The sequence below is a fragment of the Leptospira fletcheri genome (genome assembly GCF_004769195.1).
In the GTDB taxonomy this organism is placed as follows: Bacteria; Spirochaetota; Leptospiria; order Leptospirales; family Leptospiraceae; genus Leptospira_B; species Leptospira_B fletcheri.
Genome location: NZ_RQET01000009.1, coordinates 286,172 through 343,842, shown reverse-complemented (window position 1 = coordinate 343,842; position 57,671 = coordinate 286,172). Strand labels below are relative to the sequence as shown.

Below are 57,671 nucleotides of genomic sequence, written 5' to 3'. Positions count from 1 at the left end.
GGAAATTTTACTGAGATAAAGAAACAAATTCGACTTTCGGAAAAGGAAAAAGAACTTTTTTAAAGACCGTTTCACAGTCCGGATATGACTTTATCGCATTCGAAATTTCGAATGTAACTTAGTTTTTGTTGTTAAATAAACTTACGCGACTTTTTCGTAAGAATAGGTATGATACAATCCGCCGAGGACCGGCGTGGACATTAGCTTTGCATCTGGCGGCCTTTCAAGAACAGGAGAAGGGATGGGAGAGTCCTTATTCAAGGCCAAATGGGTCCGATGATAGTTGTAAAAGTGGATGTATTCTTCTAAGTGCTTTCTTAGATGGTATTCATTCGCTGGAATGAAGAAATCTAGAAATTCGTTTCTGCAAGTTTTGATCCATCGTTCCGCATAACAGTTTTGCCAGGGAGAATATGGTGATGTTTTCTTGGGTTTCAGTCCGATTCTTTGTAGGTATTTTGTGAATCTCTTTCCGAATAAAGGATCGTTGTCGGAGAGAAAGTAACGGATCTTTTTGTTTCGCCTTTTTCGTAAGGTCGCTTGAAACACTTTTCTCATCCATTTGGTGGTAGGATTGGTATGAATGTCGAAGTGAAGAACCTGCCTTGAGCCGACATGAAGAAAGAATATAACCCGGAAGATCTTCTTAAAATTAGAGGAATATACGGTGAACGTATCTGAGACGATCATGGTTTCCGAATGGAGGGAGTAGAATTGCTTCCATAAAAGCCTCCTCTTCGGATCTGGTGGTCGTTTGGGGATGTATTTAGAGACGGTTCGTTCTGAGATATCATATCCGAGTTTTTGTAGCAGGCCGTGTAGTTTTGTAGCTCCCCATATTCGATTTTCTTTCGCGATCTTTCGGATCAGTTTGATGAGAACCCAAGGGGAATTGGGTCGCCCGAGCATTTTTCGCCGGGAGGTCATAGCCCAAAAGGTTTTGAATTTTTGCTTTCTCCAAGTGAGAATGGTATTGGGAGAAACAATGGCAAGATTTGTTTTCCAATCTCGGAGAATGTAGGAAAGTAAAACGAGGATCATTCGTTGGAATGGTTTGGTATGGAACTTTTTCTTTCTGCGTTTGTAGGCAATAACTTGTGTCTTCAGGAATAGGATCTGTAATTCTGTTTGGGTTTTCGTTTTGAACTTGGATAAGAAGTAAAATAGAAAGAAGGCATTTGTTAAGAGAGATAGTTTATAATACATTAATAATTGCCATACGAATATAGAAACAATATTTAATAATCAAGCGGGAAAATCATACCGCTAATATCAGTAGATTCTAGGGGATTTCCTGTAGTAATTCTTCTATTTCGGAGTCGGACACCCCGCTTTGCTCGGATTTATCATAAATGAGGAGCAAATAAACGGAGTGGTCTTTAATTAGGACATGAGTGATAATCCTTGCCCCTCCGGATTTCCCTTTTCCTTTAGAGGAAATAGAGATCCGTATTTTATAACAATCTCGTGCGATCTTAGTTCCTTGGGCTGGATTCTGAATCAAGGAATGTACTAGATTAAGTATTTCTGCCTTGAGAGAGGGGAACTTTTTGATAAGTCGTTTAGCCTGGCGATCGAACTTAGGAAGTGAAAGAACTCTAAAGTTCATCTAAAAGTTCTTTCGCGGGTCTTGCTTTTAGTTTTCCTGCTTTTACCAGTTTCATTTCTTCTACGGCTTCTTTTACATCTTCTAAAAACTTGGCTTTAGACTCGGTAAGCGGTTTGGCCGTAACGAAGGATAGACCCTTTAAGACTTCGAGAAGTGAGGTAGCTTTTTCATCTTTTACATCGACTAGTATTTTCATGGTTTGAATTATCCTTACTTCAACTTTTGTCGTTGCTTTGAATATCTAAGTGTTTTCGAAACCCGAAATATTTTGCTGTTAGTATTTAACCAGGATTGATAACGCTGATTAAAACATATGGGCTGTCGTTTCCAATACTCGGCACCCTGTCCTTTCCGGATCCATGTACGAAATTATAGTTTATAGGCTGAATCTACAAGCATTTTAGTAATAAAAATTTGTATTAGAGTAAGAATTCTAGATAAGAGTCCCGCGAAGGATCGAACCGTGGTCAAGTTATTGGGGGGAAAGGAGATCGGGTTATGAAAGTTAAGCGCAATAACTTGACCGAAGGTGAGAGCCTGACCCGAGACTTGAGATATGAAGGTTCTCTAATAAAGAAAAGAGCGAGGGGCGCGGCCAAACTGAACATCCTCGGAGCCGAAGACCCAGCGCTTTGCAAAATTAGGATAACAGAATAAAGCCGTAAGCAAATAAAATGAAAACGAATAACCGTCGAGGAAAGCCGGAACAAGTATCTTGCATGAAAGTTGTGCAGTTGCATTTTTCATTTTGGAGTTTGCATTCCTGCGTTTCGATGAATCTCGTAGATTGAGGTCCTCCTATGAAGAGGAAAGTAGGCTCGAAAAATCGGATAGCGCTTGTAGAATTTTATCCTGATTCGACTAGAATCATAGGGCAAAAATGTAATGACTGGATAGATACTCCATGCAAGTCCAAGATTGCTGTGCAGTATGGAACCGACATGAAGTCGCAATTTTTTGAGGGGAATCGAAATGTTCTTTCGGAGAAAATACGACTGGCTTATCCGTTGGAAATCCAAGTAATTGCTCCTCTTTCCTGGGGTGAACCCATTTCAAAATTCCCCGTAAAGAGTATCGACTCGAATATTTCTGAACGGATGATTCTCGATGTCATTGAGTTTTCATATTTTCATATTTTCATATGGGAGCTGGAGCTCTTCCGGACCTGTGCTCACTCTTTTTGTGGGACGAGAATTCTAAAACATTTAAAATGCAAGACGGGACGTGGATTACTATGTGATCGGTTTTTTACCCCCATTTTCCCTCGACCAACTGTTCTGGGGGCGATTACGTTTGCCGTTGCTTTTCCTATTAGTTTTTTCAGTATGTGGATTCTTCCAGTAATGCAGGAACGTCGGACAGAATCAGTATTTCGCATCTATGATTCTAAATTGAAGCTTGTGAAGGAAATCAAGGCTAAGAATTCGTTTTAGGTCCTTTACGCGCTTTGGGCCATGCCTAACGCCAAAGGAAGATGATTGAAGGATATTCCTAGGATCCTCCGGCATGGGAGCGGGACGTGGAAGAACTGAATACAAGCTGGAAGCCGGAATGAAACCCGATTACACTCCGCTTAACAATAGAAATGTATGTTAGAATGTGAATTATTGAACGGAAAATAACGATTCTCCATCCACAAAATATAGGAACCTAATCCTGTCAAAATCCCTACTCCCAAAACGGCGATAGACAACAAAGCGAAGACAAAAAATGTAAAAAAAGACAATTTCCGAAAGGGATTGGAGTGAAAGAATTTGCGAAAAAATATTCCCACTCGTGTCTGTCTGCGAAGAAAGCACAGTTAAGTCGTCTTATAGCTAAGCTATCGAATCAGGCTCCAAGATTATGAAGAAACTGAGTGAGACTGGAGAGATATTGAGGGGACTTAAAGTATGAAATCCGGAGAAATCGATTTCTTCAAAAATGAGAATCATTTTAGCGATAGAGTAGAGGCGTTTCGAAAGCGTTATGAGAAGTTGGACAATGAAGGTAGAATCCAAGAGAAGAAAAGGTTAATGACGAAACTAGTGCTTCTAAATCGGCAATTCGAAAAACGGGATTCCTATTTGAAAATGCTATCCCGGAAAGGTCAGGAACTGAAAGCAAAACTCAAAATAGCGAGATTGTGGGATTTGTCTTAAAGAGGTATTTAGCAGAGCAAAAGAGATAAACATTCGGTCCCTGCCGAAATTCTTTCTTTTAATTGGGATGAAAATTTGGTTGATGCCTTGAGCCTCTAAAAAAAGATGACATTAGCATCTGTTTTTGAACAGGTTTCGCGGTTCTCCGTGGATCATTGGGTATGGCCCGTTCTTTGGAAAGTCCGCGATGGATTTTCTTTTCTGAGGTGGTAGTGCCGGTGGAATTTCAAGATTTAGACTCTTATTTTCAAAGTCTCACTGACATAACGGACACGATTTCCATCCTGAATTCCCCTTACGACTCCGACTTCGATGCAGACATCGATCGCATGGAAGATTTTTTTAAAGATATCCAATCCAGAGACTGGTATTCTCAGGGAAGGGAGCATTTTAACTTATTCGCGAGTCATTTTTCCTTCCACACCAAAATCGTGGAGGAAATCATCCGTGAAGCCAGGGAAATTCTGGATCCGGAAAGAAGAGTGTACGTAAAGCGTTTGGTTTCGTACAACAAAAACGTTTTGGAATGGTTTGCGGAACTTCAAAAGAGACGCAAGTCCTCCGAGTCTCTCGCGACGGCCTGATCATAACTTTCGTTTAGGATTGACACTCCTATCCTTCGGGGGAGTCTTGCGTTCGTGCCCCAAAGCAATCAAAAATCGGAGGAAATCCAGAATTTCCTTACAAGGCCGTATCTATTCTATCCGGTTCTTCTTTTTTTATTCGTCTTTCTCGTGGATAAACTTTTCTTTTTGGAAAAGGTTCGGGACTATCTTAAGACGGAATTCACTTACATTTACTACGATGTGAAGAAGGATCTCCTGAAGGAACTCATACAAAAGTACGGTTCCCAAGCGACTCAAAAATCCCCGAAAAAGCTCGTCATCCTTTTGGGATCTTCCCGTTTGCTTTATTTTAAAAACCAGGAGATACTGGATTTTTATCCCGACTGGGACGTTTATAATTTTTCTTCGGCCGTAACGACTCCGGCATATTATCTTTTCTTTTTGGAAAGAATGATAGAAGGCGGGGTGAAGCCTGACTTTCTGGTGATGGAAGCCGACCCTTTCCAATTCAACGCGAACAGCACCACTTTTAAGAAATCCAATCTCGCGAACAGCTTCGATCTGCGATTCGTTCTTTCTTATGCATGGACGTTGGGTCGTGAGAATGTGAACTATTATCTCGGGAATACGATTTTCGGAGTCAGCAAAAACAAACCATATCTTTCGAATGTGGTAAATCGTCTGACGAATAAGAAGTTCGAAATGGCCGAGCTCGTAAAGCAGATGACGATCGATACCTTGTATAAGGATCAGGGGAATGCTATTTCTCCGGCGGGCGCATTCTTCGAACGCGACTTCGGCAAGTTAGAGGACAGTTCGATCCGAACGATCGGTTGGATCTATCCGAAATACGCTCCTTCGGAAATGCAATTCGAGTTTTACGAAAAGATTCTGAGATTGGTTAAAGAGCGGCAGATTTCTACGATCGTGGTGCGCCCGGAAGTTTCCTTGCCTTTGGAGAATCTTCTCGCCTCGATGAAGATTCCCGCTCCCTGGAAGGAAAAAATTCTTCCGATCAACGAGTCTTACGGCATTCCGCTTTTGGAACTCGCAGAAGAAAAAGATTACGAGTGCAATTCCTTTGCGGACAGCGGACATATGGCAGTGGATTGTTATCGTCCTTTCTTGCGTTTTTTGCGGCTACATTTCCCGCATTCCGCTCAATAATTTTTTTGCAAACTTTCTGTAGGAGTTCCTACAGAATTCCGCTCCGAAAAAAGAGTTGTTCAAATCCGATTTTTCTGATATTCGAGCCGAATCGAGCGCTTCGGGGATAGCGGGTACCACCGCACCGGCCCCCACCCAGAGCAGGGTGGGGACCTCGCCCTTGAACCTAATAGAGTTGACGACTTTCCCGTAAAGTCTTAGGTTTGGGTCTTAGATTTTTCATAAGGCAATTTCATGAAACGCATCTTATTTCCAATTTGCGCCGTTGCGATCCTCGCAGGGTGCTCTTCTCTTAACATCGCGGAAAACAAGGGTAAGGATCAGGAGTACCAGATCATGGATCCGAATCTCAGGGTGGAAAAATTCAAGGAGACCTTCAATCTGAAGGCGGAAGGTCCTGTGGTCTTGGATTGTTCCGGTAAAACCTGTACTCCGGACCAGATCGGAACTCTCACTCCCGATCAGATCAAAAAATTCAAACGGAACGGAAGTTGGAAGGAATACGTGGAGAAAGAGGGTGCTGACCATAAGAAGTTCAGCGTTCTCGTCCGTGTCGGTGATTATAAGGACGATAAAAGGGACGGAATCTGGAAGACTCTTTTTGAAACGGGAGAAACTTTAAGGGAAACCCCGTACGTCGCCGGCTTAAAGGAAGGAGAAGAGAAAAAACTTTCCAAAGACGGTACCCAGACAGAGAGCACAATGAACAAAGCGGATAAGAAGAACGGTCCGTACTGGTCTAAATCCGAAAAAGGATTCCTCTTAGAGGAAGGTTCCTATGCGGACGACAAAAAGGTCGGAACTTGGAAGGAATATCACGCCGAGGACGGAGCCAAAAAATCCGTCACAGAATATAAGAACGGCTTAAAAAGCGGTCACGAAATCAATTACCAAAAGGACGGAAACACTCTCTCTTCCGAGGGGAATTACGTCGACGACCTGAAGACGGGCAATTGGAAGTCCTATTACGACAACGGCCAGATCCAAGCCGACGGAGCTTATGCTCCTAAAGGTACGGGAACGGATCGCAAGGCTCTCAGAACCGGATCTTGGAAAGAATATTATAAAAATGGAAAGGTCTTTGCCGAGGGCCAGAGGGATCATACCAGAAAAGGGGATTGGAAATTCTACTGGAGCAACGGAAACATCGCGTACAAAGGATCCATGCAGAACGAATTCATGATGTCCTCCGCCGAAGCCTACGATAAGGAAGGACAACTGGTCGGAAAAGGAAAGATGAGCTTTTCCATCCTTTTGATCGACGACAAAAACGACGAACTCAACGCTAAGTTCCGTCCGGATCTTCCTTTTACGTATTACAAAAACGGAAAGAAAAGTTTCGATATCATCGACGAGAACCGCGCCATAGAATACGACGAATCCGGTGCGAAATTGGGCGAGGGTCCGATCATGGTGGGAACGAACGCTAAGAACGGATGCTGGTCCACTCCTCAAGGGAAAAAATATTTTATCAATGGGAAGGAAAACTCTAAGATGGGTGAAATGCAAAATTGCAAATGATTTTGCAGCCGGGAGAAACATGAGCGAAACGAAGAATAAGTTTGAAATCTCCGGCCCCAAGGCGATCGCCTTGGGGTTCCTTTTGGCGGCCCCGATCTTTTTCCTTTTCGGAACTTGGACCAAAAGTTGCTCTTCCATCGGCCGCCAGGCCAAAGTCACGTACAGTGGTTCTTTTACGGAAGGGACCTTGGTCTCGTTAGACCAAAACAAATTAGTCCTGAAAGATCCCGATTTTACGATTCCTCTGGAAACCCTGGAAAAAATCGAATTTTTAGAGGACGCAAAGACTGTAGACCCGGGTCAGGTTCCGTTAAGCGACTCCGAAAAGGCATTTATCGGAACCTACAAATTGCAGATAGGGATGCATAAGGGCGTTCTCATCCTTTTTCCCAGAAAAACAGGAGGCATAGGAGGAACCCTTCGATTTACGAATTGGGGAAAGGGAGCCAATGAATTTCTCTCTCAGGTGAGGATCACCGGTAAGTCGATCCGGTTTGTACGTTCCTGTACCGGAGTCCGTTGTTCCGAAATCGGAAGCAATGTCCCGTTCCAGCAGACCTACATTGGAGATTTGGACGGTAAAAAAATCCAAGGGCCGTACCAGGGAACTAATAGTTCTGGCCGTTGGACGGCGGAGCGTTAAACTAGGATCGAAACCGAACGAGACCAGATGGAACCAAAATCCTTGCCCACGGAACATTCTTCCTTAACCGAACTCGACTTGGCCTTTGCCAAAGAAACTCTGGATCAGATCCGAAACGAACTCGCCCGGGAAATCACGGGGCAAGATTTCGTCGTCAGAAGTCTCTTGGTCTCCTTGGCTTGCCAAGGACACGTATTGTTGGAAGGGATGCCGGGCTTGGCCAAGACTTTGCTTGCCAAATCCCTTTCCGCGGCTTTGGAACTGGACTACAAAAGAGTGCAGTTTACTCCGGATCTCCTCCCGGCGGATTTGGTCGGAACCGTCGTATTCAATCCTAAGGAAGGGGACTTTCGTACGAGAAAAGGTCCGATCTTTACCGGAGTGCTTTTGGCGGACGAGATCAACCGAGCCCCCGCGAAAGTGCAATCCGCATTGTTGGAATGTATGGAAGAACGTACCGTTACGATCGGGGAAAATACGTTTCCGCTCGAACGTCCCTTTCTCGTACTCGCGACGGAAAACCCGATCGACCAAGACGGGACCTATCCGCTACCGGAAGCCCAAACGGACCGCTTCTTTATGAAAATACTCGTCGATTATCCGGCTATGGGAGAAGAACTGGAAATTCTGGACCAACATGGTCGTTTATCACCCGGCGAAAAACGAATTCGAAAAGTGGCAGGTTCCAAGGAGATTCTGCGTATATCCTCTTTGGTGGACAAGGTACATGTGGAACCGAAGTTGAAAAGTTATATCGTTCGTCTCGTTCGGAACACTCGCCCGGAAGAAAAGACGATTCCGGATCTTCTTCCTTACGTCAAACACGGCGCTTCTCCCAGGGCCAGCCTCAGTCTGCTTAAGGCGGCGAAAGCCAAGGCCTTATGGGAAGGCAGAAATTACGTGATCCCGGAGGACGTCAAAGGCTCTTTACCGGAAATCCTAAGACATAGGATCCTACTTACGTTCGAAGCGATTTCGGAGGAAGTGGAAATCGAATCCGTCATCCGGACCGTTTCGGAGGCCACTCAGGTTTTGTAAAATGCTTCGCAAGGAGTACCAAAATCTGGTTCGACTCCTGGAATTCAAGGAGAAGGGATTTTCCAGAAAGGAAAGGCAAGGTTCCGCTTCGAGTCAGAGAAAAGGTAGAGGACTGGACTTCAAGGATGTCCGCCCGTACTCGATCGGAGACGATACTCGCTTGATCGACTGGAATGTGACCTCTCGATTGGGGGAACTCCACGTCAGGGAGTTTTACGAGGAAAAGGAAAGATCGGGAGTCTTCTTTCTGGATGTATCCGAGTCGATGAACTGGAGTTCTCAGGAGTGGACCAAATCGGAAAATGCCTTTCAGGTTCTCGCTTTGCTGATTCTTCTCTATGTCCGAAAAGGGAATCTGGCGAAGGTCCTATTATATTCGGACGTTCTGGAGCACGAAACGGGATATCTTAGGACTGTGGAAGAAGCGCTTCCCGCCTTGGAAAAGATCCGGACAAGAGTCGGACGAAATCCGAAGACGAATCCGGACCTACCGTTTTCCGTGTTGAAGAATAAGATCCAAAAGTATACCGACTCGTACATCCTATCCGATTTCATCAATGTGCCTCCTCTATGGAAATTACGGGGCTTAAGAAAATTCCACAATCTCCATGCTATCCGTTTCGTCGATCCTCTGGAGACTAGGCCTCCGAGAGGTTTGTTTTCTTTTTTTCTGGCAAAAGATCCGGAAACGGGAAACTCATTGGATGCAGGAAGCGCCTCTTCCAAAGCCAAAGAGAATCTAGAACAGTTATTCCAGAATCGGATTTTGGATTTGGAAGGCGGACCGGACGATCCTTCCAGAATCCTTTCTTATTGGTGGAGAACGAAATGAGAAGGTTGTGCATCGGTACATTTTTATCCTGCTGTATCTTCTTCGTTTCTACCTTGGAAGCGTTTACGGAAGAGTGGGCGCCGAATGCGGTGAGGATCGGACAGAAAGCGGTTTATGTACTGGAATTTTCGGAAGGGGAAGTCCTTTCTCCGGAGACTCCTTCCCTAGGAATGTATCCGGATCCGGATTCTCCCGACCTACCTTTATTCGAAGTGTTCGTTTCCGATCAGGACGCGGGAAGGATCCGTCTGGAAGTCGCTTATTATTCCGTAGGGACGTTTGTACTTCCTCTTAACTGGACGGACAGTAAGGGAGCGAAAATCGTTTCGAAGGCGACGTTAAAAGTGGAAAGCTCTCTGCAGGAAAAAGACAAATCCCCGGAAGACATCCTTCCTCCGGATACGTTTTCCGGTCCGTACGGATGGAGGTTAGCGGGTCTCATCGCGGGAAGTACGGCCTTGTTGCTCGGGGCTCTCTATGCCTATTATCTTCACAGGACGCGTTCCAAGGTCCCTTTAGATGCGATCCTGCAAGCAGATCCCTGGATTACGAAAATTCTCCGTTATGAAAGTATGTTAAGCGAACTAATGGAAAACGATCCGATCTCCGCTAGGGAATTTTATCGCTGCCTCTCCGGATGGATCCGGGAAGCCGTTTCGCAAAAATTGTCGGTCCCTACGGCTCACTTAACGGAATCGGAATTGTTCTCCCGCATTTACGACTCCTTTCCTCTAAACGGGGACGAAGCACTAGCTTGGGAGATTCTCCTGAAAAAGGCTCAATATTCCCCGGAAGAGTCCATCGTTTCCAAGGAAGAGGCGATCGTCGCCTTGGATTTCTGGAAAGAGGCTTTGCGGAAATGAAGGAATGGGAATCGCCTCTTTATCTTTTTCTGTTGGTCCCGGTATGGCTATGGACTGCGTTTTCGTATTGGAACGGAAGGCCCGCGTTGCGCGCGGAACTAAGAATGCCGGGAGATACGTTGCGCAGGAAAAGCGGGATTTCGAAATTCCTTTCCCAAACCTTTCCGATTCTTCGACCGATCGCTTTGAGTTTGCTTGTGATCTCGTTGGCAGGTCCCGGAAAGACATATCGCTTTCTGCCCAACGAAACTAAGGGCGTGGATATCATGCTCGCTCTGGATGTTTCCGGCTCCATGTCCCGAAGCCGGGACTTCCTGCCGGATACTCGTTTAGGAGTTTCCAAAAAATTATTGAGAGAGTTCATTCGAAAGAGGGAAAACGATCGTGTGGGCCTGGTCGTTTTTGCGGGCGGTGCATACCTGCAATCTCCTCTTACGAGCGATCGCGCGACTCTGGAGGAAATCCTAGGAGTGGTCGAAGAGGAAACAGTCCCAGAGCAGGGAACCGCCATCGGAGACGCAGTGATCCTTTCTTCTTATCGCCTCAGGAAATCTCCGGCTAGGTCGCGGGTCATCGTTCTGATCACGGACGGAGTCTCCAACACGGGCAGGATCGATCCGGTCACAGCTACCGAAATCGCGGATGGAATCGGAATCAAGATCTATTGTATAGGGATCGGAAAAGAGGACCAATCTTACGAGATCAATTTCGACATCCTCTCCGAACTCTCCTCCAAGACGGGAGGAATCTTTTATCGGGCCGAGGACACGAGCCAGCTCAGGGAAGTTCTCGCCGCGATAGACGCGTTGGAAAAGGATCCTCTTTCTCTTCCACCGGAGGAAGTACGAGAAACGGATGCGCTTTATTTTCTACTCTGTGCTCTTGCGGTCCTATCTTTGGATCTGTTTTGTAGGACTTGGATCCTGAGGTATTACGTATGACCGAAACGGTTCTACATCGATTTTTCCTTTTGATTGCCGCAGTCTATGCCTCCTATGTTTTCATCCGTTTTCTCTTCCTGTTTTTATGGAGAAGGTGGGTCCGAGCTCTTCCGGGTTTGGATCGGGAGGCGGAGACTCCTTCGGTGCTTTTGGTAATTCTCCGGTTATTTTGCATTGGCCTCGCCTTATTTCTTTGTTCTTTAAGTTTTCAACCGAACTCCGGTCCCAAGTCTAAGGAGGAGGAGACCCTGTACGGAGTGGATTTTCTCTTTCTAACGGACGTAAGTCTTTCCATGCAATCCGTAGATACGTTTCCGACCAGACTCATACGGGCAAAGGAAACGATATTGCGCGTCTTGCCCGGATTGACCGGCAATCGTTTCGGAATGATCGTCTTTGCGGCATCCCCTTTCGTTTATTGCCCCATGACATCCGACATAGGGACTTTTTCGGACTTTGTTCGCGGATTGGATGTGGATATGGTAGGGGATCGGGGCACCGACTTGGAGGCGGCGTTCCGTAAGGCGGAAGAGATGCTGGAATCCAACCGGGTCTTTCGGAATCGCGTAGTGGTCCTGGTTACGGACGGAGAAGACGCACAGGATCCGGGACCCTTCCGTTTTCCTGCCGATCTTATCGTTTGGTCCGTGGGAACGACTGAAGGCGGGCCTATCGCCTACAAAGACGAAGGCGCTGTTTTAAGCGGATATTTGACAAGGGACGGATCCTTGGCTCCTTACGAACATTCTCCCGGCGTGGTTCGGACGAGAGCCAATGAGGATTTTTTAAAGTCCCTAGCGGAAGCCAATCACGGAGATTTTCTCTCTCTGAATCGGACCAGCCCGAGCGCGGAGGACCTAAAGGCTAGGATACGGAGTATGGATCGGAATGCGACGAAAAGAATAGCGAACCTAAGAAGGTCCGAAGGATTACGGAAACTTCTTCTTCCCGCGGTGCTTCTTTTGCTCTTCGATTTCTTTTTCTTGGAAGCCTGGGGAAGATACGGAAAGTTTCTTTCTCGGAAACTTTTCATGCTTCTTCTGTTCGGATTTTTCTCCATATCGTTTCCGGTCGGGGTATCGGCCGTGGAATTGGACCCGGGGGGCGATCGGATTCAGGAAGGCAAACAGGCCTACGAACAAGGGAATTTTCCGAATGCCTTGGAAAAATACAAGGAGGCGGAGTCCTACTTTCCCGGAGATCCAAGATTGGAATACAATCGAGGATCCTCCAGATACAAGTCGGGAGACCTGGAGCAATCTCTGCGGAATTTCGAGAAGGCGTTGGAATCCAAGGACAATTCGTTGCGCTCCAAAGCGTATTACAATTTAGGAAACATTTATCTGCAATTGGGCGATCGAAAGCGAGCTGCGGAAAATTATATGCGTTCTCTCAAAGAGAATCCGAAACAGGAAGTCGCCAGAAAGAATTTGGAATGGCTAAGAAAACTTCCTCCTCCTCCGCAAAAGAACGGACAAACGGATCTTACGAAGGACAAAACGGGAGGATCCAAGGAAAAGGAAGGGCGGGGAGGCGCGTCGGGGAATTCGGAAACGAAGGAACAGCCGCAAGACCAAAGGAAAGAAGGAAACAAGAATTCCAAGTCCGAGTCCGAATTGGAAAAGATGATGGATTCTCTGGACTTAAACGCGGTCAAACGGAAGAGCATAGGCTCCCGAAACCGGGAGGTATTTTGGTGAATCGAAAGTGCCTTCCTTTTCTTCTTCTACTATTCTCCGTCCCGTTAATCGCGGGTGAGCCCAAATTTTATCTCAGCCAATCCAGGGCTGAATTGGGAGATCCTGTTTTTGCGGTTTTCGAATTGGAAGGCGCCACTCAGGTTCGTCTGCTCGAAAAAGAATTCCATGGAAAAGGAATCAAAGCGGTTTACTGGGGAATGGAAGACAACACCACCATCCTGAACTACAAAGCGTATCGAAAAAAAATGCTGAAGTACAGGCTGGTGGTTTCCGGGCCGGGAAAATACGAGGTTCCGGAAATCTCTCTCGAATTGGACGGCAAACGGATTCGTTCCGCCTCCTTGGTCGTAGAGTTCGGTGCAAAACCCCCCGGCCCGAGAGGTCCGGGTTCGATCTGGAACAGATTTTTCTCTAATGAGAGCGAAGAGGGTCCCGCGGACGGGGATTTGAAAGTGGTCTTCCAATTGGATAAAAAGGAAGTCTGGATGGGGCAACCCCTGCTCGGATTCTACGCGCTATATTATAGAAATTCGATACGTCCGTACTTCGATCGCGATCCTTCCAGCTCCATCGAATTCCCGTATTTCAGGAGCGAAATCCTTTCCGGAATGAGCCTGAATATTCCGGAGACCGTGCTTTACGACGGGGTGCCGTATGAAACCTTTCCCTATAACAAGGAATTCTTCGTACTGACTCCTTTGAAGCCGGGAGAATATTCCTTAGGATCCACCTCCTTTCATCTGGAAGGACAGTTGCAATCCTATTTCCACATGCGGACCATACGTAGTGTTCCGGGAAAAATCCGGGTCAAGCCTTTGCTTTTAGCTCCTCCGAATTTCAGCGGAGCGGTAGGTAGGTTCAGAATCGAGACGGGAGGTTCTCCCGCCGATTCTAAGTTAGGCGAGCCATTTCTACTCAAATTGAATTTGCAAGGAAAAGGAAATTTGGCGCCGGTACAGGATCCGATCCGATCTTCCTGCGGATCTCCCGATTGCTTTCCGGAGATCACCTTAGTGCAATCCGTTCCCCAGCGGGAATTCAAGGAATTGGATCCCGGAGAGTACGGTTTCCGACTGAATTATTCCTACACGTATTCCGTCCTCCCGCAAAAGCAGGGCCTCTGGAATCGCGGGACGCTTTCCTTCGTATATTTTGATCCTTATCTAGGGAACTATTCCCAACTTTCCATTTCTCTTCCTACCGTGAAAGTAGGACCTCCGGCGCCGCCGCTTTCCGAATCTAATGCGGAAAAACGGAAAGACGCCGGCTGGAAATGGTGGTTTTGGGGTTTCGTTGCGTTGGCAGTGTCTTGTGCGGCTTACCTAGGTCTGTACCAATGGAAGAAGATCGGAAAGCGGGTGGAGACTTTGAAACGACTTGACGAATGGATCGGATCCAAAAGAGGTTTGGTATTGAAGCATTCGGTTCTCGCCAAAGGGCTTTCCGAGGGCGAAGCGGCTTTATTGGCCGATTGTAAGTCAAAGGAGAAGGCTCTAACCGAGATGTATTCCAAATTGGATCCGGCCTCTAAAATCCGACTTCTCGGATCTGCGAAAAGGATTTTAAATGACCCAAGGCAAAACGAAACTATATGAGCGAAGAAATTAAAGGCAGAATCTCCGTAGAAACGGAGAACATTTTCCCAATCATTAAAAAATGGTTATATTCCGAAAAAGATATCTTTTTGAGGGAATTGGTTTCCAACGCATCGGACGCGATTTCCAAACTTAGGAAGATTTCCCTCAACGAGGAGTTCGACGGAGGAACCGACTACAGGATCGATATAAATTTCGATCAAACCGCAAGGACCTTAACGATCGAGGATAACGGAATCGGAATGACCGAGGAAGAAGTCCGAAAATACATCAATCAGATCGCTTTTTCCGGAGCCGAGGAATTCGTAAAGAAATACCAAGGGGAAGGGGAAAAGCCCGAGATCATCGGACATTTCGGGTTAGGATTCTACTCCTCCTTCATGGTTTCCGCCAAGGTTCGGATCGAAACGAAATCTTATCGCAATGGTTCCGTCGGAGTCGTTTGGGAAAGCGAATCCGGCACCGAATTTACTCTGAAAACGGAAGAGAAGACCTCCCGAGGCACAAAGATCGTTCTATTTTTGGATCCGGATTCCGGAGAGTACCTCGATGCTTGGAAATTGAAGGAACTGGTGCGCAAATACTGCGATTTTCTTCCGGTTTCCATTTTCGTCAAAGGGGAACAAGCCAATAAGAAGAATCCTCTTTGGAGTGCGACTCCTTCTTCCTTAAAAAAAGAGGACTACGAGGAATTTTACCGGTATCTGTTTCCGTTTGCGGGAGAACCTCTCTTCCACGTTCATCTCAACGTGGATTATCCGTTCCGACTCCAGGGAATCCTGTACTTCCCGAGATTGCGTCACGAACTGGACGCGAATCGGATGGGAATCAAGCTGTACTGCAATCACGTATTCGTTTCCGACGAGGCGAAGGAGTTGGTTCCCCAGTTCCTGACCGTTCTACAGGGTACTCTGGATATACCCGATTTACCGCTCAACGTTTCGCGTTCCTATCTGCAAAACGATCCGCTGGTAAAAAAGATATCCGCGCATATCGTCAAAAAGGTCGCGGATAAGATCCAGGAGGAATTCAAAAGGGATTCCGAGACCTTCCGAAAAAACTGGGATGAGATTTCCCTGTTCGTGAAGTACGGATTGATGACGGACGAAAAATTCTACGAGGCTGCCAAGGATCTGGTTTTCTTCCGTTCTTCCAACGACGAATTGATCCGGTTGGAGGATTACGTACTCCGTAATCAGGAAAAGAATTCCGGGAAGATCTATTACGCGAACGAAACGGAATTATCCTCCGTCTATATGGATCTTTTAAAAACCCAAGGCTTGGAGGCCATCTTGGTGGACTCCAGGATAGACAACCATTTCCTACAGTTTTTGGAGAGTAAAAACCCCGACTGGAAATTCCAAAGAGTGGATTCCGAACTCGCGGAACAAACCTTGGACAAGGATGCCACCCCCGGTTTAGCGGACGCGGAAAACAAAACGGAAGCCGATCGAATCCAAGAAATCTTCGGCAAAGCGGTGGGAAGAGAAGGTCTGGAGATCCGCTCGGAGGCCCTCAAGTCGGAGGAAGTTCCGGCCGTCATCCTCTTGCCGGAGCATCTGCGTCGGTTGGCGGAAATGGGCCAGATGTACGGACAGAAATCCAACGACCTGTTAAAGAACCATACTTTGCTGGTCAATCGTAGGTCCAAGCTCGTTCAGAATCTTCTGAATCTCAGCAAAGGTCTCCGGCCGGAACGTGCGGAAAAGATCGCAAAATCCGTGTACGATATGGCCTTGCTGGGGGCCAAGTTGTTAGGCGAGGACGAGGTCTCGGCTATGCTTCGCCGAGAAAGGGAACTTTTGGAGGAACTTTCCGAAGGATAAAAGCGCGAAAAAAAGGAGGGAAAACCCGAACCCTGCCGATATCTTTTAATGGTACCGGTATGCGGATTCCACTCCAATTGATCTCTTTTTCCATTCTGATTTTAGGGATCGTTCCCGGATCCGCCCAGACACCGGGATCCGATCTCAAACCCTTACAGGAAGAAGGGGAGAGCCATCGCGAAGGAAAGTCCCTGGACAGAGAATACTACGAGTATTATTTTAAAACCCTTCCGAATCCTGATATCGTAGAAAAAGCCAAGCTGGAATACAATCTCATCCGCCATTTGAAACTGGAGATGCGTAAGAGGGATCCGGATAAGATGACTCCGGAAGAATTGAAGAAAGTGACCTCCGCCTCCGTGAAGTACGAAAGAGTCTTTGAAGATTCCATCTGGATGAGGGGAATCCGATCCCAGATGAAATATCTGAAATTCAAGGAATATATGTACGTAGTGATCTACGAGAAATACTACTGTTTTATTTCCTATGAAGTGAATCCTGCTAGGTACATCCAGGAACCGTTTCAGGTCCAATTGGTCTTTCAGAAGGAAAGTATTTTCAACACTACTCTGCCTTCGCCTTGAAAGCGCGGTAATACGCTCCCATTCCGACCAAGAACAAGGAATATGCGATTCCCGCCGCAAAAAGCCCTTCTAGAAAATGAAAGCTCGGAGTAGGCGCCCGGTTTCCGACGATTCTGGAAAGGATTCTATTCTTGCCTAGGCTTACCCAGGTTTGACGTCTCACTGCGATCGTATCTCCGACTCTCATTCTTCTCTGGGTCAGGTCGTCGACTTCCTCGGTAACTTCGTGCTTCTTGCCTGTTTCATCCGGTACGAGATACGTGTAAAGGTGGACGGGACGCCCGAATTTCTCCAGCCGGGAATTCTCCATCAACACTCCGAACTCCTTCGGGCCAGAGGAGGAAAGGCGGTCATACACCGATTCCAGATTCCGATTTTCCCAGTACGCCACTCCGAAGAGAGGCAGAAAAAACGCCAAAGATCCCCAACCTAGGGCAAAGAGGATTTTATAAAAGGGAGTGCGTGGGGTTTGGTCCATTCGATTCAAGAGGTTGGTTACACGGTATCGTGGATGGGATAGGGATTCTTACAACAAAGTTTCCTGTAGGAGTTCCTACAAAATTCCGCTCCGAAAAAAGAGTTGTTCAAATCAGATTTTTCTGATAAATGAGCCGAATCGAGCGCTTCGGGGATAGCGGGTACCACCGCACCGGCCCCCACCCAGAGCAGGGTGGGGACCCGAAATCATTTCAAGCAGGCCGCGATCGCGTCCTCCTCCTTTTCAAAATGGGCAAACGGTTTCCACAGCCCTAACAGATTGAAAATTTGGATCACTTTTTCTCCCGCCTCCGTGAGGACTAGACGTTTCCCCTCCTGGGTAAGACGGTTCTTTAGTTCGAAGATGGCACGGATACCGGAACTGGAGATATATTTCAGATCGGAAAGATTCAACACGGTACTGTTCGCATGAGAGACATCCAAGACCTGCTCTTTAAAAAGAGGGAAAGTGGATTCGTCCAGTCTTCCGGATACCAGATAGACTTTGATATTGCTCCCTGCTTCTTGCTCTAGGACGGTTAAACTATCCATTGTTTTTTACTACCACTTGCAATCGTTTGGGGGAAACGGAAAAATCGGCCCTAGCTCCGGGAGGAAAATCGTAGATTCTTTCCGCCAAGGAATCGATCGAAATTCCTCCCCACATTTCGGATATTAGACGAAACGATTCTTTTACGGTAAAATGATCCAATTTATATTTTACGTTTTCTTTTTTACGAAGTTCCCTACAATACACTTTGAAATAGGGCTTTTGCTTGTCAAAACTTACGTCTCTGTTTTCGCAAGACATAACCCAACCCGTGGAACCTGCTCCGGTATATACGAGTAATCCGGAACATTTCTGTTCCTCCGCTTTCCCCTGGTGGGAAATCAGAAAGCGACTCGTTAGATCCGGGCTATTGTTCCGGATGGAGATCTCGCTTACTCCTTGGAAGGTTTTTACCGTTCTCCCGTCCGGGTATTCGATCCTAACGTTGATCAGGGGCCATTTTTCGATTTTGGCGTCGGTCCAGCCGCTCCTTAAGGAAGCCTCTATATCTTCTACATGAAAGGAGAGGAGAGCCCCGACGGAAGTCGCAGGGTCGGAATTGCAGCCGAGTACCAGATTCTCCACTGCGTGGTGTGCCACATATGTAAAATGATTGTCCCCTCCTAAGGCGATGATCAGGTCGAAGGAAGCGATGTCCAATTCCTCCAGTCCTTCCCGAAAAATGAGGGTTGCGTTCGGAAAGATTTCCTGGATCCTCTTCCTACTTTCCAATTGCCGAAGGTGGGACTCGTACACCCGGCGGAAGGAATTGTTTTGTAGAGCGGCGATCCTTTCGTATTCCTCCAGAGATCCGTACGTCTCCACATCCAATTCGTACTTGGTACGTTTTATGACCACCAGAACGGATTGCAGGTTCTGTAGCTTTTCCGACGGCATGGATTACCAATAAGAAACGGGTTTCCGCCGCACGGAAACGAAAAAAAGAGCCGGGAAAGAAATATCAGAAAGAGTTTTAAGCCAGCACCGGCTCTCCGCTATCCGTTCTTTCCGAATTTCTACGTGCCAGAATCGCCTTCAAATAGGAGATCGTGTTTCGGAATTGAGTGCGGCTTCCCGTCAAGCGGTAAAGCGCGACTAGATGTTTTAGGTTTCGGATGTTTTCCGGCTCTCGGGAACGTAACTTCTCCGCGAACTCCAAGGATCTCCAATAGTCCTTCGTTTTTCTGAGTGCGTAGGAAGTATAAAAAATGTACTCGTTGTCGAAGGGTACTCTCGCAAGATAATTCTCGCAGTGTTTCACTCCGTCTTCGTATTCCTTAGCGTTGATGCAGATGCGGGCCAACTGTTTGTGCAGGACCGGATCCGTGTCGTCCAAGACCATGGCTTTTTGGAACAAAGATTTCGTGGTCTCGAAGTTTCCTTTTTTGTATTCCTTGATCCCGTCCTGTAATAGACGATTGTACTCTTCCGAAACCGTTTTGGGGGCCACAGGTACGGCGGTTTCCTTGTAGCCGATACGCATCACGCTTAAGTCGTCCGAAATTTCTCCCGCAGCAGAGATGAGTCTCTCAAGGTCTTCCAGGTTTCCTTTGGAGAGTTCTACGAAGCGAAGAAACAGATATTCGTCCTCGTTCATCGTGGGTTCTCCTTTGGAAGGATCGGAAAGAATAATGTCGTCCTTTCCGTCGGAGCCTACGAATAGCACATCCCCTTTTTCCAGTTTGTATACCCGCACCAGCGGTTCCGTGGTATTTTCCGAAAAGCCCAATTTTCGGAGCGCCATTTCCGGATCCAGGAAGGTCGCCTTCGCGTCCCGGTATAAAACCATATTCGGGTGTTCCGCGTTCAAAGAATAAAGGGCCCCAGTTTCCTCGTCCAAAAGACAGATCAGGGCAGAGACGAGCATGGTACCGTCGAAGGTTTCGAATACGTTCTGTAATTCCGTATAACAATCCTTGAGCCATTTTTCCGGAGTTTTGCGTTGGTTCCTTCGGGAGAGTTGGGTCCGAGTAAGAATCGCCTTGAATACGGTTCCCATCACAAGCGCCCCTCCGGCGCCCTGGATCGATTTTCCCATCGCATCCGAGTTCATGAATACCAGATATTTGATTCCGTAAAGGTTGATCTCGCTGATGGAAACCAAGTCTCCACCTATATCCGATTCCCTCTTCCGGAACGTGAAGGTCTTCTTTTGCTTGAGAATCGCATGGATTTTGGTGGCGGGTCCGTCGTATTTTAGATTCGCCAAAGGCCGGAGAAGTAGAGAAGTCAGATAATAGTCCCCGTCCTGTTTTTCCTTGAGCGCTTGCACCTCCGTCAGAGTCTCCTGTAGTTCGTGGGTCTTTTCTTCCACTTTCTTTTCCAGGAAAAGTTGGTGGTCCAGAAGGTCCTTCTTCATGTTTACGAAGACTTCTCCCATCTCTCCCAATTCGTCGGAGCGCTCCAGGTCGACGATCTTGGATTCGTCCTCTGCCGGGTTTTTCATCGCGAAATTCAAAGCCTTGACTGCGTGAATGATGTCTCGGGAGAACAGATAGGAGGCGACTAGGATACCACCGAACACGAATAAGGCGATGATTCCGCAATAGATCCAGAGATTCCGCGTGGATTCGTGCAGTTCCGTCTCGTCTATCATCAATACGAATTTGAGATCCAGTTTGCTGAGGCCCTGGTTTTCGTACGGAATCTTGGTAAGGTAGAAATATTTTCCAGAGTGTTGGAGTCTCGAACCTACTTTGAGAGAGTCCAGCTTTTGTCCTTCCAGAAATTTGGAGATGGTTTCGTCGGAAGCGGAGACGAATTTCCCCTTATCGAATACCGCCATGTGAACGTCCGGAGAACCTACGATTCCTTGCAGGAATTTGGAGTCCACTACCTGACCGACCATCACCAGGCCTCCGTTATGCAGGGGAGCGGTCACTCTGAGTCCGAGGCCGCTATGACCCATTTCCAAGGTGGAAGCAGTCTTTCCTTGTAGGGCTTCCTGCACGATTTTTTGAGAGGACTTGTCGTCCCCGAAATCCGCGGGACGATGGAATCTGAAAAAGACGATCCCCTTCGAATCGTGCAGTTCGAAGATGGAAAGTCCGTATTGGGTCATGATGCCCTTTACGTAATCCATATTCGCTAAGAGAAGAGGACGGTTGTTTCTCATCCCGTTTTCCAACAAGGAACGGGTCTTTTGGTTCCTATCTATTTCTTTCAAAAGGAGAAGGATCACTTCCTCTCTGTGCCTCAATTCCTTTTGGAATTCCAAGGATCTATCCAAGGCCCTTTTGTTTTGAGGTTCGTTCTTTACCCGATCGATCATTTGGATAAAGGTGATGGCCAGGATGAGAACCAGCAGAAGTTGGCTGGCTCCGAGAATGAGGAAGATTTTTTGTCTGAAACTCATAAAAACCGTCCGGAGAGTCGAATTAGATTTTGAAAATAGGGTTGGAGGACGCTTAGAATTTTGGCCTGGGAAACTATCATGTCAGAAAGAGCCTTAAATCTACGATTGTTGGATCCCAATGGTACTAAGGAATCGTGAAAAAACGGTTACAAAACGGAGATCGGACCGTATTCTTGCATTAGGCGAAGGTCTAGATTCTTGACAGAAATCAAGGGAAATTCCGAATTCCAATCATTCCTTTCCTTCAAAACGGAACTAAATTCGGTTGGGAGAAATTATGCAATCTGAAGGTCCTCAAAAATCCGGTTTTCCTTTTCATCCCTTGGAGGATTCCGTTTTAGGCGAGGTATTCGCTCGGACCTTGGAACTGTCCGGAATTTCCCGAGCGGAAGCAAATGCGGCGATTTTGTCCCATTTAAAACAAGCGGGAGAGTTTCAGTTCACCCCCAATTCCAAAAAGCAGGTATTGCTCCAAAGTATGCCCAGTATGTTCAGGGAACTTTTGGAGCAGGAGAAGGACTCGGAAATCCTGGAAACCTTTCGGAAGGAGATCCAAGAAGAAGGGCGTCTCGATCTGGCGCTGGAACTCCTGGAATGGATCTTTACCGGTTATGAAAAGGAAGCCTTGGTCGTCGCTCTCTTCGAACTCTTACTCAATGGCAAGGTTCGGCTCCCGGAGGGATTTTATGGAAAGATGATGGAGGAATACGAAAGGGAGATGAGAGGGGATTTGGATCGGCTCCGAGAATAGCGCCGGTCCGCGTCTAGATCGCAGCTTCTTCCTTCGCTAGGATTCCGCTGCGATCGTAGAAAAGAAGAAACCTTATGCTACGTCCGCGAGAGGAGAGCGGGGGGTACCGGGAAGTTCCTTTCTCCCTTTTTCCGTCCAGACTGCCCTCTGGATCCGGATAATCCTAAGAAAATGCAGGACCTTCATCACTTGGTAGGTCAGGTCGATTTCGAACCAACGGAACGCGAAGTTCGGGGAATTCGGATGAGCGTGGTGGTTGTTCTGATACAGTTCGCCCAAGATCAGGAAATCCACAGGCAAGGTGTTTTTGGAATTGTCCGGATTCTTGGGATGGTTGCGATACCCGTACATGTGTCCGCACCAGTTTACGACGGCTCCGTGGACGGGTCCCATTAGGTAATGAAAGGGAAGAAGCGCATACAGCCAAAGAGCGTCTCCGGGAACGAAGGCCATGTAAAAGAGGGTATACCCGGTTCCGAAAAAGAGACGGACGAACCAAGAGTCTGCGAACCTGTCGAAGAACGGCATTTCGGGATAGTTTCCCCTGAAATCTTTTTCCACTTCGGTCTTGCGATTCAGGATATCTTCGTAAACGACTGCAGTGGTCCACATCATATCCAAAAATCCCTTGGATGCGACGGGGGAGTGAGGGTCTTTGATCGTATCGCTGTAAGCGTGGTGTTGGCGATGAAGGATTGCGTAAGCCCGGGGATTGAGATAGGAAGATCCTTGGACAAAGAAAGTGAAGAAATAAAAGAACTTTTCCCAGAAACGGTTCAGTTTGAACATTTGGTGGGCGGAATATCTATGCAGGTAAAAAGATTGTGCAAAGGCCGCCAAGAACCAATGTCCTAAGAAAAAGCTAAGAATGATCGCCATGAAGGGCTCCTCGATTCGGTTTCATACCTTTTTCTTAATCCGAGTTGGAATCCCCGGTTTTGTTGCAAAAAAATCGGTTCTCCGGATTTTTTTCCGCTTTTTTGGGCCGATTGCGCCTAGAGGAGACCATAGCCCTCTATTTCCGACGGCCTGAAATTCCCAAATTTTCCGAAAATCCGGAGGTTTTTGCCCGAAATTTGCGGAGTTATTTAGGGCAAACGGGCTATCCGGTTTGGATTTCCCTCCTTCCTGTTAATAAAATGTTGACTATAGGGGTAAGGAAGAATAGGTTCTTGGCCCATGGATCCTCAAAACGAACAAATCCCTCCCGGTTTTCCACCCGAGTCCTGGAAGGCGCTCACACCGGAACAGCAAAAGCAGTATCGGGATGCGATGGCCCAGTCTCCCCAATCCGGAAACGCCGGGCAACCGCAACCTGCCGTTCCTTCGCAAGGCCAGATCTATGCCGAAGTCGGAAAACAGATGTTGATCGGCACCCTATGGAGTTTTTTAAGAGGATTGCTGTATCGATTGTTCCGATTTTGATCCGTTTATTCCGTACGGATCGCGGACCCGTCTTTGAATCTTTTGCCGATTTCCGTTTCGGCCAACGTTTCGCAGGTTTCGTAGTTGGCGTTTTTCGGAAAGCGGATTTCGGATAGGATTCTCGTTCCGAAATTTCCGTACTCGTTTTTGACCCATTTTCGGATCTGCAAAAGAGTTTCCTCTTCCCGCTTGTCGCCCGGCTTTTCGGACACGATGTATTCCAAAAGATCCGAGATTCCTCTCTTGGTTTTGACGCTGGTCATAAAGACCGGCGGAACGGAACCTCCGGGAGAGAGGTCCCTCAAAAATTCCAGAGTATGAGTCAGAGTATGATAGCTCGCCTTTGCCAAGGCTTCCTCGTCGCATTTGTTTAGAATGAACGCATCCGGGACTTCCATGATTCCACTCTTCATGAATTGGATCTGATCGCCTCCCAACGGAACCATCACCAAAAAAGAAAGATCGGCCAGTTTGGACACTTCGATCTCGTTCTGTCCTATCCCGACGGTCTCCACGAATACGAAATCGAAAAAGCAACGTAAGAGACGGATCACATGATACGTGTATGGATTGACTCCACCAAGCTCCAGTTGGCTAGGTTGGGAACGAAAATAGATCCTTTTTTCCCGGGTGGGCAGGGAAAGTCTGGTTCTGTCTCCCAAAAAGGAACCTCCGCTGATATGACTCGAAGGATCGACCGCAACCACCGCCATCTTCTTTTCCGGGAATCGTTTCAGGAATTCGGTGGAAAATTCCCCGAGTAGAGACGATTTTCCCGCTCCCGGAGTACCGGTGAGTCCTACCGTGAGGGAGGAATTTCCGGAAAAATCGGATTTTTCTAATGTATCAAATAATAATTTACGAAATTCGAATGAATTCGGTTTTTCCAGTTCCGTGATCAGCTTCGCCAAGGGGAATTTTTCCCCCTCGGCGGCGTCACGGATCAGTTCTTTGAGTTCTTCCGGGCGAAACTTCACCGCCATGGATTCAGGCGGCGACCGGAGCCTTGGAAAGAATGTCGATGATCTTTTCCATAACGTCCATCAGATCGTAATCTTTGGGAGTGAAGATGGCTTTTACTCCGATTTTTTTTAGGGTTTCGAAATCGGAGGCGGGAATGATTCCTCCGAATACGACCGGAATCTCGGCTTTATAGTGTTTTAATTCCTGGAAGATCTGTTCCGCGAGTTCGATATGGGAGCCGGAAAGAATGGACACTCCGATGACGTTCGCATTTTCTTCCACCGCTGATTGGACGATATCTTCGGGAGTCAGACGGATTCCGGAATAAATGACGTCGAATCCGGCGTGTTTGGCCGAGACGGCGATCATCTCCGCTCCGTTCGAGTGTCCGTCTAAACCGGGTTTTCCGACCACGATTTTCGGACGAGCTCCCGTATCCTTTAGGAATTTCTCCACTTTGGAACGAACGATCGCGACCTTCTCCGTTTCCAAATTCAGTTTTTGGCCTTCCACTCCGGTGGCAGGTCTGTATTCTCCGAAAACCTTTCTAAGAACGTCGGCCCATTCTCCGGTGGAAACGAGGGCCTTAGCACATTCGATGGAGGCATACATCAGGTTCTTGCCGTTCTTTGCGTCTTCTTCCAGTCTCGCCAAGGATTCTGCAGCGCGTTTCGGATCCCGCTTCGCTTTCACTTCCGCCAAGACTTTCAGGGTTTGCTCCGCGGATTTCGGATCCACTTTGAAGATTCCTCCATCGGGATCGTTGGTGAGAGGGGAGGGGATTCCTTCCTTCCATTTGTTCTTTCCTACGATCACGAGTTCGTTATTGTTGATCTTGGCTAATCTCTCCGCCTGCGATTTGACCAATTGGGATTTCATGTAACCGTTGTCGATGGCACGGATCGCTCCGCCCATTTCCTTGATTTTTTGGATTTCCTTGTTCGCGTTTTCTATGAGCTCTTTGACTTTGCTCTCCACTACCTTGGAACCTTCGAACAGGTCGGGATATTCCAGCAGATCGGTTTCGTACGCAAGAACCTGCTGCAGGCGCAAGGACCATTGTTGGTCCCAAGGGCGGGGAAGGGAGAGAGCCTCGTTCCATGCGGGAAGCTGCAATGCGCGACAACGTGCATCCTTGCTCAATGTGACTCCCAGCGCCTCGATCAGGATTCTCCAGGCGTTATTTTCGGGTTGTTCCTCCGTCAATCCCAGGGAATTGACCTGCACTCCGTAACGGAAGCGGCGGAATTTTTCACTCTTCACATCATACTGTTTGGCGGTGATCTCGTCCCACATCTCCGTAAAAGAACGCATTTTGCACATCTCTTCGATGAAACGGATTCCTGCGTTGACGAAAAAAGAGATCCTACCGACGCATTGCTCGAATTCTTCGTGGGTAAAACAATTTCTTTCTTTGATCGCATCCAGGATGGCCATGGCAGTGGCTAAAGCAAAGGCCAACTCTTGCACCGGAGTGGCGCCCGCTTCTTGGAGGTGGTAGGAACAGATATTGGAAGGGTTCCATTTCGGAATCTTTTTGAGACAGTACTCGTACATATCCACAATGACCCGGATGGAATGTTCAGGCGGAAAAATATAGGTTCCCCGAGCCAGGTATTCTTTGATTATGTCGTTTTGTGTCGTTCCCTGAAGTTTGGAAACATCTTCTCCCCTTTCTTCCGCCAAAGCCACATACAGGGAGAGGAGCCACATGGAAGTCCCGTTGATCGTCATGGAAGTGTTCATCTCTTCGATCGGGATCTGATCGAAGAGGATGCGGAAGTCCTCCAAAGTGTTGATCGGAACTCCTACTTTCCCGATTTCCGGCCTCGCGATGGAATGGTCGGAGCTGTAGCCGCATTGGGTGGGGAGGTCGAAAGCGATGGAAAGACCGGTCTGGCCTTTGGAGAGGTTCTTTCGGAATAATTCGTTGGATTCCTTTGCGTTCGTATGCCCTGCGTAGGTGCGGAAAATCCAAGCAGGTTCTTTGCTAGGGTTCCCGCTTTTGTCGTAAAGGATGTGATCTTTTTTTTCCATCTCGTAGGTGCCCCCGGGAATATGCCTCTTAGTTTAGTTCAAAATGTGTTGGTATAATTTCACCTAAATTTTTAACGTTGCTCCGAAATCCGGAAGTGCAAAATACCGAGAACATGGACTTAGAACGAAACAAAAAAGCAAACCCTTTCCTGATTTTGGTCTCCGTTCTTTTTCTTACAAGTGTATTGACGATCCTCCAATCCTGGCACGGGCAACCGGAAAATGCAGAATCGTACAAGGTTCTATCCGAGCTCCGCTCCCTTCAGGAAGAGGGAAAATTCCTAAGTCCCCAGGAGCCGTTGGCTTTTTTGCTGCTCTCCTTCTGGAAATCCCTCGCGGGATTGAATTACGTTCCCGCCTATCTTTCGTTCGGAGCCTTTTTTCTCAGCCTTGCCGTACACCTCTGCGCGTACTTGTTGGAAAGAGGGACTTGGAAACCGAACCAATACCTGCTTTGCTATTTGGCGGCGATCAATCCGCTCTCGTACAATGTTCCCTTGCATTCCCTTTCCGAGTCCGTCAGCCTAATCTTCGTACTATTGCTCTTCCTCTCGTTCCGGATGGAAACGATTCTGGATCTCTTCGTTTTGGTTTCCTGTACTTTACTGGGTCTATTTTCCCATTTCACCTTTTTTCTGATCGGTTTCACTCTATTCGTGATCAAGGCCGGTACGGTGGGCCTACGGGAAAAGAAGAAGAACCAATCAGTGTTTTTCAAACGTAGGAATCTTCCGAAATTATTCCTATTCGGTTATCTTTCCGTTTTCGTTTTGGCAGTGTTTCTATTCGGAAGTCTGGGGTTTTACGGGGAAGAGTCTTTTTCTTACATGGGAAAAAGGGCTTGGGAATATCTTTTAGGATTCGGATCCTTCGTAACGCTGTTGGCGGTGGGAACGTTCCTGCTCCGGTCCGAAAAGGAACTCAACTCGGTGGTGGCTTCGATCGCGGCCTTCATTCTACTTGTTGTGTCCGGATATTTTACCGTGAGGCCGATCCGCGGAATGGATACGGTGAAATTGAATTCTTTATCCAAAGACATCGTAGCTCTGCGCGGAAGAGCGGTGATAGATCCCAAGGAAAGGATCTTTGCGGACCGAGATACCTCCGAGTATCTGTATTTTCATACGAAGCAGAAGTTGTTCTTTCGGGAAAAGGACAACTTCGGCGATAAGGACTATATTCTAATCTCCGAAATCTGGCCCGTGGACAAGAAGCTATTGCAAAGGGAAGTCCGAGCCAAGTCGGCTCAATATCTATTCTTGTCCGGAGAGAGGATTTTGATCAACGGAATCCTCTGGAAAAAAATTCAATCCGACGGTAGCCTGAAAGCCTTAAAGCCGAAATCCGTCGCGGCGAGAAAAGGTCTGGAAAAGGACTCCGGCTATGATCGGATCCGTCTCCTGCTACTCGAAGTACTCGCGCCTTCCAAGAGCTCCCGGGTATGATTCCCGGTAAAAGGAAAAAAACGGAGAGCGATTATCTAGCGTACGGAGCGAACGGTCAACCGTTCGAAACCTCGTATTGGAAGGAGATATACGGCAGCGGTGTAGACGTAGATGCGTCGTTTAATGCCAGAGAACATGCGAAATACATTAAGTCCTTGATGGACTTGATGCAGATACCGGTGCACAGTCTCGCGGACTTCGGGTTCGGCAAGGCTATCCTTCTCAAAGAGACCGTAAAGGCTTTGGAGCCCGGAAGGATCTTTGCGATCGACCCTTCGGAAGAGATGATAGATTCGATCGCGGGGCAAAAATGGATCCGAGGATATAATCTTTCCTTTCTTCATAGCACGATTCAGGACTTGGATCCGAAATATTTCATCGGCGCTCCTTTCGATCTCGGAATCTGCAACTCCGTGGTCCAGTACATAGACAAGCGAGAATTAAAGGGGGTCTTCCGAAAGCTGCACTCCATCGTGCGGTATCTATATTTTACGGTTCCGACCAAGAACGACTACGAAAGGATGAAGAAGGAGATCTTTTTCACGGATCCGTTCGCGCACGCCCGCAGCAAGAATACCTACGAAAAACTTGTTCGACCGTATTTCCGAAGGGTGGCCTTCAATCTGCTGGAGAGTAGGATCGTGGAAAATTCCCAATTCAGCGACGAGTTCTTTACGGATCCGTAAAAAACTCGAGGATAGATAGGGACCCGTGGGAACGCGACTCTTCGACCGAAAATACCGCTTAGGAAAAAGGCGAATCGTCGTTTTTTCCGCAGGTTTCTTGTATTCCGGCTTTTTGTCCTTTCTGCAATATACGACCCTAGGGTTAGGGTGGCACGACGCGGGAATGCAACTGCAAGTCCTGTCTTCCTGTCCTACAGCGATGGGATGTCTGTGGTCCTACGATTGGGGGGCGAATTTTCTTTCCGTTCACGCGTCTCCGATCCTATTCGCGATCTCCTTATTCGTTTCTCCGCTTCCCTATGTGGAATGGCTGCTCGTTCTCGGATGTTCGGGTTTCGCGTGCGGAATCGCGCTTCTGGATCTTTTTTTCGAAAGAATCTGCGGGAAAGGAAACGTTTCCCTCTTACTTACGTTCTCCTTCCTTTCGAGTCCCTATGTGACCGCTACGCTTTTGTACTTACATTACGAAATTCTTTTGCTTCCTCTTACGGTTCTTTTCGTCCTGTCGGTACTGGATAAGAGGAAAATTCCGGCTTTCTTATCGTTCTTCGGATTGCTCCTTTTGAAGGAGGACGGATGGATGTACGCGGTTTCCGCCCTGTTTTTATTGGTAGGCAGGGTAGGGTGGAAGGAGTTGGTCCTGTATGCGGTCTTCGCGCTGGTCTATCTGTTCGGAGGCGTTCTATTCTTACTTCCTAAAATACATCCTCCTTTGTTGCCTTTATTTCGGGAACACTGGGGTCTGGAACCGATCGAATTTTTCATGCGGACCTTGGTACACCCGCAAACCGTCTTTGTGAAAATCTTTACCGGGCCCGGAAAATTCCTGTGGTTCAGCGTTCTCGCCCTTCCGTTTCTGACCTGGAGATCTTTGCCGGGTTTTGCGATCGGCTTTTTATGGCTGAGCGCGGCTTCTCCCGATCGGGCCGGACTTTCCTACTTTTACGGATTCGGTCCTACCCTTCTTTTATTCCTGAGTCTTCCTTTTGCCTATCGAAATGGCCGAAAAATCTCGGATCGTTTTTCCTTTCCGAAGTTCTTTCCGACGATTCCCTTTGTGGCTCTGTTCCTCTTTTCCCTCTTATGTACGATGTTTCCGAATGCTAGCCTTTCTAGAAGTCCGAATTTGCCCGGGGTTTTGTCTGCGATGGAAGGGAGAGGTCAAAATTCGGCGGTCCTAAAAAAGTTACGCGAATTCCGGTCCTTAGAAGAGAAGAACACGTTCGCTTCTTTCCAAATTGCAGCCTATCTTTATCACGGTCAGGAGCTGAAAATTCCGTACAAAGACTGGATCCTTGTCCGCGACGGGATTTGGGCTCCGGGTTTGGTGGTATTGGATTCCCTTGGGGAAGAACCTCTCCTGCCTCCACACAGTGCGGAGAATATGATCCGCTTTTTTGACCAAAACGGAAATTACGAAAGGCTTTCGGGTCTGCCTCCGGGCCTAAGCGCTTGGAAAAGAATCCGGCTGCCGGTCAACCGCAGGTCCGACTAACAGGAACGCGTCGGTTCGAAACGAACAAATAGAATACGTTTGTTGGTCGATCGGACCGGAATTGCGGTTCCAGGGTTCTTGGAGGGAACTTATTTCTGATCTGACTCTGAGATTGCTCGGATGAGCCCGATCAAGGCTCTTTGCGTATTGGGATTGAGGGACAAAAACCCTTCCATCGCTTCCGAAAACCCTTTTTTCCCCTTCAATTCTGCCAGGAGTTTTTTCTCATTCTCAAGTTCAGAATTTATTTCAAAGGTTTCTCGGTTCTGAGGAGAAGAGTAGAGCACCGGTAAAACCGGAATTGTGTCGTCGATCAGGTAAAAAAGATCGGCTTCGTACTGTTCGGCGAGACGTAATAAAACTGCATATGACGATTCCTTTACATTTCCTTGGACGATGCTCTTCAAGCCGTTGATTCCAAGACGTAATTTCCGCGCGGATTCCGTTCTCACTTCTCCGGAACGATCTAGGATCGCCTTTACCTTGTTACCGAATAGAGTCTCCGATTTTTTAGCAGTCATCTTGAAGGTGCCAACAAAATTAATATTGACAGTTGGATGTTGTTAGCATACCTTTGGAACTCGCGAAACCAAATGCGAAATAGTACTCTCTAAGCGTCATCCCTAAACTGTGAAGTAAAAAAGAGGAAAAAATCATTCAGAACAAGCGTCGGGATTGCTTGCATAAACCCGGCAACTCTGTAAATACGGTCGCTTTACCGCTGTTCTACGGATCTTTTTCCCCTTCGTTACCTTATTTAAAAATTAATTCTCTTTGTATCTGTTTCAGAAAGCTTCCATGTGATTTGAGAACAAACGGGAGGATGGGTAAAATGTCGTTACTGATCGGACATTCGATTCGTTTCTGCTTTTTTCCTCTCCGTCCTCGATTTTTCGGAAATCCCTCGTTTGAGGGAACTTTTCCGGAAAGGACCGGGTCGTTCTGGATGGCTTTCTCAAACCAGATTTTTCAATATTGAGCTACGGTCGAAAGTTTTCCGGAAGGAAAAGTACATGGTTATCGTTTATTTTGCTATAGAAATGACAAATTTGTCCTAATTTTTAGGGCTGTTTGGGCAGAGTTTTCGGGAAGCTTCGTCGGAATAGTGATACTTGAAACGGAATCGACGCAAAGTGGAGATTTTGATCGATGATATGCGTGCGGCAATGTATATTAGGTAATTATTATATTGTAACATGTTTTACATTCTAACTACTGTAGGGAAGAGAGAAATCTTTTCGTCTTTTTTCTTGTATAAAAAAATTCATTCATGATCGGACCGCCTACGGGCGATTTAGATCTTCGGTAACAAGAGTCGTGTTAAGATATATGAGATCAGATTCATTCGAAGGTTCTGCGGCAGGAATTTCGTCGACGGTATCTAGAAAATCGATACTATACGTGGACAGCGACGAGGAGTTCAGAAAAAATTTCGCCTCCCGTTTTTCTCCGGGAAGTTACGAAGTTTTCGTTACTTCCAGCATTTCCGAGACTTTGGAAAGAGCGCTTTTGGAACTTCCGAGTGCGATCGTAGTGGATCCGAATTTTCCGGATCTGGAAGGGATTAAGTTGCTTCGGGCTTTGAGAAAGATTTCACCCGGAAGTATCTTCATTCTTCACTCCCGGTTAAACGAAATGGATCCGAGTTTGCGCAGCTTGGATTGGATCCATGCAAGTTTCGAGAAATCGAACCAAACTTCCTTGCTCGTCGGGGCCGTGTGCCGGGCGATAGAGGAAAAAAACGTCAGTTTGAACGATTTTCACAGGAAGGCTCTCCAGGAGGAAAATCTAATCTCGGAGATATCCTGGCTACAGTGGAAGGAAAACAATAGGAACTCGGAGCAGCTCAGCATCGGGAAAAACATTCTGGATAATCTTACCCACAGTATTTCCCAGGGATTGGGTATCGGTTCGTTGATTACCCGCTTGGATATGGTGGAAGCCGTAGCGAAAAAAAGCGAAGGCCAGTATGAAATACCCGTCGAGCTCATGGATTCCATTCTGGAAAATAAGAATATATTGAGAGACTGGACGGAAAAGCTGGAAAAATTCCGTAGCCTGTTCGATCTTAACGTGACTAAGGAACGCACTCATTTCGATCTCGTCCAGTCTTCCATTCTGGACTCCATGGCGGAGCTGGGAGAAATCGCAAGAATCAAAAATCAGAAGATCATCTACGAAGAACGATTGTTCAATAGTTATGTCTTTTCAAGTCCTGCATTCCTCAAATTCGCCTGCAAAGAATTGCTGGTAAACGCGATGAAGTTTTCCCCGGGCGGATCCAAGATCCCCATTTTGTTCTATTCCACCAATAAATACGTTTGCCTTACGATTTTGAATGATATCGAGTTCGCCTACAACGGAATCTGTGGCATTCCGGAAGAGTACTATTTTAAGGTTTTTGAACCTTTTTTCCGTCTGAACCACGTTTATGACGAACGATTCAATGCGCACGATTTCGGGTTCGGCATCGGTTTGAATCTCGCTCAAAATCTGGCAAGACAATCGGATTGCAAAGTCTCCGTCTATGAATTGACGGACTACACGGAAGATGTTCCGACTCGCAAAATTGCTGCTGAGATTCAATTCCCACTTTGCTGACAAAAAATACGGAAAGCTTAGGTTTTTTGCCGTCTCGACATGTAGAAATCGCATATCCGTATGCATTTCGGCCTAACGGGAGAGGGAATTCGAAAGAGTTTTCGCAAATTAAAAAATTATTTAAGATTTAATCGTATTAAAGTATGAAAATTAAATTATATTGATTGTATTCTGTATGTATTATATAAAAAAATTAGTAAATATTAAGTGGGAAACCGCCTTGCGGCGATCCTGTTTCACGAGTAATTGATTGGGAGGTCGCAATGGAAGTAGATTATGAAAATCTGCTGAAAGATTTCGTCGCGGAATCGCTGGAATTGCTCGACGTTTCCGAACAAACGAGTCTGGAACTCGAAAAGGAATACATGCCGGAACAGGTGAATACCTTATTTCGGGCCGTCCATACTATCAAGGGAAATTCGGCGATTTTCGACCTGCCCTCCATCTCCAAAGTTTCCCACTTACTGGAAAATCTTCTCAACAATAGGAGAAGGACCGAAACCAGACCTTCCGACGAGGAGGTAGCGCTGATTTTCGTTTGTATCGACGAAATCCGCAAAATGTTATCCGACTTGGACAAATACAAGGAGTATGACATCACCGGACTTTCCGATCGGATCAATTCCTTCCTCTCCCAATTGGAAGGAGGCGACGAGGAACACCGACCGTCGGAGTCTAAGCCGGCGTTCGGGTTTACGCCTATCGTCAAGAAACCGGCGCAGAACGAATCCTCTAAGGAAAAAGTAAGCATTCCCAAAAAATTCCTGGATCGAGCACGGCAGGAAGGAAAGAGCCTATTTTTTTTGAAATACGAGTTACAACAGGAATCGGACCTGGAAAAGAACGGGGAAATCCTGCAGGCAGTCCAGCCGATCGGAGAAATTCTCCTATCAGGAATTCTGAACGGAAACGGAGCCCATGGGAAGGGGAAGGTTCGGCATTACGTCCTGCTTCTATCCGGATTTTCGAAGAAAGAAGTCTCGAGTATCGTCCATTTTCCGGAAAGCTCGATCATGGAGATCGTGAAACGGGAAATTTCCGAAGAAGCCGAATTTTCTCCGGCAACGGGTCGGCAGGAACAAATTCCGCTCAAGATGGACAATTCCAACGGGAGTCTACAGACGGATTCCTATCTTAGAATTCCTCTTCCGGTACTGGATCACATGATCAATCTCGCCGGGGAGACGATCGTAGTCCGAAATCAATTACTGCAAAAAGTGGAGTCTTATCAGGACCATTCCCTTTTGTCCATCGTCCGGAACCTAAGTCAGCTCATCACCTTATCGCAAGAAAGCATCATGAGAACCAGATTACAAAAATTGGATTCCTTCTATAAGAAGGTACCCCGTCTTGTAAGGGATCTGGAAAAAATCACGGGTAAGGAAGTGGAGCTCCATTTGGAAGGGGGGGAAGTGGAGCTGGACAAGAATATCATCGATACCATTTCCGATCCGATCACTCATATGATCCGCAACTCGGTCGACCACGGAATCGAATCCGCGGCGGAGCGTGTCGCAGCGGGCAAACCCGCGAAAGGAAACCTTTATCTTTCCGCTTCCTTAAGGGGAGGGAACGTAATTCTGAAAGTCAGCGACGACGGCAGAGGATTGAATATCGGAAGAATCAAGGAGAAAGCGATCGAGAGAGGTCTCTTGACTCCGGAGGAAGTAGAGCGGAAATCTCAGGAAGAATTGGCGGAATTGGTTTTTTTGCCGGGCTTCAGTACTTCGCAAACGGTATCCTCCACATCCGGAAGGGGAGTGGGGATGGATGTGGTGAAGATGAATTTCCAAAAGGCGGGCGGCTCCGTTTCGATCGCTTCGAATCCCGGAAAAGGGACGGTGATCAGTGCGACTCTTCCCCAGACCTTATCCATCATTAATTGCCAAATGGTGTTATCCGCCGGAATGCTTTTCGCGATTCCGCAGCCGAATATTAGCGAACTCATCTTATTGGATGGGAAACAGGTATCGACCATCGAAGGAAAACAAGTGTACCAGCTTCGCGGTCATCTTCTTCCTTTACTGAACATTCGGAACGTTCTTCGTCTCTCGGCGGATTCGGACGAGGATTCCGGAAGATATATCGTAGTGGTCCATACCGAAAGACATAGGTTCGGACTGATCGTGGACGAGATCGATAATTCCGAAGAGATCGTGGTCAAGCCGCTTACTAAGGATTTGTCGAGGTTGAATCTTTATACCGGAGCAGCCATACTCGGCGACGGAAGTGTCGGTCTGATATTGGATATTTCCGGCATTGCTAAGTTCCTCGGTCTACAGGCGAACCTTCTGGAAGAATTGAAGATCTCCGCGAAAAAAGAAGAGAGAGCATCCGAACAGTACCTGCTCTTCACTGTACGAGGCCAATTGTTCGGGTTGAACTCGAAGGAAGTGCAACGTATAGAACTGATCGATTCCGAAAAAGTGGAACGGATCATGAATCGGGAAGTGATCCAATATAAGGAAGAAGTTGTGGAGCTTTGTCGTCTGGAATCCTATTTCAATCTGAAAGGAGATCGGGTTCATCCGCAGAATACAATGATCCTTTTGCAATCTACGGAAGGCAAGAAAGGGATTTTGGTAGAGGAAATTCTGAACGTTGCCGACGATATATCGGCCTTCACAAAATCGGATGATCCTGAGACCGGAATCGTAGGTAGCGGGATTATGTTCGGTCAAACGATCGTCGTTATCGAAGGTCGCATCGTATTAAGCAAAGTCAGTAAAAACCTGACCTTACTCGGAACCGAGCAAGAGGATTGAGATCCATGGACGAAAAAGCGCGCAGGAAACAGTTCTTATCTTTTCTACTCGGAGACGAGATCTATGGGGTACCGTTGGCCGAATGCAAAGAGGTGGATCACAACAAAAAAATACTGAAGGTTCCGTGTTCCCCTCCTCATGTGGAAGGGATCGTGAATCTCCGCGGAGACGTAGTGACGATACTGAATCTTAGGTCTTTATTCGGTAGAATGCAGAACAGGGACGAGGATAAGTATTCCATAATACGGTTGAAGGGGAAAAAGGAATCTTTTGCGATCATGGCGGACGAAGTCTCGGATATTATCGAAGTGGAAGAAAAGAATTTCGAACCTTGTCCCTCGCATATAGACGAGAGGGAAGGTAGATTTATCCGAAACGTCGCGTTGTTTAAAGGCGAAACTCTAATCATATTGAATCACGAAGAATTACTGCGTCTGGAAGACGTATAAGAGGGAAGTAGATGTTTGGTTTTGTATCCCAGAAAAAAAGCTTAGAGAACGAAAGGAAACAGATGGCCGTTTCTGTCACCGATCAAGAAGTCGCGATGACGGAAGGGACCACGCTCGTTTCTATGACGGATCTAAAGGGAAAAGTGACTTACGCGAACAAGGAATTCCTTGAGATCGCCGGTCTGACGCAAGAGGAATTGGTCGGAAAGCCGCATAACGTTGTTCGTCACCCGGACATACCTAGAAGCGTATTCGCCGATTTCTGGGATACGATCCAAAAAGGGAAGCCTTGGCGGGGGATCGTAAAGAACAGAAGTAAGAACGGGGACCATTACTGGGTGGATGCGAACGTCGCCCCTCGTTTCGAGAACGGGAATATCGTAGGGTACATGTCCGTTCGGAGAAAGCCGACACGCGAGCAGGTGGAAGCCGCCGGTCAACTGTACAAGGATATTATCACGGGCGGTACGAAACTCCGTGCGACAAACTCCAAAAAACTTTCCATCCGCTTCAAGCTGGGAATGTATATCGCTTTCAGCGTACTCGGTTTGGCTCTGCTCTCCGGATTCCAACTTCTGGGATTCGGCACGATGTATTCCTACGTCACAGCTGCGACTTTTGCAGCGGTTCAGATCGTTTGGGGATGGATGAATATAGGATACATCCTGAAACCTCTCAAAGAGTCCACAAGGATCGCGAACAAGATCGCATCCGGCGATCTTTCCGTAGATGTGGTCCATAATCGGAACGACGAAATCGGGGAATTGGATAAGGCGATCCTGAATATGCTGATCAATACGGCCGCATTGATCGCCCGATTGAAAGAGAACGGGGATATTCTGTTCCAATCCTCTACGGATTTATCCGGAGCAAGCTTGAATCTTTCCTCCGGAATCGAGCAGATGTCTCAACAATCCCAAACCATAGCCGTAGCTGCAACTCAGATGAACCAAAATCTGAATATGGTATCCAGCTCCATCGAAGAGATGTCCGTCTCGGTGGGAGAGGTCGCCAAAAAAGCGGCCGATTCCGCAAAGATCGCCCGCGAAGCGAATACCACAGCGATCGAGACCGGGGACGTGGTCAAAGAATTGGGGCAGAACGCGAAAGAAATCGGAAACGTGATCGAAAGTATTTCCAATATTGCTTCTCAGACGAAGTTGCTCGCTCTGAATGCCGCTATCGAAGCCGCAGGAGCGGGAGAAGCGGGAAAAGGATTCGCAGTTGTCGCCGCCGAAGTGAAGGAATTGGCCCGACAATCCGCGGAATCCTCGGAGGAGATCAAAGGTAAGATTTCCGCGATCCAAAAAAGTACGGAACGCGTCATCGAATCCATAGGAAAAATCACGAGCGTGATCGCCGAAGTGAACCAGATCAGCGGCAGTATCGCTTCCGCAGTAGAGGAACAATCCATTACTACCAAAGAGATTGCGACGAATATCAGTCAGACGACATTGGCTTCCAATGACGTCACCAAGAACATCAACGGAGTGTCGACGGCTTCTCTGGACGGTGCTAAGGAATCGGGGAACGTATCCAAACTTTCCCAATCCTTGCAGGAACTGGCTGCCGGAATCACTACCTTGGTGAATCAGTTCAAGATTTCGAATTCCAAGGCCTAACGGATCCGGTTTATAGGCTTTCCTTTGGAGGATTCTCTGGAAAAAAAAAGGATAAGGGTCTTAGCGGTGGACGATTCCCTCGTTTATCGCAATTTGTTAAGGTCCGCATTTAGCCAAGATCCGGAGATCGAATTTTTAGGCGCCGCAATCGACGGAAAGTTTGCGCTGCCTAAAATAGCGCATCTCAAACCGGATTTCGTGGTTTTGGACGTGGAAATGCCCGAGATGGACGGACTGACCACGCTCAGAGAGATCAGGAGCCAATTTCCCGCAACCAAGGTCATCATGCTGAGCTCCCTTACTATGGAGGGAGCAAAAGTGACCTTAAAGGCCATGGAGATGGGCGCGCTGGATTTCGTTTCGAAGCCGGACGGAGTGACTGCCGGGGGGGAAAAAATATCGGAAGCCTTGGTCTCTTTGATCGAAAAAGTCAAGGCATTGTATTCGAAAAATGGAATCAATAAACCGGTCCAAGTAGTTCAGCGACAGAACGAGATCTCTTTTAGAGCCCCGAAACGGAAATATTCCATCTGCGCCATCGGTATTTCCACGGGCGGCCCCATTGCGTTACGGGAACTTCTCTCCAAAATTCCCTCGGATCTGAACGGAACGATCGTAATCGCCCAACATATGCCTCCGGTTTTCACCAATTATCTCGCGGAGAATTTACGTTCGAGCACTGCGTTAGGGATCAAGGAAGTCGAAGACGGGGAACTACTGAAAAAAAGAGCGGTATACATTGCGCCGGGAGGAAAACAGCTCGAGATCCTACAAAGTCCGGAAGGCCCGATCGCTAGAGTGACCGCGGGGCCTCAGGAAGAGCTCTGTAAACCTTCCGTAAATATACTTTTCCGTTCGATCGCCAAGAATTTTTCGAACGAATCCATCGGAGTGATCATGACGGGAATGGGCGAAGACGGTTACCTGGGCTTGAAAGCGATGCGGGAGACGGGAAGTTTTCTCCTAGCGCAAAGTCAGGAGAGTTGTCTGGTGTTCGGAATGCCTAGCCGTCCGGTCAACGAAGGGTTAATCGATGAAATTTCCGATATTTCCGGTATAGCCGAAAAAATATCCGCTTTGATGGGTTGGGGGGCCGTGGTATGAGCAAGGAAATACTGGAATTTATGAACGTATTAAAAAAGGTGACCGGACTTTCCCTGACCGACGAGAAGACGTATCTTTTGGAGAGCCGATTATCCGATCTCATGTCGGATCATAAGATCGCATCATTCTACGAATTTTCCAAGAAGTTCGAAAATTCCCACGAAGTGGATTTTCGGGAAAAGGTAATCGAGAGGATTACGACCCACGAAACGAAGTTCTTTCGGGATGAAAGCATTTTCGAGACGATTCTGGATCGGATCATTCCGGAAATCATAGATCGTAAAAACGAATTGTACAAAGGCTGGAAAAATCATCCCATTCGAATCTGGTCTGCCGCCTGTTCCACGGGACAGGAGCCCTATTCGGTCGCGATCGCGATTCGGGAACGGCTACCTCACGTATTCAAGAATATAAGAATTTTAGCGACCGATATCGCCAAAGAGACGATCGAAAAAGCCAGGTCCGGATGTTATACTTCCTTCGAGATAGGAAGAGGTTTGGAGGAATATCATCTGGGAAAATATTTTGATAAACTGCCTGACGGGACCTTTCGAGTCAACGACGAGATCCGGTCGGTTGTGGAATTCAAACAGCACAATCTGATTTCCTCCGAATTTCCGTCCGGCTTCGACCTGGTGCTTTGCAGGAACGTATCCTACTATTTCGACTCGAACGAACGCAGGAATTTATTCGACAAGATCGCAAAGACGCTGAACCAGGATAGTTTTTTGATCATCGGTTCGGCGGAATCCGTTTCGGACTTCTCCAGCAAGTTTCTGCTGAGGGAATTCGGGTTGTGCAGATATTACGAAGTCAATTCTTCCAACGTAACACTTTTTTCAAGAGGAACTTAAAATGGCAACGGCAAGGATATTGGCTGTGGATGACTCCGCTACGATGAGGAGTCTCGTTCAGCAAACATTAGGGATGGGAGGATACGAGGTGGTGCTTGCTCAGGACGGCAAGGACGGCATAGAAAAGTTTTCCCTCGGGCCGGTGGATCTTGTGATCACCGACATCAACATGCCGATCATGGATGGGATTACGTTCATTAAGGAACTGAGAAAAATAGACCAGAACGTTCCTATCCTAACGCTGACCACGGAATCGGAAGACAGCATGAAACAGAGCGGTGCCGCAGCGGGCGCCAACGGTTGGATCATCAAGCCCTTTCGACCGGTTCAGTTTTTGGACATCATCAAACAGGTCCTGAATTCTAGCGCGGCCTAGGAATCTTCGAAAGCTGTCTGATTCCCTCGTCGTTTTTTCTCAGGTGACTTTCGCCCTCGCTAGGAATTTGGCGAATATGCTAGGAAAATACTTGTGGAGTCGGATCGCAAAGTTCTCTCTCGGTCCGGCAAATACGACCGTCAACTTTTCCGAAGCGATCCCATCTAGGATTCTTCTCGCGCACTCGTTTGCGTCCAAGCCTTGGTTGATGATCTGATCCATTTTCCCTTGTTTTCTTCCGTCCCCTTTTAAGGCGTTATTGGAAATCTGGGTTTTTACGAAGCCCGGATACACCAAAGTGACTTTGAGACCTCGATCGATGTTCTCTATCCGTAAAGCTTCGAAGAAACCCGTCAACGCCGCTTTCGTAGCGGAATAACCTGTACGTAAAGGAACGCCGAACATTCCGGCTACGCTGGAAATGGAAGAGATCCAACCGGATCCTTTTTTCCTCATGATCGGCAGCACCGCGAGAGTCAAAGCGATATTCCCGAAGAAATTCACGTGCATCAAGGATTCGTAAGTTGCGAGGGAGGTTTCGTGAGCATAGGAACGCTGGCTGATTCCTCCGTTATTGATCAGAACGTCTATGGATCCGAACTTCTTCAGTACTTTGGCCGGAAGTTTGTCCAAGCCTTTGTACTTTTCCAAGTCCATCAGCAGAATCATGCTATTGGAATCGTCCAGTTTGTTTTGCTTTCTGACTCTCTGCAATTCCTTCTCTCTTCTGGCGGAGAGTACGATCTTGCAGCCTGTCCTAGCAAGTTCCTGCACCAATGCTTCTCCGATTCCGGACGATGCTCCGGTAATCCATACCACCTTGTCTTTATAAAAGGACTTCATTTGATACCTCCTGAAACGGATCGGCTTTTTACTGGACGGCGTTTCTTCCTTTTTGGCTGGCAAAATAAACATGTTTCCGAGCGCGCATAACGTCTCCTAAAGGCTTGTGCTCCAAGAGAGCTTCCCAAGGATCGAAGATCGCCTGCTCCACATTCTTTTGGAATTCTTCCCAAGCAGGGGAGCTCCAGTCCTGACCGGAGATCGTGAGCTTTGCTACGGTAACGTACGGAGCTTCCGATTCGGGCCAATTCACGGATGCGTCTTCGATCGGAGTTACGTTTTCCGACACGAAGAATTGGACCTGGAAGTCGTAACTTAGAGAGCCTTGCTGTAAATGGAGTTTCATTTCGTTTCCCCAATCCGAGGAAGAACCGTTGTTCCCCGAGCGATTTTGGGAAGGAACAAGCCTGACTCTTCCGGCGTACGGTCCCCATGAGATCGGCGCCGCACTGTAGAATTTTTCCGTTGCGAATCCGGAAAACGGTTTGTTAAACGCAGCGGCCGTTTTTTTGATTTTGGAGAGAGCTCCGAAAAACCCGTATCTTCCGACGAGATATTTCAATAAGGACAATCCTCCGTCCGCAACGGCGGTCACCAAGCCAACGAACTCTTCGCTCTTAGGAGAGGAGAACGCTTCCAGATTGATCAGTAAAAAATCTTGGGCTTTTACGTTGCCCGATTGCAAGGCTCCGGGACCTTCCACTCCCTTCACTTTTATGGCAAAACCTCGGATGTCCCCTTTCGAGTCCGATTGGATCTGCATGCTTCCGTTGGAAAGTCGGATCCAGCTTTCGAATTTTCCGGGCTTGCGGAAGATTCCCTGTTTCGCGTACTCCGGGATCTGGGATAAGACTTCGAATTCCGCTTTGAGCCCTAGAAGTTGTTTCCTATGGAGGATTCTGCCTTTGCCGAAGAGCTTGGAATTCTTTTCCTGGATCGCCCGGAATTTTTCCACATAACCCGCAAATCTCTGTTCCTCATCCGCGGCGATTTCCTCTTTCCAATCGGTGCTTGGCGGCTTCATGCTTTCTCTCCCGGAACCTTTTTAAAAGTTCCTACCAATTGGGCAGAGTAGCGTTTTTCCGGAAGACGGGAAACAAAATATTTGGAAGCCCGAAACGATCCTCGATACGTTTCCGGCCGCGACTTTCGGCCCGGGCAGTTGCCCTCATCCAACACGATCTCTTTTTAAGCTCCGTAAACTTCCGATCCGATCGGCGTGTGGGACGAGCCCTCCGCATCACTTCGAAGAAAAACCCTCCGCCATTTGGATCCGCTCCAAAGTGGTGGGGTGGGAATGTTCTAACAACACTTCCCACCGATATGGATTTAATCTGGACCGATTGTCTTTGGCCAGTTTTTTCTCCGCTTCCACAAACGCTTCTTTGTCCTTTGTTAAAACGAGCGCTTCCCAATCCGCCTGGGTTTCCTGGATTCTACTCAGAGTATTCCAAACCGGCTTCGTCACCGTACCGACTAAGGAAAGAACCAAAAAAAGAAAGGGCAGGCTGGACGGAGAATAGAACTCTTTCAAAGGAAGACGGTTTTCCTCCTTGGTTTTTCGGAAAAGAAAGGCCAAAACGAAACAGAGCAAAAAGGTTTCCGCAGTGCCGATCAGGATGTCCTTGGTCTGGTGGTTGTGTACCCAATGGCCGATCTCGTGACCCAAAACGCTGATCACTTCCGCTTCCGTATGTTTTTGGATCAGAGTGTCGTATAGGAAGATTTTCCGATTTGCACCCCAGCCGGTAAAATAAGCGTTCGTGTGTCCGGAATACTTGCTTTCGTTGATCACGTAAACGTCGGAGACCTGGATCTCCGCTTTACGACAAAGATCCACGATTTTCGACTTTAGGCTACCTTCCTCGATCGGATGGGTTTCGTAAAATAGGGGAGTAATGAAGATCGGAAAGAGAACCGAAAACGCCAGGCCCAGAACCAAGGACCCCGCCGTGATGATGTACTTCCAAGAAGAAGTAAATTTTCTTAATATGAAAATGGAACCTAACCCCAGAGGCAAGGAGATGGCGGTCCCGACGAACAGGGACTTAGTCGTGTACAAAATCCAATCCTGCAAGGTCATAGTCGAGAAACCGAAACGATGTTCCAACACGTAACCGAAATAATAATGGAAAGGCAAACCGATCAAAAATTTGAAGAACCCTAAAGCCAAAAGGAATAAGGCGGCGGCAAAATAGAACCTTTGTCCCGTTTTCCTCAAAAGGAAGTCCTCTATTTTGAGGGAAAGCGGCGTGAATACCAAAAGCCCCGTCAGAAAAAAATCGATCCAATCCGAGACCATAGAGGCGAAAAAGCCTCTGCGATCGTATTCGATTCCCTTCTGCAAGTCTTCTTCCGTAAAATACTTTAAAATTGCTTCATGCGTTTCGGTGGACGTGTCCCCTAAAAAGGAGAGGTATTTCAGGAGGATCGCGAAGCAGAATTGGAGAAGGTAAACGAATAAAAAAGAATTACGAATCGACATGGATAAAAAGAAACCTACTAGGGCCACGCAAGCATTGCCAGAAGAAGGAACAGGTCAATCACAATTCACGTACCGTATTCTAGCCTAACGAAGGAAAACGGCGATCGTTATGCCTCTCCGGAATCGATCCGGAAAATCGATTGCTTTTCTCCGCTCGAAAGACGAAAATTGGGGAATGTGCGATTCGTACAGGCTTCCGTCCGACGCGGACCAAATCGTCTCTCAATTCCGGATCGAGAACGAAACGGCGGAAATCGGAGAGAAGTTCAGAATGGACCGGGAAGTCTTTCCCGGAGATATCGCCCCAGTCTTGATCCTCCAATCCGAGGAAAGGGTCCTGAAGAATTACAAATGGGGAGTCTGGAACAGCAAAACCCAAAAATACGAAACCGTCGCCAGGATCGAAAGTTTCAAAACTTCTCCGTTATGGAAGGACGCGATCAAAAGTTCCCGCTGTCTCATCCCTGCCAGTTCCTTTTCCGAATGGAAAACCCTCTCCGAAACGGAAAGAATCAACGTCGAGATCAATCATAAATCCACGGAGCTCTTCGCGTTTGCGGGACTGCATGTGCATTATCATGAAGGAGGTCAAATCATACCGGGGTTTGCGATCATCACCGTACCTGCCTCCTTGGAAATGACTCCCGTCGGAGAAAGACAACCCGGAGTGATCACCCAAGAGGATTACTCATCCTGGCTGGACGGAGCTGCGGATCCGATATCGTTGGTCCGGAGCGAGCGCGGCATCGTATTCGAGATCAAAAAGGACCCTTCCACCGAAGCCGAGGATTTGAGTTCCGGCTAACTCGGGTCCTGGCTCTTATCGAAGAACCGCCTCCTTTCGTTCCAGCTTCAAGACGGATAAGTAAACGACTACTGCCAGGCAAACCCCTGCGGAAGAAAGGAAGAGAGTCTTCGGACCTAAGGAAAACCAAACGACACCCGCTATGGAACTGGCGAGAAGCGAGGCGATACTGTTCCACCCCGCAAAGCTTCCGATGGCCGTCGCTGCGTCGCTAGGATCGGTGATATTCGTGATCAGCGCCTTAGAGATCCCTTCCGTAGTCGCCGAATAGAATCCATAAAGAATAAATAATGCATAAAACGTTTCCCTGTTCGTCGCAAACGCCATACCGAAGTAGACCCCGCTGAAAAGAAACAAACCCGTCGCCAAGACTCGTTTTAACCCGAATCGGTCGGAAAGGATTCCTACCGGAAAAGAAGCAAGCGCGTAGGTCAGGTTATAGAGAATGTACATCCAGATCACTTCGGTATCTTCCAGCCCTCTGCTCTTCGCAAACATGAGTAAAAAAACGTCCGAACTGTTGATCACTCCGAAAACCAATAAACCCGCAGCCAATCTGCGATAAGCGATCGGACTTTTTTTCCAGTATCCCACAAAACCGAAGAAGTCCGCCTTTTGCGGGGAAGGAGGTTTCTCCTTCTCCTTTAAGAATCGGGACGCGATCACTGCCGCAAGTCCGGGAAAGAGTGCGATATAAAAAAGAAGAACATAACGTTCCGGATAAAAGTGCAAAAAGCAAAGCGCCAAAAAAGGTCCGATCACCGCGCCTAAAGTGTCCATGGACCGATGAAAACCGAAAACCGCCCCCTTAGTCTCTGGAGTCGCCTCTTCGGATAACAACGCGTCCCGTGCGCCTGTTCGGAGACCCTTTCCGAACCGGTCGAGGGTCCTTGCGGAAAAGACCCAAGCCGGATTCGAAAAAATCCCCATCATGGGTTTAGATAAGGCGCTGAATAGGTATCCCCATTGCACAAAAGGCACCCTTTTGGCATTTGTGTCGGAAAGTTTTCCAAAATATCCTTTGCTAAGCCCCGACACCGCCTCCGCAACTCCTTCCAGGAAGCCGATGAGAAGGACGGAAAAACCGATACTTTTCAGATACAAAGGTAGGATGGGATAGAGCATTTCGCTTGCCACATCCGTAAATAAGCTAACTAAAGATAGGATCCAAATCGATTTGGTGATGACTTTCATGCGAACACTCGTAATGATTACCGACTTTCGGAGAACCTTTCGAAAATACGAAAAACCGATTCGACGGAAACCCACCAGTACGAAAGAGTATGGAAGAAAGGAAAGCGGTTTTTAGAGTAGGTGCCCTGTTGAAAGGCTGCTATTTATGATGGACGAGAAAGAGAAAGGCAAGGATCCAACCGAGACTGATTCTCTAAAGGGGACCGAGTTCTTGTACAAGACTCTGGCGAAGAATTTCCCCAACGGAGCGATCGCCATCTTTGACGAAGACCTGCGTTATCACCTCATCGACGGCGCCGGCCTTGCGGAGGTCGGGTTATCTTCCGAGGAAATGACCGGCAAAACCATCTGGGAAGTGTTTCCTAAGGAAACCTGCGATATCATAGAACCCTATTATCGGGCCGTTTTAATAGGGGAATCCGTGGAGGCCGAAGTACCGTTCCGTAACAATATATTCAAAGTTCATCATATTCCGATTTTTGGAGAGGATGGTGCGGTGATGTTCGGAATGGTGATGACTCAGAACATCACCGAAAAGAAAAGACAAGAGGCCGCCCTTCGCGAAAGCGAATACAGATACAGGGAAATATTCGAAAAGACTTCCGACTGTATGTTTCTCCTGGAAGTCTTCCCGGAAAACCGCTTTCGGATTTTGGACTTCAATCCTGCGGAAGAAAAAGCGACCGGAATGAAAATCGAGGACGTCAGGGGGAAGTTCATCGACGAACTCGTCCCTCCGGATGTGGCGGTTAAACTCGCCGAGAATTACCGGAAGTGCGTGGATGAGGAAGTTCCCATCGGTTACGACGAGGTTTTGGAATTCGATTCTATATTACGTTCTTTTCATACTGTGCTGATCCCGCTCAGGGACGAAGCCGGCGCGATTACGAAGATCGTGGGAGTCGCCCGCGACCTTACCGAAATAAAGCACCAAGAGGAGTTGATCCAAAAAAGCGAACGACACCTACGCAGAATCATAGACGGTCTCGGCCCTTATATGTTCGTGGGGCTGGTCCGACCCGATGGAACCGTAGTGGAGGCGAATCAAACCGCGTTAACGCTCGCAGGATTAAAGCCTGAGGATGTGGTCGGCAAAAAATTCGAGGAGACCTATTATTGGTCTTATTCCCTGGACGTGCAACGGAAACTCAGGGAAGCGATCGATACCGCCGCCTCCGGAAAATCCGTCCGATACGATATCCAGTCCAGAATTTCGGACTGGGAATTCATGTCCTTGGATTTTTCCATACAACCGATTTTGGACGAGAAAGGGAAGGTGGAATACCTCATCCCTTCCGGCGTGGTCATCACGGAGAGAAAGCTGGTCGAAAACGCGCTAAGGGAATCCCAGAGAATGTACAAAGAGTTGATGGAGAACATCAACGACGTTATCTTTTCCTTGGACACCCGAGGTCGAATCACGTTCATCAGTCCCGCAGTTCGTTCCGTCATCGGATACCAACCGGAGGAATTGATCGGAAAGATCTTTGAGGAATTCGTATTCGAAGAGGATCGGGAAAGCGCTTCCCGTTCCTTTAAGAGGGCCCTCGCAGGAAGCAGGCAATTGTCGGAATACAGGATGAATACCAAGGACGGAAGGCAGATTTGGGTGCAGACTTCCGGACGTCCTTTGTCCCGAGAAGGAAAGACCATCGGGGTGGCGGGGATCGCCACCGATATCACGCAACGGAGACACCTGGAACAACAGCTATTCCAGTCCCAAAAACTGGAAAGTCTGGGGACTCTAGCGGGGGGACTCGCCCACGATTTTAATAACCTCCTGGGAATCATTCTCGGCAACTTATCCATATTGGAAAAAAATTCCGGGGATGCCGGACGGATCACCCGAAGCGTCGAGACGATCGGAAGAGCCGTCGACAGAGGGGCAGCACTCGTCCGTCAGCTCCTGACCTTCGCGCGCAAATCCGATCTGTCCTTTCAGGCAATCCGAATCGAAACGATCGTACAGGAGATCCTTCCCTTGATGCGGGAAACGTTTCCCAAATGGATTTCCGTGGAGACGAAAATCGATCCAAACCTACCTGCCGTGATCGCCGATCGCACGCAAATCCAACAGGTACTCCTGAACCTTTGCTTGAACAGTAGGGATGCGATGCCCGAAGGAGGAGACCTGGTGATCCATATCGGAGCGGTTTCCGGAGACCTCGTCCGAACCATGTTCCCGAAGGCGGAAGCGGAGGAATACGTGAGAATCCTGGTATCCGATACGGGAATCGGAATGGATGAGGAAACCCAGAATCGGATTTTCGAGCCTTTCTTTACGACCAAACAATCCGGAGCGGGGAGCGGGCTGGGATTGGCCATGGTCTACGGAATCGTGGAGCGGCACGGAGGACATATCTCAGTCGAGAGCGCTCCGGAATCCGGAGCGACTTTTCAGATCTTTCTGCCCGCCGGCCTCCGCGAAGTGCAGGAAGAAGCGAGAGAACTTGGAATAGCGGAGGATCCGATCGGAGGAAACGAAACCGTACTGATCGTAGAAGACGAGGAGATGCTTCGGGAAACGATCAAGATTCTTTTGGAGGAAAAAGGATATACGGTTCTCGTGGCAAAGGACGGAAAAACCGCCTTGGAAATCTATTCGGAAAAGTGGAAGGAAATCTCTCTCGTGCTTTCCGACGTCGGACTTCCAGAGTTGTCGGGGGATCGGATCTTTTTCGAGTTGCGTAAAATCAATCCGAAGCTTCAAGTCATCCTCTTCAGCGGGTTTCTGGAACCGGATCGCAAAGTGGAACTCCTAAAGGCGGGAGTGTACGACATACTTCAAAAACCTTACAAGGCCAACGAAATATTGGCGAAGATCAGGGGCGCTCTGGATCGAACGGAGCCGTAGAAGATCCGATACGGAAAGAAATTCCGAGGCGAAGGAATCGGACTCGAGTATTCGGGATCCGATTCGGTTCGTCTTATAACTTTAGGCACAATGAAATAGGGGCAATGGACAGACGACATGGATAAAAGGGAATCCTGGAAAGTACGGTGGAAAATAACGATCGGAATGGAAGTGATGACTTCCGTTTTGGCCGTGCCTTTGGCGGTGCTCTTCATCATCGCGGCCGGGGCTTACGACTTCGGGAAATCTTTGGCATTGATCATCTGTGCGGCGATTTCCCTATTCACATCTTTCGTGGTTCCCACTGTGCGTTTTCTCTATCTAGGACGAGTCTTCCGATCTCTGGAAACGGAACAATGGACCAAATTGAACGCTGTCGGGAAATCGGCGGTCAAAGAGAAACTCCTGAATTTTCCTTTGTACAATACGATATTTTACGTCGTGCAATGGAGTTACGGAATTTTTTCGGCCTGGGAATACATGCATTACTTCTTTCGGCCCACCTTTTTGGAATCCCTGCCTTTCGCTTTCCTTCCCGCAATCATCTATCCCATATTGGGAGTTTCCCATTTCTTCATGACGGAATCCATCTTATCCCAAGTCCTGGAATCGGACCAACTCATCGGAATTCAGGTCCGGGAACCCAGCGTCAGAAAGGTTCCGATTTTCGCGAGGATCTTCGCCACCATCGTCGCGATCTCCCTGATGCCGGTCATTATTTTCGGATATCTGCTGTTCGAGGAAACGGCGGGTTGGGTCAAATTGGGGAATATCACCGTTCCTCTCCTTCTCACAGGATTCTTCATGTTGGTCACCGTGGCGGTCGCGTCCTACCTTCTCGCGGTCAGCATCCGTAAAAACTCGGGAAATATGGTGAATATTTTCGGAGGCATGTCCAACGGGGATCTGGTTTCCGAATTGCCGATGATTTCGACGGACGAGCTGGGACGTAGCGGTAAAGCGTTAAACGAATTCATCAAGCGTCTCCGCATCATCGTAAAAAGCGTCATACGGGAAGCGGACCGGCTTTCCGAGAGCTCCAAAAAACTGGAGGAGAACACCAAGGAGTTATCCCGAAAGATGCAGGACCAAGCGGCCTCGACGGAACAGATGAGTGCGGGAGTGGAGGAAATCGCCGCTTCCATCACTTCCACGGCGGCTCGTGCGGACGGTCAGGCGGAGATCGCCAAAAAAGCGACGGAGTCCTTGGCAGAATTGGAAGGCCGCATCCGGCAGGTGCATCTTGCGTTATCCGAAACCAAAGCGGATGCCGATCGAATGAAGGCCGAAACATCCAAGGGAACTCATGCCTTACAGGGTACGACCCGCGCGATGGCGGAAATAGAGGAAAGCACCACTCGAATGGGAAGCACTGTGAATGTGATCCATGAGATCACCGATCGAATCGGTCTACTTTCCTTGAATGCGGCCATAGAGGCGGCGAGAGCTGGAGAAGCAGGGAAGGGGTTTGCCGTAGTCGCGCAGGAAATCTCCAAGTTGGGCGAACAAACCCAGGAAAACGCCAAGAGGATCCGTTCCGCCATTAAGGATGCATTGAGCGCGACTCAGAGCGGTAGAGAAGTGATAGAATCCACCCAGGTCGTATTCGAAAAAATAGGGTATACCGTCACCACCACCTTGAACCGGGTTTCGGAAGTCGCGGAGTTATCCGACTACCAACTTTCCGCCAGCGCAGCAGTCCGTTCCGCCTTCGGGGATTTGACCCGTTCAGCGGAGGAAATCAGAAATCATACCCAGGAACAGGCCCAAACTTCGGGGGAATTCTCCAAGACGATCGTGGCGATTTCGGAAACGACGGAACTCCTGAATCGTGTGGTCGAGGAAATAGATTCGTTGGCGGAAAGACTCGCGACCCAATCCACTGCACTCAAAGGGGACGTCGCGTTTTTTCAAACGTAATCGGGACGGAGGAAATTACTGGAAGCGATCGAAGTCGTTTTCCAAAATTTCCCCGAAACATTCCGCGTCGTAAAAATTGTCCCTCTCCAGGATTTGGCAGGCTGCAGCCCACTTCGAAACGAAGTACATCGTATCCACGCCGGTCGGTTCGATTTGGGAGGAAAGTGAATTCGATTCTGTTTGAATACTCATGGGACCGCCTGCGAACCTTTCTAGGAACGTTTCAATAATAGACGTCGGATTTTACTTCGACATCCGAAATCAGTCCGCATAAATTTCCGATTTTGGAAAAAAAAGAGAAATTATAAAACGATAATACACAATCTTGTAGGTTCTAATGACAACGGATTAGGCTTTCCGGAATAGAATGAGACAAAACCCGTTTAATCGGGCTTGAGTCCTTTGTTCATGAGTCGGACGATTTCCCGGATCGTAGCTTTGATCTCGTTTTCCGGGACTTTGTATACGATCTGCGCCATAAAACCCAACGCGAAGGTGAGGGAAGAGATGCCGAACGCGACGGATTTCAAATCCACCTTGGAATCGATCTCTCCCGCCTTTTTGAATTTCTCGAGTTCCTGCACCATTTCCGGGATCGCTTTTTCGTAGATCTTGGCCTGTATGATCTTACTTACGTCGGAATCCAGAATGATTCTACTCACTGCGACCTTCATAAAGTCGGAATAGTTCCTAAATTCGTCGCAGCGAGCGCTGATGGAATCCTCTAAGGCCTCGTCCAAATGAGTGTAATCCTTAGGCAGGTTTTTTTTACGTAAAAGAGTATTCCCGTCGTCGTCCAACTCTTCCGCTCTAGTGAGAATGGATTCCAGCAATCCTTTTTTCCCGCCGAAATAGCGCATGATCAAGGCTTCGTTCGCTCCAGCCAAACTGGCTATATCTTTGGTCGTCGCCGCATCGTATCCTTTTTGGGCAAAAACTTGAATCGCCGCTTTCATCAGAGCGTTTTCCGTCCCCATTCGATCCCTTTTTTTCGGATCCGACCGGAGAGAGGAGGGAGCCGGAATTTTCCGGATCTTTTTTTTGGTCTTCTTTTTCGCGGGTTTTGCCATGAACGCTTCCAGAGAATTGTATCCCGACCGACGACTAATCAGCCAAGCGGATTTTTATTTTCGATTTGGTTTTCGCGCTTGCTCGCGCTTTCAGGGATAGAAAAAATGTAAAATGTAAGTAATCAATTACATAGTAGACGAGACGCATGTTGGAAAACCGACTCAATTTTTCGGAAAGTTCGCAGGAACTCCCCGAAACGCAACGCATTCCCCATAAAAACGAGTTCTTCTCCTTTTGGTCGAAAGTAGGGGACAAAACGTTTCTCTCCCTTCTCCTTTTGATCGGAATTATAGTGTTACTTCCCGGTTTGGGCAGCAGCCAAATTCTGACCCAAGGCGATGAAGAAATGCATATTGCGACCATACGCGAAAGCTTATCCGAGTCTTCCTATTTGTTTCCGAAGTTCGAAGGGGTAATGAATTTGTACAAACCCCCCGCTCTTTTTTGGTCGGGGATGCTTTCCGACTCCCTATTGGGGACCAGCATATTTGCCGAAAGATTCCCTTCTTTGCTCCTTTTTTTGGGGACCTCCCTTTTTCTGTATTTCGGGTTGAGGACGGCCAGGGCTAAACCCTTCGTCGCCTTCTTTATTTCGGGAAGTTTTCTTTTCACTCTCGGTACTTTTAAGTTTTCCAGGTTAGTGATGATGGAGAGCTTTTTGGTCTTCTTTCTCGCGGCCACGACCTCCTTATTCCTGAAATACCGCGTTTCCGGAAAACGGATTTGGTTACTTGCGGCGGGACTTCTCTCCGGATCGGCCTTTCTGGTAAAGGGTCCGGTGTTCCAGGTCTACTCCGGGATCGTTCTGGCCTCCCTTTCCTGCACTAGCATATTCGTAAGGAACGGGGTTCGGGGATGGACCGGACGCAGACGAATCTGGAAAGAAATTGTGAATCATGTTTTATTTCACGCGTCCTCCCTTGCGATCCCTTTCGTATGGGTACTCAGTCTTCTCCTTTTCTCCGAAGCGGGAAGAGCCTTCCTGAATTTCTTTTTCGTAACGGAAAATCTGGGCAAGTATTCGAGTGCGACCGCCAACCAGCAGGAATGGATCCTTCCAGTAGGCTGGCTCTTGTACAGCCTTCCCTTTTCTTTTCTACTGATTTTTGCGAATGGACTGGTTCTGGCTTCCAAGCCCAAGAACGCCGTGCAAGTATACGGTAAGGCATTCGCCTGGGCCTCGGTGGCTATTCTACTCGTCCACCTGACTCCGAACCGGAAGGATTACTATTACGCGTTGCCGATTCTTCCTTTGGCGTTTTTAGGAGCGGGTGTTTTCTTTTCGCGGACAAACGCTTCCTCCTGGAAGAAACCTCTGTACTACAATCTGATCTTCCTTTTAGGATTCTGGACGGTTCTCGCCCTAGTCAAAACGACCGCGCAGAAATTGACGGAAGGTTCCTTCGTACCCGATTTTCTTCTGGCATTGTTCCTAGTAGGAATTCTGACTTCGCTCGTTTTAGGAGTCTTTCGAAAAGCGGAGATCCCTTCCGTTTTCGCTCTGGGAAATCTGATCGTAGCCGGTTCCTTGATGGCGTATGTGCAATTTTCCTTGATTCCTAGCTTGAGTCTGCCCGATCTTCCGGAGGGCGGATCCGTGTGGAATGCCCGACAGGTCTGCGTGATTTCCGAGAACCCTTGGACGGCCCTTACTTATAGGAACGCGCTTGCCGGAGCGGAGATCGCCCACTCCATCCCCGGTTCGGAAAGGAACTGCGTGGATGGACAACGAGCGGTCTTGGATTACGTTACGAACTGGGAGCCCAAAGTGGATTACAAATTGGTGCAATCCTGGCCGATCCGTAAGAGGGATCTTTCTTGGAAAGAGTTCGTCGGCCCGGGCCACGGCTTGGAATTCGTCCGTCTTTACGAGCCGACCGGCGAATCTAAGAATTCGGAGGTCAAATGATCTCCACTAGATTGTTTCGGTATCTTCCTATTTTGCTTCTAGGCGCCGTCGTGGGGGTTTTCATCGCGATAAAATACGCGAAACTCCCCGGAACCTCCGGAACGGGAGAATGGGAAGGAAAGGAAATCTGTTTAGAATATTGTGATTCTCTAACAAAGTGTACGAAGGAAGCCGTACCGTTGGCCACCGAAGACCAACTCTACAAAATGGAAAATTCCTGCCTTAGAGGTTGCAGAAAGCATTTCGATAAAATGCAGGTGTGCTTGGTACCCGAGAAGATGAATTCCTGCACGCATCTCACTTCCTGTCTTTTTCAGGAGATGAAGAAATATTATTGAGTATCTTGAGGGACGTCGGCTGAAACTCGGATTCAGCCTTTCCAGTAGCGATTCACTTTCTTGACGTAATCCTTGGTCTCCTTATACGGAGGGATTCCTTTGTATTTTTCCACGGCTCCCGGTCCCGCATTGTATGCGGCTAAAGCAAGGTCGGTGTTTCCGAATTTCCGCACCAGGTCCCCCAGAAATTTCGTTCCTCCCGCGATATTTTCGGCGGGATCCAAAGGATCTTCCACGCCTAGGAGTTCCGCAGTGCTAGGCATCAGTTGCATGAGTCCCTGCGCCCCCTTGGAGGAAACCGCATCCGTTTGAAAGCCGGATTCGGCGCGGATCACGGACTTTACCAGGTTCGGATCCAACCCGTTGATTTCGGCCTGTTGTCGGATAAAACCGGAAAGCCCTAGATTCTCCCAATCCCCTTTCAGATTTTCTCGAGAAGACGCTGCCTCTTTCTGGCGGTCCAGCAGCTCCGAAAAAGGTTCCGACGCGTCGGACCTGTTTTCCTCTTTGGGCTTAGAAGTTGCCTCTCGGGGAGAGAACTTTTCCGGAATGGATCTGATTTCCTCGATTCTACCTAGAATGGTTTGAAAGGCGGCTAAATCCGTAAGTTTCATTCGAACCTCCATGGGACGATCAGTCGGGAGCTACTTTATTATGTCTCTCGGCGGATTTTGGGGACTTCTGAAGCCTTTTTTGAGTCTTTTGTGGTTCGGAACAAAAGGGATTGTTGAAAAAAGAAGAATAGATGGAAGGATAGGCCGGTGATTGAAATCGAAATCGTCACTACGCCGAGGTTGACGGCCTTTCCCGTTTTTCTAGCTTTTAGCAGGGGATATTTTGAGGAGGAAGGGGTAAAGGTCCGAGTCAGGGTACTGAAAAGTTACGAGGCGGTCTTTGCCCATCTCCGGGAAGGTAGGGCCGAGGGAGGGGAAGTTCCTTTCACCGCTTGGCTGGACCAACAATTACGCAGGACGTCCCCGAGTTGGACGTTTTATCGGGGAGTGATCCTTTCCTCCCTTGTCCATGGATTTTACTCCGCGTCCTACATGGAAGCGGAAGCGATCCGGGATTCCTATCATAGTTTTCTTCCTATACTTCACCCTCTCTCTCTGGATCGATTCATCGCCGAGGAATTCTTCCGCTCGGAAAACTACCATAGGCGGAAACCGGTCCCTTATATAGTTACTCGGCCGACTCTGTTGGTGAACGAATTCATACGCGCGGAATGTCTTGGGGTCGCGGCGTCCTTGCAGGAAATCCCTTTCTTAGGGGAAAAAGGATATTGTCTCACGGTAGGAAACGAGGTCCCGCCGTACTATCTCCCTACGAACATGTTGGTTTTTACGGGAAGGTTTGCCTCCAAATTTCCGGAAGAAGCGAATTCCGTGTCCCGTGCGATCCGGAAAGCCACGGAGGATTTGGCGAACCATGTGGCGTACGAAGGGGATTCCTACGTTTCTGATTGGGTGGGTCCCTGTCCGTGGAAACCGCCGGAATTGGACGGCTTTTATACTCGTTCGATGCCCGAGCTGGGTAAGATCCTTTCCGGAACTCCTTCCTTGGAAGATGTCCGCTTTGTGGTGGATATCTACCGCAAAACTTTTTCCAGGAACGATAAGGCGGCCGACCTTTTGGACGAAGCTGCCCGCAGCGTGGCCGACGATCCTTTTCCGAAGTTCCCGTCCGCGTTCCGGTTCAAAAAAACCGAACTCCATCTGGACTATTACTCCAATCTTCCTCCGCTCCGGAGACAGAATCCTAAGGAATTATCCAAATCCCCGGTCAGGAACATCGTCACCGAGCTGAAAGATTTGGCGCTAAGCTTACTCTCGGGAAGAAGGGAACTTTCCTTGGATACCACCTCCGTACCGACCGGACCTTACCTGTTCATACGATCCGCGATGAATACCGTATTAGATTATTTGAATCAAGAATTGCGCGATATGGAGGAGAAAAACAAGAGACTCACGGAAGACAACTATCTGCTCGAGACTCGACTAGATATCAGCGACCTGAAAAGGCAGACTACGGAAGAGCGTTATCGTTATATGTTCGAGTTCGCCACGGACGCAATGATTATCGCCAACGCCGACACGAGGACGATCGTGGACGCCAACCGGAAATTCCGCGAGATCTCCGGATATCTCGCTTCGGAAATCAGAAATACCAGACTGGCAAGAATCCTCCCCGATATATTGGAGCAGAGCGAATTCAAGACACCTCTAGGCAAGGAACAGCACATGACCTTCATTCCCGAGACAAAGCTGATCCTGAAGGACGGTACCAAATTCAGAGTCGGTCTCAGCGTTACCGGGTTTAGCGCCGAGACGAAACGATTTTATCAGATACAGGTAAGCGACAATGCGCTGATTTTGGAATCCGAACGGATCAAACACGAGTTCATATCGAATATCTCCCACGAACTCAGGTCTCCGATGACGAATATTCAGGGTTATTTCGACCTTCTCCTTTCGGACCCTGTCCTCACTCTGAATGAAGAGCAAAAAGAGATGGCGGACGTGATCCGTAAGAATGTCAGAAGGCTCAACTTTCTGATAGAAAACCTTTTGCAATTGGAAAAGAAAGAAGCCCAAAGCACGGAAGAAATGGCCGAAATCTTCGACCCGGCCACGGTGATCGAAGAAGTGCTGTACATCAATTCCCCTCCCGCCGTGGAAAAGGGATTGGAAGTGGTCACGAATCTTTCGAAGGGACTTCGCGTTAGAGGGGTCCGATTCGAATTTTCCCAGATCGTCACGAATCTATTCGTCAACGCAGTCAAGTATACGGAAAAAGGAAACGTGGAAGTCACTTTGCAGAAGATCTCTCCCGGCAAAGCGGAACTCCGCATCATCGACACCGGAGTCGGAATCGATCCTAAGTACAAGGAATTGATCTTCGAAAGATTTTTCCGGGTTCCGGACCAAAGAAATCGGACCGTAGGAGGAACGGGGCTGGGCTTATCCATAAGCAGGGTGCTGATCAATAAGATCGGAGGAGAGGTCTTTGTGGAACCCAATCTGAAAGGTGGGAGCATCTTTCGAGTCGTCCTACCGCTTCATATCGCATGAATCGACGTATTCTTTTTCTAACTCTGATCGCTTTCTGTGTTCCGGCTCTCGTCTATCTCGGTTTTTTCTGGATTCCTGCCGAAGCCAAAAAGGAAGATTCCGTCCTGCAAGGAGGTCTTTCCCGACGAACCGTGTCTTCCGGAGAAGGTTCTCTCTTCGATCGATCTTCCGACTTCATGCGCTTCGCAGAACCGACGGAGGAAATCGAACATGACGATACCACTGCAAAGGAAGGAACTTCCTCGGAATCCGACCGGAAAGAGGAAGAAAGGGCGAAATTGCTCGAGCAATCTTACGAAAGATTCAAACCTTTGGCGGCTCGTTTTCCGAACAATCGCATGATACCGAAAAGACTGTCGCAGGAAGAGACTGCAAAACGTCGAGAAGAGGAGATTCGATATGATTCCATCCAGAGCGATTTGTTGGAAAAAAGGGAAGTCTTAAAGGAAGATTTGAGCTTTTATCTCGACCAGAAGTTAAAGCGCTCGGACGATATGCTGGAGATTCTGAAATACGGCTTGGAATCGGCTCAAAAATCCGTACCGAGCGCGACGGAACCGAATGCGGAATATCTCAAGATTGTCCGGGAGCGTATCGAGAATATCGAAAAGAATCGATCGGAGGTCCTATCTGCGAAGAAGAATCTCGAGGACCCTTAAGAAACTCTAACGTCTGGTTTTGCCTTTTTTCTTTCCGGAGGAGAGTTTCTTTTTTTGAAGGGGCTTTTTGCCTCTCGGAAGTTTCATTTCGGAAAGTAGGGTAGCCAATGCGAGGAGTTCTTCCAGGCCGAAGAGTTCCAATAACGGAAGAACCTTGGAAAAACCGATCTTCTTCAACAACTGCAGCGCATTCTTAGTGCCGAATTCCTTTAAGAGCAACGGAATCTCGATCACTCCTCGTTTTTTGACCCAAGTGGCGCATTCTTCAGGGCTTAAGGCCTTCGCTAACGGAATAAAATCCTTGGATGGTAAGGATTTGGCCAAGTCCAAAAACGCTTCCAGGCCGACCGAGTTCAGATAGTCCAAGGATTCCCGGGACCCTAAGCCTTGAAGAATTTCCACAATCGCCTTGGAACCTAACGCTTGGTTGATCCGTTTCACGTCTTCCGCAGGGAGGGCGTGAGCAAGTACCGTTAATTCCGATAAACCTAGATGTTTTACGAAAAAGACCAGATCTGCAGGATCGGATTCCCCGATCAAT

The 57,671-nt window shown here is 48.0% G+C and carries 51 protein-coding genes (1 of these 51 cut by a window edge); 32 read left to right on the top strand and 19 right to left on the bottom strand.

The genetic code is table 11. The features are described 5' to 3' along the window. Positions 1-141: 141 nt before the first annotated feature. From EHO60_RS13735 to EHO60_RS13725, 3 genes are all read right to left on the bottom strand, one after another. Positions 142-1,206 carry an integrase core domain-containing protein gene (locus tag EHO60_RS13735; protein WP_135768758.1) on the bottom strand — a complete coding sequence of 355 codons (1,065 nt, stop codon included), beginning with the start codon at positions 1,204-1,206 and terminating at the stop codon, positions 142-144. Positions 1,207-1,282: 76 nt separating this feature from the next. After that, positions 1,283-1,609 carry a type II toxin-antitoxin system RelE/ParE family toxin gene (locus EHO60_RS17290; RefSeq protein ID WP_135768757.1) on the bottom strand — a complete coding sequence of 109 codons (327 nt, stop codon included), beginning with the start codon at positions 1,607-1,609 and terminating at the stop codon, positions 1,283-1,285. Further along, complete coding sequence (locus tag EHO60_RS13725; RefSeq protein WP_135768756.1) at positions 1,599-1,805, bottom strand: hypothetical protein; 207 nt, start codon at positions 1,803-1,805, stop codon at positions 1,599-1,601. The genes EHO60_RS17290 and EHO60_RS13725 overlap by 11 nt, the downstream gene beginning before the upstream one ends. Before the next feature lie 1,696 nt (positions 1,806-3,501). Between EHO60_RS13725 and EHO60_RS13715 the strand changes: the two genes are divergently transcribed. From EHO60_RS13715 to EHO60_RS13655, 13 genes are all read left to right on the top strand, one after another. Then, entirely contained in the window at positions 3,502-3,750 is a 249-nt protein-coding gene (locus tag EHO60_RS13715; protein WP_135768755.1) for a hypothetical protein, read from the top strand. A gap of 218 nt (positions 3,751-3,968) precedes the next feature. Next, positions 3,969-4,334: a PLU-1-like domain protein gene (locus EHO60_RS13710; RefSeq protein WP_135768754.1), complete on the top strand. Its 366-nt coding sequence runs from the start codon at positions 3,969-3,971 to the stop codon at positions 4,332-4,334. A gap of 54 nt (positions 4,335-4,388) precedes the next feature. Continuing rightward, positions 4,389-5,483, top strand: coding sequence for a DUF1574 domain-containing protein (locus EHO60_RS13705; protein WP_135768753.1), 1,095 nt, complete (start codon positions 4,389-4,391; stop codon positions 5,481-5,483). 234 nt (positions 5,484-5,717) lie between these two features. After that, complete coding sequence (locus EHO60_RS13700; RefSeq protein ID WP_135768752.1) at positions 5,718-7,004, top strand: LIC20035 family adhesin; 1,287 nt, start codon at positions 5,718-5,720, stop codon at positions 7,002-7,004. A gap of 19 nt (positions 7,005-7,023) precedes the next feature. Continuing rightward, positions 7,024-7,647, top strand: coding sequence for an LIC20036 family protein (locus tag EHO60_RS13695; protein ID WP_135768751.1), 624 nt, complete (start codon positions 7,024-7,026; stop codon positions 7,645-7,647). Positions 7,648-7,674: 27 nt separating this feature from the next. After that, positions 7,675-8,685 carry an AAA family ATPase gene (locus EHO60_RS13690; protein WP_135768750.1) on the top strand — a complete coding sequence of 337 codons (1,011 nt, stop codon included), beginning with the start codon at positions 7,675-7,677 and terminating at the stop codon, positions 8,683-8,685. A gap of 1 nt (position 8,686) precedes the next feature. After that, positions 8,687-9,517, top strand: a complete 831-nt coding sequence (locus tag EHO60_RS13685; RefSeq protein WP_135768749.1) for a DUF58 domain-containing protein — start codon at positions 8,687-8,689, stop codon at positions 9,515-9,517. Further along, positions 9,514-10,380 carry an LB_053 family protein gene (locus EHO60_RS13680; RefSeq protein ID WP_246028318.1) on the top strand — a complete coding sequence of 289 codons (867 nt, stop codon included), beginning with the start codon at positions 9,514-9,516 and terminating at the stop codon, positions 10,378-10,380. The genes EHO60_RS13685 and EHO60_RS13680 overlap by 4 nt, the downstream gene beginning before the upstream one ends. Further along, complete coding sequence (batA, locus tag EHO60_RS13675; protein ID WP_135768748.1) at positions 10,377-11,321, top strand: VWA domain-containing protein BatA; 945 nt, start codon at positions 10,377-10,379, stop codon at positions 11,319-11,321. The genes EHO60_RS13680 and batA overlap by 4 nt, the downstream gene beginning before the upstream one ends. Further along, positions 11,318-13,021 (top strand): VWA domain-containing protein BatB, encoded by a 1,704-nt coding sequence (gene batB, locus EHO60_RS13670; protein WP_135768747.1) that lies wholly within the window; start codon positions 11,318-11,320, stop codon positions 13,019-13,021. Before batA ends, batB begins: the two co-directional genes overlap by 4 nt. Further along, a complete protein-coding gene (locus EHO60_RS13665; protein WP_135768746.1) occupies positions 13,018-14,616 on the top strand; it encodes a BatD family protein in 1,599 nt (532 codons plus the stop codon). Before batB ends, EHO60_RS13665 begins: the two co-directional genes overlap by 4 nt. Next, the gene (htpG, locus tag EHO60_RS13660; RefSeq protein ID WP_135768745.1) at positions 14,613-16,442 is read left to right on the top strand and encodes a molecular chaperone HtpG; all 1,830 of its coding nucleotides are present in this window, start codon (positions 14,613-14,615) and stop codon (positions 16,440-16,442) included. Before EHO60_RS13665 ends, htpG begins: the two co-directional genes overlap by 4 nt. A gap of 59 nt (positions 16,443-16,501) precedes the next feature. Further along, a complete protein-coding gene (locus EHO60_RS13655; protein ID WP_135768744.1) occupies positions 16,502-17,026 on the top strand; it encodes a hypothetical protein in 525 nt (174 codons plus the stop codon). Here the strand turns inward: EHO60_RS13655 and EHO60_RS13650 are convergent. The 4 genes from EHO60_RS13650 to EHO60_RS13635 all read right to left on the bottom strand — a co-directional run bounded on the left by EHO60_RS13650 (position 17,007) and on the right by EHO60_RS13635 (position 21,408). Then, complete coding sequence (locus EHO60_RS13650; RefSeq protein ID WP_135768743.1) at positions 17,007-17,504, bottom strand: hypothetical protein; 498 nt, start codon at positions 17,502-17,504, stop codon at positions 17,007-17,009. The genes EHO60_RS13655 and EHO60_RS13650 overlap by 20 nt on opposite strands. 206 nt (positions 17,505-17,710) lie before the next feature. Then, on the bottom strand, positions 17,711-18,055 hold the full coding sequence (locus tag EHO60_RS13645) for an STAS domain-containing protein (protein ID WP_135768742.1): 345 nt from the start codon (positions 18,053-18,055) through the stop codon (positions 17,711-17,713). After that, entirely contained in the window at positions 18,048-18,950 is a 903-nt protein-coding gene (locus EHO60_RS13640; protein ID WP_135768741.1) for an NAD(+)/NADH kinase, read from the bottom strand. Before EHO60_RS13640 ends, EHO60_RS13645 begins: the two co-directional genes overlap by 8 nt. Positions 18,951-19,026: 76 nt before the next feature. After that, positions 19,027-21,408 (bottom strand): SpoIIE family protein phosphatase, encoded by a 2,382-nt coding sequence (locus EHO60_RS13635; RefSeq protein WP_135768740.1) that lies wholly within the window; start codon positions 21,406-21,408, stop codon positions 19,027-19,029. 277 nt (positions 21,409-21,685) lie between these two features. Here EHO60_RS13635 and EHO60_RS13630 point away from each other — a divergent pair, with 277 nt between their 5' ends. After that, the gene (locus tag EHO60_RS13630) at positions 21,686-22,159 is read left to right on the top strand and encodes a hypothetical protein (RefSeq protein WP_135768739.1); all 474 of its coding nucleotides are present in this window, start codon (positions 21,686-21,688) and stop codon (positions 22,157-22,159) included. A gap of 72 nt (positions 22,160-22,231) precedes the next feature. Here the strand turns inward: EHO60_RS13630 and EHO60_RS13625 are convergent, their stop codons facing one another. Then, the gene (locus EHO60_RS13625) at positions 22,232-23,038 is read right to left on the bottom strand and encodes an acyl-CoA desaturase (RefSeq protein WP_135768738.1); all 807 of its coding nucleotides are present in this window, start codon (positions 23,036-23,038) and stop codon (positions 22,232-22,234) included. A gap of 300 nt (positions 23,039-23,338) precedes the next feature. On the opposite strand from EHO60_RS13625, the gene EHO60_RS13620 reads away from it, so the two are divergent. Beyond that, positions 23,339-23,584, top strand: a complete 246-nt coding sequence (locus EHO60_RS13620) for a hypothetical protein (protein ID WP_135768737.1) — start codon at positions 23,339-23,341, stop codon at positions 23,582-23,584. 5 nt (positions 23,585-23,589) lie between these two features. On the opposite strand, the gene EHO60_RS13615 is transcribed toward EHO60_RS13620, so the two are convergent. Together EHO60_RS13615 and EHO60_RS13610 are read right to left on the bottom strand one after the other, a co-directional pair. Then, complete coding sequence (locus tag EHO60_RS13615) at positions 23,590-24,561, bottom strand: P-loop NTPase family protein (RefSeq protein WP_167880229.1); 972 nt, start codon at positions 24,559-24,561, stop codon at positions 23,590-23,592. 10 nt (positions 24,562-24,571) lie between these two features. Further along, complete coding sequence (locus tag EHO60_RS13610) at positions 24,572-26,584, bottom strand: protein meaA (RefSeq protein ID WP_135768735.1); 2,013 nt, start codon at positions 26,582-26,584, stop codon at positions 24,572-24,574. A gap of 113 nt (positions 26,585-26,697) precedes the next feature. Between EHO60_RS13610 and EHO60_RS13605 the strand changes: the two genes are divergently transcribed. From EHO60_RS13605 to EHO60_RS13595, 3 genes are read left to right on the top strand one after another with little or no spacing between them, the layout of a single operon-like run. Further along, positions 26,698-28,029 carry a hypothetical protein gene (locus EHO60_RS13605; protein WP_135768734.1) on the top strand — a complete coding sequence of 444 codons (1,332 nt, stop codon included), beginning with the start codon at positions 26,698-26,700 and terminating at the stop codon, positions 28,027-28,029. Beyond that, positions 28,026-28,715, top strand: coding sequence for a class I SAM-dependent methyltransferase (locus EHO60_RS13600; protein ID WP_135768733.1), 690 nt, complete (start codon positions 28,026-28,028; stop codon positions 28,713-28,715). Before EHO60_RS13605 ends, EHO60_RS13600 begins: the two co-directional genes overlap by 4 nt. A 25-nt stretch (positions 28,716-28,740) precedes the next feature. Further along, on the top strand, positions 28,741-30,210 hold the full coding sequence (locus tag EHO60_RS13595) for a DUF2079 domain-containing protein (RefSeq protein ID WP_135768732.1): 1,470 nt from the start codon (positions 28,741-28,743) through the stop codon (positions 30,208-30,210). Positions 30,211-30,299: 89 nt separating this feature from the next. Here the strand turns inward: EHO60_RS13595 and EHO60_RS13590 are convergent, their stop codons facing one another. After that, entirely contained in the window at positions 30,300-30,731 is a 432-nt protein-coding gene (locus EHO60_RS13590) for a hypothetical protein (RefSeq protein ID WP_135768731.1), read from the bottom strand. 808 nt (positions 30,732-31,539) lie between these two features. On the opposite strand from EHO60_RS13590, the gene EHO60_RS13585 reads away from it, so the two are divergent. The 7 genes from EHO60_RS13585 to EHO60_RS13555 all read left to right on the top strand — a co-directional run bounded on the left by EHO60_RS13585 (position 31,540) and on the right by EHO60_RS13555 (position 39,981). Next, positions 31,540-32,811, top strand: a complete 1,272-nt coding sequence (locus tag EHO60_RS13585; RefSeq protein ID WP_135768730.1) for a sensor histidine kinase — start codon at positions 31,540-31,542, stop codon at positions 32,809-32,811. 263 nt (positions 32,812-33,074) lie between these two features. After that, complete coding sequence (locus EHO60_RS13580) at positions 33,075-35,576, top strand: chemotaxis protein CheW (RefSeq protein WP_135768729.1); 2,502 nt, start codon at positions 33,075-33,077, stop codon at positions 35,574-35,576. Positions 35,577-35,581: 5 nt separating this feature from the next. After that, positions 35,582-36,025 carry a chemotaxis protein CheW gene (locus EHO60_RS13575; RefSeq protein WP_135768728.1) on the top strand — a complete coding sequence of 148 codons (444 nt, stop codon included), beginning with the start codon at positions 35,582-35,584 and terminating at the stop codon, positions 36,023-36,025. Between the two features lie 11 nt (positions 36,026-36,036). Continuing rightward, positions 36,037-37,647: a methyl-accepting chemotaxis protein gene (locus tag EHO60_RS13570; protein WP_135768727.1), complete on the top strand. Its 1,611-nt coding sequence runs from the start codon at positions 36,037-36,039 to the stop codon at positions 37,645-37,647. A gap of 12 nt (positions 37,648-37,659) precedes the next feature. Then, positions 37,660-38,751, top strand: coding sequence for a chemotaxis-specific protein-glutamate methyltransferase CheB (cheB, locus tag EHO60_RS13565; RefSeq protein WP_135768726.1), 1,092 nt, complete (start codon positions 37,660-37,662; stop codon positions 38,749-38,751). After that, the gene (locus EHO60_RS13560; protein WP_135768725.1) at positions 38,748-39,605 is read left to right on the top strand and encodes a CheR family methyltransferase; all 858 of its coding nucleotides are present in this window, start codon (positions 38,748-38,750) and stop codon (positions 39,603-39,605) included. The genes cheB and EHO60_RS13560 overlap by 4 nt, the downstream gene beginning before the upstream one ends. Before the next feature lies 1 nt (position 39,606). Continuing rightward, on the top strand, positions 39,607-39,981 hold the full coding sequence (locus EHO60_RS13555; RefSeq protein ID WP_135768724.1) for a response regulator: 375 nt from the start codon (positions 39,607-39,609) through the stop codon (positions 39,979-39,981). 39 nt (positions 39,982-40,020) lie between these two features. On the opposite strand, the gene EHO60_RS13550 is transcribed toward EHO60_RS13555, so the two are convergent. From EHO60_RS13550 to EHO60_RS13540, 3 genes are all read right to left on the bottom strand, one after another. Beyond that, a complete protein-coding gene (locus EHO60_RS13550; protein WP_135768723.1) occupies positions 40,021-40,824 on the bottom strand; it encodes an SDR family oxidoreductase in 804 nt (267 codons plus the stop codon). 28 nt (positions 40,825-40,852) lie between these two features. After that, the gene (locus EHO60_RS13545; RefSeq protein WP_135768722.1) at positions 40,853-41,848 is read right to left on the bottom strand and encodes a catalase family protein; all 996 of its coding nucleotides are present in this window, start codon (positions 41,846-41,848) and stop codon (positions 40,853-40,855) included. 216 nt (positions 41,849-42,064) lie between these two features. After that, on the bottom strand, positions 42,065-43,309 hold the full coding sequence (locus EHO60_RS13540) for a M48 family metallopeptidase (RefSeq protein ID WP_135768721.1): 1,245 nt from the start codon (positions 43,307-43,309) through the stop codon (positions 42,065-42,067). A gap of 109 nt (positions 43,310-43,418) precedes the next feature. On the opposite strand from EHO60_RS13540, the gene EHO60_RS13535 reads away from it, so the two are divergent. Beyond that, entirely contained in the window at positions 43,419-44,114 is a 696-nt protein-coding gene (locus EHO60_RS13535; RefSeq protein ID WP_246028316.1) for an SOS response-associated peptidase, read from the top strand. Positions 44,115-44,129: 15 nt separating this feature from the next. Here EHO60_RS13535 and EHO60_RS13530 read toward each other — a convergent pair whose 3' ends face one another. Next, positions 44,130-45,308 carry an MFS transporter gene (locus tag EHO60_RS13530; protein WP_135768720.1) on the bottom strand — a complete coding sequence of 393 codons (1,179 nt, stop codon included), beginning with the start codon at positions 45,306-45,308 and terminating at the stop codon, positions 44,130-44,132. A gap of 145 nt (positions 45,309-45,453) precedes the next feature. Between EHO60_RS13530 and EHO60_RS13525 the strand changes: the two genes are divergently transcribed. Together EHO60_RS13525 and EHO60_RS13520 are read left to right on the top strand one after the other, a co-directional pair. Further along, the gene (locus tag EHO60_RS13525) at positions 45,454-48,162 is read left to right on the top strand and encodes a hybrid sensor histidine kinase/response regulator (protein ID WP_135768719.1); all 2,709 of its coding nucleotides are present in this window, start codon (positions 45,454-45,456) and stop codon (positions 48,160-48,162) included. 117 nt (positions 48,163-48,279) lie between these two features. Continuing rightward, the gene (locus tag EHO60_RS13520; RefSeq protein ID WP_135768718.1) at positions 48,280-50,082 is read left to right on the top strand and encodes a methyl-accepting chemotaxis protein; all 1,803 of its coding nucleotides are present in this window, start codon (positions 48,280-48,282) and stop codon (positions 50,080-50,082) included. A gap of 15 nt (positions 50,083-50,097) precedes the next feature. Here the strand turns inward: EHO60_RS13520 and EHO60_RS17155 are convergent, their stop codons facing one another. After that, positions 50,098-50,274, bottom strand: coding sequence for a hypothetical protein (locus EHO60_RS17155; protein ID WP_167880224.1), 177 nt, complete (start codon positions 50,272-50,274; stop codon positions 50,098-50,100). Positions 50,275-50,465: 191 nt separating this feature from the next. Beyond that, the gene (locus EHO60_RS13515) at positions 50,466-51,152 is read right to left on the bottom strand and encodes a TetR/AcrR family transcriptional regulator (protein WP_135768717.1); all 687 of its coding nucleotides are present in this window, start codon (positions 51,150-51,152) and stop codon (positions 50,466-50,468) included. A 146-nt stretch (positions 51,153-51,298) separates the two neighbouring features. On the opposite strand from EHO60_RS13515, the gene EHO60_RS13510 reads away from it, so the two are divergent. Together EHO60_RS13510 and EHO60_RS13505 are read left to right on the top strand one after the other, a co-directional pair. Then, positions 51,299-53,062 (top strand): ArnT family glycosyltransferase, encoded by a 1,764-nt coding sequence (locus EHO60_RS13510; protein WP_135768716.1) that lies wholly within the window; start codon positions 51,299-51,301, stop codon positions 53,060-53,062. Continuing rightward, on the top strand, positions 53,059-53,400 hold the full coding sequence (locus tag EHO60_RS13505; protein WP_135768715.1) for a Cys-rich protein: 342 nt from the start codon (positions 53,059-53,061) through the stop codon (positions 53,398-53,400). The genes EHO60_RS13510 and EHO60_RS13505 overlap by 4 nt, the downstream gene beginning before the upstream one ends. 32 nt (positions 53,401-53,432) lie before the next feature. Here EHO60_RS13505 and EHO60_RS13500 read toward each other — a convergent pair whose 3' ends face one another. Next, positions 53,433-54,014, bottom strand: a complete 582-nt coding sequence (locus EHO60_RS13500; RefSeq protein WP_135768714.1) for a lytic transglycosylase domain-containing protein — start codon at positions 54,012-54,014, stop codon at positions 53,433-53,435. Between the two features lie 147 nt (positions 54,015-54,161). Between EHO60_RS13500 and EHO60_RS13495 the strand changes: the two genes are divergently transcribed. Together EHO60_RS13495 and EHO60_RS13490 are read left to right on the top strand one after the other, a co-directional pair. Continuing rightward, the gene (locus EHO60_RS13495; RefSeq protein ID WP_135768713.1) at positions 54,162-56,471 is read left to right on the top strand and encodes a sensor histidine kinase; all 2,310 of its coding nucleotides are present in this window, start codon (positions 54,162-54,164) and stop codon (positions 56,469-56,471) included. Next, positions 56,468-57,130 carry an LIC_20245 family lipoprotein gene (locus tag EHO60_RS13490; protein WP_135768712.1) on the top strand — a complete coding sequence of 221 codons (663 nt, stop codon included), beginning with the start codon at positions 56,468-56,470 and terminating at the stop codon, positions 57,128-57,130. Before EHO60_RS13495 ends, EHO60_RS13490 begins: the two co-directional genes overlap by 4 nt. Before the next feature lie 6 nt (positions 57,131-57,136). Here EHO60_RS13490 and EHO60_RS13485 read toward each other — a convergent pair whose 3' ends face one another. Further along, on the bottom strand, positions 57,137-57,671 hold the 3' portion of the coding sequence (locus tag EHO60_RS13485) for a hypothetical protein (protein WP_246028320.1). The gene runs 209 nt beyond the window's last position; only the last 535 of its 744 coding nucleotides appear in the window; its start codon lies beyond the right edge, outside the window; the stop codon is at positions 57,137-57,139.

Bases quoted from the DNA above. Each gene is read 5' to 3' on its own strand.
- EHO60_RS13735 (WP_135768758.1), bottom strand. From the start codon at position 1,206: ATGTATTATAAACTATCTCTCTTAACAAATGCCTTCTTTCTATTTTAC.
- EHO60_RS17290 (WP_135768757.1), bottom strand. From the start codon at position 1,609: ATGAACTTTAGAGTTCTTTCACTTCCTAAGTTCGATCGCCAGGCTAAA.
- EHO60_RS13725 (WP_135768756.1), bottom strand. From the start codon at position 1,805: ATGAAAATACTAGTCGATGTAAAAGATGAAAAAGCTACCTCACTTCTC.
- EHO60_RS13715 (WP_135768755.1), top strand. From the start codon at position 3,502: ATGAAATCCGGAGAAATCGATTTCTTCAAAAATGAGAATCATTTTAGC.
- EHO60_RS13700 (WP_135768752.1), top strand. From the start codon at position 5,718: ATGAAACGCATCTTATTTCCAATTTGCGCCGTTGCGATCCTCGCAGGG.
- EHO60_RS13695 (WP_135768751.1), top strand. From the start codon at position 7,024: ATGAGCGAAACGAAGAATAAGTTTGAAATCTCCGGCCCCAAGGCGATC.
- EHO60_RS13690 (WP_135768750.1), top strand. From the start codon at position 7,675: ATGGAACCAAAATCCTTGCCCACGGAACATTCTTCCTTAACCGAACTC.
- EHO60_RS13685 (WP_135768749.1), top strand. From the start codon at position 8,687: ATGCTTCGCAAGGAGTACCAAAATCTGGTTCGACTCCTGGAATTCAAG.
- EHO60_RS13680 (WP_246028318.1), top strand. From the start codon at position 9,514: ATGAGAAGGTTGTGCATCGGTACATTTTTATCCTGCTGTATCTTCTTC.
- batA (WP_135768748.1), top strand. From the start codon at position 10,377: ATGAAGGAATGGGAATCGCCTCTTTATCTTTTTCTGTTGGTCCCGGTA.
- batB (WP_135768747.1), top strand. From the start codon at position 11,318: ATGACCGAAACGGTTCTACATCGATTTTTCCTTTTGATTGCCGCAGTC.
- htpG (WP_135768745.1), top strand. From the start codon at position 14,613: ATGAGCGAAGAAATTAAAGGCAGAATCTCCGTAGAAACGGAGAACATT.
- EHO60_RS13655 (WP_135768744.1), top strand. From the start codon at position 16,502: ATGCGGATTCCACTCCAATTGATCTCTTTTTCCATTCTGATTTTAGGG.
- EHO60_RS13650 (WP_135768743.1), bottom strand. From the start codon at position 17,504: ATGGACCAAACCCCACGCACTCCCTTTTATAAAATCCTCTTTGCCCTA.
- EHO60_RS13645 (WP_135768742.1), bottom strand. From the start codon at position 18,055: ATGGATAGTTTAACCGTCCTAGAGCAAGAAGCAGGGAGCAATATCAAA.
- EHO60_RS13640 (WP_135768741.1), bottom strand. From the start codon at position 18,950: ATGCCGTCGGAAAAGCTACAGAACCTGCAATCCGTTCTGGTGGTCATA.
- EHO60_RS13635 (WP_135768740.1), bottom strand. From the start codon at position 21,408: ATGAGTTTCAGACAAAAAATCTTCCTCATTCTCGGAGCCAGCCAACTT.
- EHO60_RS13630 (WP_135768739.1), top strand. From the start codon at position 21,686: ATGCAATCTGAAGGTCCTCAAAAATCCGGTTTTCCTTTTCATCCCTTG.
- EHO60_RS13625 (WP_135768738.1), bottom strand. From the start codon at position 23,038: ATGGCGATCATTCTTAGCTTTTTCTTAGGACATTGGTTCTTGGCGGCC.
- EHO60_RS13620 (WP_135768737.1), top strand. From the start codon at position 23,339: ATGGATCCTCAAAACGAACAAATCCCTCCCGGTTTTCCACCCGAGTCC.
- EHO60_RS13610 (WP_135768735.1), bottom strand. From the start codon at position 26,584: ATGGAAAAAAAAGATCACATCCTTTACGACAAAAGCGGGAACCCTAGC.
- EHO60_RS13605 (WP_135768734.1), top strand. From the start codon at position 26,698: ATGGACTTAGAACGAAACAAAAAAGCAAACCCTTTCCTGATTTTGGTC.
- EHO60_RS13600 (WP_135768733.1), top strand. From the start codon at position 28,026: ATGATTCCCGGTAAAAGGAAAAAAACGGAGAGCGATTATCTAGCGTAC.
- EHO60_RS13590 (WP_135768731.1), bottom strand. From the start codon at position 30,731: ATGACTGCTAAAAAATCGGAGACTCTATTCGGTAACAAGGTAAAGGCG.
- EHO60_RS13585 (WP_135768730.1), top strand. From the start codon at position 31,540: ATGAGATCAGATTCATTCGAAGGTTCTGCGGCAGGAATTTCGTCGACG.
- EHO60_RS13580 (WP_135768729.1), top strand. From the start codon at position 33,075: ATGGAAGTAGATTATGAAAATCTGCTGAAAGATTTCGTCGCGGAATCG.
- EHO60_RS13575 (WP_135768728.1), top strand. From the start codon at position 35,582: ATGGACGAAAAAGCGCGCAGGAAACAGTTCTTATCTTTTCTACTCGGA.
- EHO60_RS13570 (WP_135768727.1), top strand. From the start codon at position 36,037: ATGTTTGGTTTTGTATCCCAGAAAAAAAGCTTAGAGAACGAAAGGAAA.
- EHO60_RS13560 (WP_135768725.1), top strand. From the start codon at position 38,748: ATGAGCAAGGAAATACTGGAATTTATGAACGTATTAAAAAAGGTGACC.
- EHO60_RS13555 (WP_135768724.1), top strand. From the start codon at position 39,607: ATGGCAACGGCAAGGATATTGGCTGTGGATGACTCCGCTACGATGAGG.
- EHO60_RS13550 (WP_135768723.1), bottom strand. From the start codon at position 40,824: ATGAAGTCCTTTTATAAAGACAAGGTGGTATGGATTACCGGAGCATCG.
- EHO60_RS13545 (WP_135768722.1), bottom strand. From the start codon at position 41,848: ATGAAGCCGCCAAGCACCGATTGGAAAGAGGAAATCGCCGCGGATGAG.
- EHO60_RS13540 (WP_135768721.1), bottom strand. From the start codon at position 43,309: ATGTCGATTCGTAATTCTTTTTTATTCGTTTACCTTCTCCAATTCTGC.
- EHO60_RS13535 (WP_246028316.1), top strand. From the start codon at position 43,419: ATGCCTCTCCGGAATCGATCCGGAAAATCGATTGCTTTTCTCCGCTCG.
- EHO60_RS13530 (WP_135768720.1), bottom strand. From the start codon at position 45,308: ATGAAAGTCATCACCAAATCGATTTGGATCCTATCTTTAGTTAGCTTA.
- EHO60_RS13525 (WP_135768719.1), top strand. From the start codon at position 45,454: ATGATGGACGAGAAAGAGAAAGGCAAGGATCCAACCGAGACTGATTCT.
- EHO60_RS13520 (WP_135768718.1), top strand. From the start codon at position 48,280: ATGGATAAAAGGGAATCCTGGAAAGTACGGTGGAAAATAACGATCGGA.
- EHO60_RS17155 (WP_167880224.1), bottom strand. From the start codon at position 50,274: ATGAGTATTCAAACAGAATCGAATTCACTTTCCTCCCAAATCGAACCG.
- EHO60_RS13515 (WP_135768717.1), bottom strand. From the start codon at position 51,152: ATGGCAAAACCCGCGAAAAAGAAGACCAAAAAAAAGATCCGGAAAATT.
- EHO60_RS13510 (WP_135768716.1), top strand. From the start codon at position 51,299: ATGTTGGAAAACCGACTCAATTTTTCGGAAAGTTCGCAGGAACTCCCC.
- EHO60_RS13505 (WP_135768715.1), top strand. From the start codon at position 53,059: ATGATCTCCACTAGATTGTTTCGGTATCTTCCTATTTTGCTTCTAGGC.
- EHO60_RS13500 (WP_135768714.1), bottom strand. From the start codon at position 54,014: ATGAAACTTACGGATTTAGCCGCCTTTCAAACCATTCTAGGTAGAATC.
- EHO60_RS13490 (WP_135768712.1), top strand. From the start codon at position 56,468: ATGAATCGACGTATTCTTTTTCTAACTCTGATCGCTTTCTGTGTTCCG.